The following is a 57,671-nucleotide window of genomic DNA, read 5'->3' as shown; positions in this document are numbered from 1 at the left end:
CGTACAACTCGTCGATGACCTGGGCGCGATAGCGCGGGTCGGTGTGCGCTCCCACGCACAGCAGACGGCACGCCTCGCTCGTGGCCGGCTCCGCGGGGCGGTCCGCCCCTCCTCGGTCGGGTTTGACACCCGCCTGGCCCGGCACCGCGATCCCCGTCACAGGCCCTCCGTTCATGAGGTCGAGCCCAGGAGCGTAGGCGATGCGAGAGGTCTTTCGGACGGCTTTCACCGCACTCGGCCGGAACACGCCGTCGGGTACGGGCGGCCGGGCAGCCACTCGGCGCACGTGGCTGCACTTTGGGGCAAGGGGTGACGGCCCGTAGGGGCACGGGCCGTCACTTCCGGGCCGCTCCGACGCGGGCGGCCCCTCGTCATCGACCGGTCAGGACGCCTCGATGTGCTCGTGGCAGCCGAGCCGGTCGTGGCGCGCGCCCCGCAACAGCGAGGTGTCGCTGGCCAGTCGGACGCCGTCGGCGCGGCGGTACCGGTCGGAGGAGGCCGACCAGTCGAGGTTGCCGCGCATCCACGCCTCCATGCCGTCGGCGTACGACTCGACGGCCTCGCGCTCCGCGGTGGTCAGCCCGAACCACTGGTACGACAGGGTGCGCAGTTCCTCGCGGGCCCGCCAGAACTCCTCGATCCACTGCCCGACGCGGCCGTACACGGCGTCGATGGCGTCCTGGAGCCCGCAGTCGTGCTCACGGGCGAGGACGAGGACGCCGTTCGTCGTCTCGCCGGCGACCAGTTCCTTGCGCAGCGACACGATGTCGTTGACCCACACGACGACGTCGGACGCGCGGTTGAACATCGTCTGGAATTGGTCCGTCTCGTGGAGCAGCGGGGGGATCTCGCTGTCGGACGCCACTTCCAGCAGGTCGAGCGAGGGGGTGATGCCCCCGGAGGCCCGGCGCAGCTGGGTGTAGCCGAGGAGTCGGGGGGTGTGGCGGTGCCTGCGGTTGAGCGACTCGTACTTGAACGCGGCCAGGAAGTGCGTCATGTGCAGGGTGAAGCGCATCCGCCAGGCCGCGCTCCTGGCCAGCGCGAGTTCGCGCCAGACCTGGGAGAGGACGGTGTCGAGACGGCTGGCCTGGCTGTGCCGCACGGAGGCGTCGGGGGTCAGCAGTCGTAGCATCCGGAACGCGGACGAGTCGTAGTCGAGGAAACCTTCCGGCTGTCGGTCGTAGCAGTCGTCGATGACGAACGCCCAGGTGAACCAGCCGGCGATGGCCTCGGCGCGGTGGAAGCCCATCGCCGGGTAGGAGCGGGCGATGAGTTCGCCGAGGTGGCTGCGGGCCAACCGGTCCCGCGCCGCCGCGCTGTCGAGGAGGTCGTGGTGGTCGGCCCAGTGCAGGACCGCGTCCTCCAGGTGGTCGACCCACGGCGAGGTGCGGGGTTCCAGGTCCAGCAGGGGGTGGCCGGGGCTCGGCCAGAGGTCGAGTGACGCTCCGTGGGGGCCGCCTTGCGGGGCGAGCGGCCCGGTCACGCCCGGGGCTCTGTCGTCATGGGCAGCGGACCGGCGGTCAGTTCGGCCTTGGCCACCGGACGGAGCCGGTGGCCGGGCACCGGTCGCAACCGCCAGGCGGAGAGGATCGACGCGAGCGCGATGGTGCTCTCGTGGTTCGCCAGGACGTCGCCGAGGCACTTGCGGGAGCCGCCGCCGAAGGTGATCGTGGCGTTCCGCGGCAGCTTCGCCGCGTTCTCGGGCAGCCAGCGGTCGGGGTCGAAGCGGTCGGCGTCGGCGAAGACGTCCGGGTCGCGGTGGAGGGCGTAGGGGCTGAACAGGATGCTGGCGCCGGCCGGCACCGGGTGCCCGGCGAGGGTGGTGTCGACGGCGGCGCGCCGGGTGATGAACCAGACGGGCGGGTACATCCGCAGGGCTTCGGCGACGACGCGCTGGGTGTAGGGCAGCCCGGGCAGGTCGTCGTAGCGCGCGGGACGTCCGCCGAGGACCCGGTCGACCTCCGTCAGGAGTTCCCGCTCCACCTCGGGGTGCTGCCCGATGAGATGGAAGGCCCAGGTGAGCCCGGACGCCGGGGTCTCCACGCCGGCCGCGAGCACGGTCATCAGCTCGTCGTGGATCTCGGTGTCGGTCATGCCGCGGCCGGTGTGCTCGTCGCGGGCGGCGAGCAGCACGGTGAGGATGTCGTCGCGGTCCGCGGTGTCCTTGCGGTAGGCGTCGACCATGGTGGCGATGACCGCGTCGAGCCGCTCCATCGCCCGGGTGAACCGCCGGTTGGCGGGGGTCGGCAGGGCGTGCAGCAGGGGGAAGGGGATCACCATCCGGCGGTACACGCCCTTCCACACGACGGGGAAGGAGCGCTGGACCTCCGCGACGGCGTCGCTGGCGATGCCGGAGGAGAACATCAGTTGGGCGGTGACGCGGGTGGTGAGTCGGCTCATCTCGGTGCCGACGTCGACGACGCGGCCGGGGCGCCAGGCGTCGGTGAGGGCGGTGACCTCGTCGTGCATCACGCTGGCGTAGCGCACGAGCCGGTCCCGCTGGAAGGCGGGTTGGATGTACCGCCGCTGTCGTTTGTGCGCGGCGGCGCCGCAGGTCCCGACACCGTCGCCGAGCAGCAGCTTCATCGTGTCGATGAACTCGCCGCCCTTGTCGAACGTCCGCGGGTTGTGCAGTACTTCCTGGACGACGTCGTGGGTGCAGGCGAAGTACGCCGTGGTGGCGCCGATCCTGACCCGGACGAGGTCCCCCTCGTGGCGCAGCCTCGGCAGGTAGTCGAGGGGGTCGCGGAAGAGCTGGAGGGCGTTGCCCAGCAGCGGAAGTCGGCCCGGTGCCTGCCCCAGCCGGTACGCACGGTGGCTGCTGGCGCCGCGGCAGTCGCGGGTGATGGTTGTGGTGCTCACGTGAAGAACCCTTACTGCGGAGACGACAGGACACACCTGTCGCCTGAACGTCATCAATGCCGGATTCGTCGTGCGTGCGTGCGCCCTCGCACCGGAACGGGTTCTCCGTTCACTGGCCCGCTGTTGATTCGGACACCGTCGTCCGGACCGCGATCAACCTGACGCAGTGACGGCAGGGACGAGCGGGCGTACGGGCGAGGTGTGCACAGTACGCACACGGATTGAAACACCACGTCGCCCCCATGTGCCATGTGCCACTCCGGCCCGCCGGGGTGATGCCCGGCCTCACCCGAAGGTGTGGCCCGGAGCTTTGCGCCTGGTCAGCTCAGCGGTACGGACGGGCAGTTGCGCCGGACGGCGGCGTCCCGGCGCGGTTCGTCGGCGCGGCGTGCGGCACGGTGGCGGTCACGGTCAGTCCGCCGCCCGGGCGCGGTTCGGCCGTGACGTCGCCCTGGTGGGTACGGGCCACGGCGCGCACGATCGACAGCCCGAGGCCGCTGCCGCGGGCGGAGCCGACCCGGTCGGTGAGGCGTCGGAAGGGTTCGAACAGCACCGGGATCTCATGGGCTCCGACGACGGCGCCGGTGTTGCTGACCGTGAGGGAGGAGCCGGCCCGTCCCGTCCCCGTCCGTACGCTCAGCACACCGCCGGGGACGTTGTACTTCACCGCGTTGTCGACGAGGTTGCGCACCAGCTGTTCCACCAGCACGGGGTCGCCCACGGCGGGCGCGGGGTGGAGGTCGCACTCCACGGTGACGCCGTGCGCCTCGGCGCCGGCGGCCGTGTGGGTGAGCACGGTGGCGGTGATCGCCGCGAGGTCGAGGGGCAGTCGCTCGTACGCGGTGCTCTCGGCGCGGGCCAGGGTGAGCAGGGAGTCGATCAGCCGCTCGTGGCGCTCGTTGACCGCGAGCAGGTTCTCGCCGAGCTGCTTCACCTCGGGCGGCGCGGCGCGGCGGGCGACGGCGACCTCGACCAGGGTGCGGCCCACCGCGAGCGGGGTCTTCAGCTCGTGCGCGGCGTTGGCGATGAAGCGGTCCTGTCCGGCGAACGCCTGGTCGAGGCGGTCCAGCATGCTGTCGAAGGAGTCCGCGAGCCGTTTGACCTCGCCCGGGGGTTCGTCGAGGTCGATGCGCTGGTGCAGGGTGCGGCCGGCGATCCGCTCGGCGGTGGAGGTGATGCGGTTGAGCGGGCGCAGCAGTCGGCCGGCGACCAACCAGCCCGTGGTGGTGGCGACGACGCCCACTCCCAGCACGGTGAGTCCGCCCTTGGCCATGAGGTTGTTCTGCATGGAGGCCAGGATGGTGTCGCGGGACGCGGGGTCGATCTCGATGCGGGGCTGGGCCCGTTCGGCCGACTGCGGCACGTCCGCCAGGGACGGCGGCCAGGCGGTGGGATCCGGTGCGAACGAGGGGGCGGCCCCGGGGGTCGGGCTCGCATCCGGGTCCGCGAGCCGTGGCTGCGGCTGTTCGGCGGGCACCTCGGTGGGCGGAGCCTCCTGCACGGTGGGGAACGGCAAACTCAGGGTGTACGCCATGCTGTTGCCGACCAGGATCAGCGCGCCACCGAAGATCGCCGCGCCGGCGACGAAGAACATCAGACCGAAGACGACCGTCAGGCGGACCCTGAGGCTGCCGCCGAGTGCGCGCAGGATCATCGGATGCGGTATCCCACGCCGGTCAGGGTCTCGATGACGGGCCCGTCGCCGAGCTTGCGGCGCAGGGAGCGCATGGTGACGCGGACGACCGTGGTGAAGGGGTCCACGTTCTCGTCCCAGGCCCGCTCCAGCAGCGCCTCGGCGGACACCGGCGCCCCGTCGGCCCGCAGCAGCTCCTCCAGGACGGCGAACTCCTTGCGCGACAGGGATATGTACCTGCCGTCGCGGGTGATCTGCCGCAGGTGCGGGTCCAGCCGGATGCCGGCGCGTTCCAGGACGGGCGGGGCGGCGGGCCGGGAGCGGCGGCCGAGCGCCCGGATGCGGGCGACGAGTTCGGCGAAGGCGAACGGTTTCGTCAGGTAGTCGTCCGCGCCGAGGCCGAGGCCGGCGACGCGTTCGGCGACGGTGGTGGAGACGGTGACCATGAGGACCCGTACGTCCGCGCCGGAGGCGACCGTGCGCCGGCACACCTCGTCGCCGTGGACCAGGGGCAGGTCCCGGTCGAGGACCATCACGTCGTACGCGTGCACGGCGAGGTTCTCCAGGGCGGCCTCGCCGTCGTGGACCACGTCCACCGCGAGCCCTTCGTCGCGCAGCCCTTCGGCGATCGCCGCGGCCAGCATCTCCTCGTCCTCGACCACCAGCACCCTCATGCGTCCCACCCGCTCCTCACCGCGTTGATCTGCACCAAGTATCCGTGTCCGATGTGAAAGCAGTGTGAGCAGCTTCGCTCACCGAGATCGCACGTGCCTTCGCGTGCACTGGGGTCCGCACCGCTCCCCTCCCCACGAAGGCTGGACCTCCCATGTCTGACCGTCGGCTCTCGACCGGCTCCCACAGCCGGAGCCGCCGTGCCCGCCGTGCCCCCAGCCCGCCGGGTCGCCGCACGCGGCGGGCCCGTCGCTCCGGGCCCTCGGCCTCCTTGAAGGTCCTGCTCCTGTTGGTGTGCGTGGGGGCGGTGGGTTGGGGCGGTCTCGCCGTGCTGTCCGACCCGTCGGACTCCCGCGACGCCGCCTCGTCCGGGCCGAACCGGCCGGACCCCGACGCCGGCGCTCCGCCCGAGGCGGCCTCCTCCGACACGGCGAAGACGAAGCCGTCGCCCGAGGCCGAGCGGCCGGCCGATTCCTCCGAGGAGCGCGAGGGGCGGCCGGCGCGCTCCTCGTACCGCGAGCGCGGACCGGGCACGTACACCTGGGCGCGCGGCACCGGGGCCCGGGCCGGGCACTCCGGTCGGCTGGTGCGGTACGGGGTGAAGCTGGAGGACGGCACCGGTCTCGACGTCGACGACGTCGCGGCCGAGATCGACGGCATCCTGCGGCACGAGCGCGGCTGGACCCGCAAGGGCGTCGCGTCCTTCCAGCGGGTCAGCTCTCCCCCGTACGACATGCTCGTCCACATCGTGTCGCCGGCGACCACGGACACCCTGTGCGGCGCCTGGGGGTTGGACACGGGCGGGCAGGTGAACTGTGCGAACGCGCCCGACCTGATCGTGAACGTGCGCCGTTGGATCGAGCTGAGCGAGCAGTACCGCGGGCGTCCGCACGACTACCACGCCCTGATCATCAACCACGAGGTGGGGCACGTCCTCGGCTACGGGCACCGCACCTGCGCGGGGCCCGGGAAGCCGGCGCCCGCGATGATGCAGCAGATCAAGGGGTTGCGCGGGTGCACCGCCAACCCGTGGGTGTACGACGCGGACGGCGAGCTCGTCGACGGACCCAAGGTCCCCTGAGCCCGCCCGTCCCGCCCCGAAGCCGACGGCAGCCGCCACCGAACCCCCGGGTGGCGGCTGTCGTCGTCCCCGCCGCCGCGGTGGGGCCCGCGGCTCAACCGGCCGCATGGACCACGTCCGCCCAAGCGCGGGCGGCCCGCGACCAGGTCGCCCGCAGCGCCGGCTCCGCGGCGCGGACGGACGCCACGGCCGCGTCCGGGTCGCCGCCGGCCCGGGCCACGGCCGGCCCGTCGGAGGCGGACCACCCGGCGACGGCGTCGCCCAGCACTTCGGGGTGGAACTGGACGCCCCAGCCGCGGGCGCCGATCCGGAACGCCTGGTGCGGGCAGTCGTCGCCGCCGAGCAACGGAACCGCGCCGGGCGGCAGTTCGCCGATCTCGTCCCAGTGCCACTGGGCGGCGGGGGCGCCCTCGGGCACGGCGCGGAAGACCGGGTCGTCCTCGACGGCGGGCAGCCGGCGCAGCGGTACGGTGCCCACCTCGGGCCCACGGTCCCGCGCCACCACGCGGCCCCCCAGGGCGTGGGCCACGATCTGCCCGCCCAGGCATATGCCGAGCAGGGGGACGTCCTCGTCGACGGCGCGGTGCACCAGGGTGCGCACCACGGGCAGCCAGGGCGCGGCCTCCTCGTCCTCGCAGTTGGCCGCGCCGCCGAGGACGAGCAGTCCGGCGTAGCCCGCGAGGTCCGTCGGGAGGGGCTCGCCGGCCCAGGGGTGGACGGTGTGCAGTGCGAGGCCCGACTCCTTGTGCGCCTTGCCGACGAGCCCGGGGCCCGTGCCGTCCTCGTGCTGGATCGTCAGGATCCGGGGAGTGACTTGTGACTCCGTCACGTCGTCCTGCCTTCGAAACGTCGAAAAGGAGCCGCCCAGATCCAGCCAAAGCCCGGACGCGACGGGAACCAAAAGCCTTTGGACGGCAAGGATGGCCGATATGCTCAACCAAAAGGTTTTGGCAGTCAAGAGATCGTTGAAGATTGATCCTCGGACGGGGTCACCGGGCGGCTGCTGGAGCCGCCCGGGCGCGGGCCGCGGCCAGGAACCGCACACGCGCCGACCCCGCGGCCACCCGCCGCGGGCACGCGCATCCACCGGCACCGACGCCCGGCACGGGCAGCCACCACGAGGAGGAGGGACGCGATGGTCCCACCGACCGGTACGCAGCACGGTCCGCAGACCGCGCGATCCGTCGGGATCAAGGACGTCGCCCGGGCCGCGGGGCTCTCCATCACCACCGTCTCGCACGCCCTGAACGACAAGGGCAAGGTGAGCGCGCGCACCCGGGAGCGGGTGCGGCACATCGCGGACGAGTTGGGCTACCGCCCGAACCCCGCGGCGCAGGTGCTGCTCACCGGCCGCACCGGGGTCGTCGGCCTCGCCGCCGGGCACCAGAGCGCAGAGGCGTGGGAGCGGACGTACCGCCCGTACTACGCGTCCCTCACCGCGGGCGCGATGGTCGCGGCCGTCGACCGGGACTACGCGCTGGTCGTCGTCCCGGCCCGGCCGGGTACGGACCTGTGGACCCGGATCCCGATGGACGGTCTGATCGTGGTGGACCCCGTGGCCGGCGACCCCGTCATCACCGAGGCGCTGCGGCGCGGGCTCGCGGTGGTCACCGACGGCCGCCCGATCGACCCCGCGCACGCCCATCTCCCGTACGTGCACAGCGACATGGGCTCCGGCGTGCCGCTGGCACTGGAACACCTGCGGGCGGGCGGGGCGCGCCGGACCGGGCTGCTCACCGGGCCGGAGATCGACTCGTACACCCTCGACAGCGAGCAGGCGTACGCGCGTTGGTGCGCGGAGCGGGGGCTACCGGCCGCGGTCGAACGGGTCCGGGACGGGGAGCCGGCGCGGGACGCGGCACGACGACTGCTGCTCGCCGACGAGCGACCGGACGCGGTCCACGCCCTGAACGAGACGTACGGGGAGGCGCTGCGCGCCGCCGCCGACGACCTGGGGCTGAGTATCCCGGGGGACCTCCAGATCACCGCGATGGGCGACAGCGGGCCGGGCGCCCGGCCCGCGCTGACCCTGTTGACGCTGGCGCCGCGCCGGACGGGCGCGCTGTGCGCGGGCATGCTGATCGACGCGCTCTCGGGGCTGACGCCCCAGCCGCTCTCGGTGCCGTGCGCACTGGTGCCGGGCGGCTCCACGCACGTGACCGTGCCTCGGTAGCGGCCGACGTACGACAGCGGGCGCGTCCCGTCCGGTCTCCACCGGAGGGACGCGCCCCCTCATGCGCGCGGTCGCGACCGCGGCGCGGACACTCGGGCACTCAGGCCCTGCCCAGGAAGTCGTACCCCGCTTCGTCGATCGCCTCCGAGACGACCGCGTCGTCCGGCTCCGCCGTGGTGTCGAGCGTCAGCAGCCCCGTGGAGATCTCCACCTGGACCGTGTTGACCGTGTCGAGTTCACGCAGCGCCTTGCTGACGATCGCCTTGCAGTGGCCGCTGTTGACTCCGCCGACGCGGTAGGTGGTCTGGTACGACGCCATGACTCTCCCCCCTTCTCCTGTACCCCTAGGGGGTATCTCGCTGAAGTTATTTATACCCCCAGGGGGTATCTGACGCAAGGGGTGTCGGGAACTGTCGGGGCGGCCGCGGGGCCGGCTGCGTCAAGGAGACGTCAGAGGGACGGCAAGGGCACGTCAGCAAGCGTGCGCCGCTCTTGTCCACGCGTCGCGCCGCGGCTTCGATGTGGTGCGTGAACAGCGCGTGGCCCCACCCCGACCGACCGCCCCATAAGGCGGCCGGCCGCGTGCCCCGCTGCAAGAGGTCGCCCTCCTCCCCACCTCCGCGCGGCTGAGCGCGCCGGGTACCGGGCGGCCGAACCGGCACCAGGGGCGCCGTGACCCGACCTCCGGCGCCCCTGGAACCACACGTTCACCTTTCCTCCCACCGTTCGAGCCGCGACGGCCCGAACCTTCTCCGTCTTCGTCTCCTTCTCCTTTGGATGGACCATGTCTGTCGTCGACCTGTCGTCCCGCACCGTCCTGATCACCGGGGCGACCTCCGGCATCGGCTACGAAACCGCCCGACAGCTCGCGGCGCGCGGTGCGACCGTGCTGCTGCACGGCCGCACTCCCGAGGAGAGTCGAGCGGCGGTCGACCGGCTGATCGCCACCACCGGCACCGACGGCGCACTCCTGTGCGCCTGTGCGGCCGACTTCAGCCGGCTGGACGAGGTGGCGACGCTGGCGGCGCGGGTCACCGCGGCCCATCCGCGCCTGGACGTCCTCGTCAACAACGCCGCCGTCGCCGCGCCCGAGCGCCACACCGTCACCGAGGACGGCAACGAGATCGCGTTCCAGGTGAACTTCCTGGCCCACTACCTGCTCACCAACCTGCTGGAGCCGGCGCTCACCGGGAGTTCCGCGGACGGCCGCGGCAGCCGCGTCGTCAACGTGTCGTCCTCGCTGCACCGCACGGCGTCGATCCAGTGGGGCGATCCCCAGCGGGCCCGCCGCTACTCCCGGCTCGCCGCCTACGCCCAGTCGCAGTTGGCGCTCACCGTCTTCGCCGCCGACCCGCGCGTGACGGCGGTCTCGGTCCACCCCGGTGTCTGTGAGACGGACCTGCTCCCCCTGTACGCGCACCGGGGCGCGTCCCCGAGCGCGGGCGCCGCGCACGTCGTCCGGCTGTGCGACCCGGCGACCGAGGTCGTCAACGGTGCGTACTACGAGCTGGACCGCCGGGTCGAGCCGGCGCCGGGCGCGACGGAAGAGCGCACCGTGAAGCGACTGAACAAGCTGGCCGACCAGTTGGTCCGCGCGGGCTGACCGCCCGCGCGGCTCACCTGGTGTGGGACGGGGTGCGGCGGTCCGCGACGCCCAAGCGGGCCGCCCACTCCAGGGCGTTGGGCACCCGCGCTTCCCTCGGCAGCGGTCCGGGCTCGGAGGCGGAGTCCATCAGCTCCTCCAGCGCCTCCGTGTCCACCGTGCCCGCCGCGACCCGTCGGACGAACCGCTCCGCCGCGGCCCGGTCCCGGTAGCCGGCGTCGGCGAAGCTGTCCGCCAGCGACTTGTCATCGAAGATGCCGGCGTATCCGTCGCAGGAGGCCGCCAGGCCGTCGTCCGCCACGTAGTCGGGATAGGGCGCCCGCGCCCAGGCGCCCTCCTCCCACCAGTAGAGATAGCCCAGTTCATAACCGTCGTTCAGTTCCCGGAGCCGGTCGTGCGGCAACCAGTCCGGGGCGTTCGCGAGCAGGTCCACGGGCTTGTCGCCCTGATAGGTGGTGTCACTGCAGTCGACGTCCTGACCGAAGAAGATCGCCTTTCCGTCGGAGTGGAGGGAGAGCGTCCAACCGCCGTTGGAATGCGAACAGGACAGTTCCCGGTCGCCCAGGCGGAATACCGGCCTCGTGGTTCTCGTGACAGCGATCAGTACCAGCACGACGGCGCGTTGCCACATGCGTTCGGGCCTTCCGAGCTGCGCGGGAACAAGAGGCTCGTTGGTCATCTGCGTCCCTGCTGTCGACCATGTGTAGTGCCGACCGAACATTCGGCGTTACCGAACCATACGGCCGGACGGAGCGGCGGCGCCAACGGCTCGCACGGCACCGACGGCGGCGAAGCCCGTGCCGCCAAGGGCATGGGGACCTGCGGGGCGAACGGCGACAAAGGCACCGCGTCGCCGTGGAATGGGGCCGCCGGGCACGCTTTTGCGCACGCGGGCGGAGACCCGGCCAAGGTTGTGGATCAACATGTGGCGCACCAATGGGTATTGCTCGTCGGAGTTTCACTGGACAAAGGCCGGAATTGTTCGCCGAAAACGGCCGGGGCTCAGTCGGCCGTGAGCGGCTAGCGGCGCGGTCGCACCACCCGTACGAGGGGCGGCGCGGCCGGGCCGGATGCCGGTGGAGAACCCGGGACCGGGCCCGGGAGGAGAACAGCAAGGGTCCGGGCCGGGTGGCCTGCGCTGAGGTGAGGCACTTCAGTCGGACTCATGGGGGTGAACGTATCCCCCGCGTACGACCCGATGTTCGCATTTGCTCATCGTTTACTTATCATCGCCCCGCTGACTGGCTCGAATGCACCGGCCAGGGGAAACAGGGGGCCCGCGCGGTACGGCGTTCCGATTCCGGCGGGCGTCCTGCGGGGCAACGGGTCCGGCGGCCGGGACGCGGGGCGTCGTAGGGTGAGGACGATGTTCACCTCATCCGGACCCACGCTCCGCGAGCTGACCGTGCAGGCGCTCTCCTCGGTCGAGCGCGGTTACGACCTGCTGGCCCCCAAGTTCGACGCGACGCCGTTCCGCACGCCGGACCGGCTGCTCGACCCCTTCGTCCGGGCCGTGCGCCCGCTCGGGCCCTTCCGGTCGGGCCTCGACGTGTGCACCGGCACCGGTGCGGGCGTCGGCGTGCTGCGGCGGCTGTGCGACGAACGGGTCACCGGCGTCGACTTCAGCGCGGGCATGCTCGCCCGGGCCAGGGCCGCCACGGAGGCGGACGCGGAGCCCGGGGCGCCCGCGGTCGACTGGGTGCGGGCCGACGCCCGCGACCTGCCCTTCACCGCCTCGTACGACCTCGCGGTGAGCTTCGGCGCCTTCGGCCACTTCCTCCCCGAGGAGTGGCCCGCGCTGTTCTCCGGCGTCCACCGCTCGCTGCGCCCCGGGGGCGTCTTCGCCTTCCCGCAGCCCGCCCCGCCGAGGGTCGGTTCCCGGCCGTACTGGGCGCTGCTCGGTTTCGACACGGCGATGCGCGTACGCAACGCGGTGTGGAAGCCGCCGTTCGTCATGTACTACCGGACGTTCGCCCTCGCACCGGTGTGCCGGGCCCTCAAGGACGCCGGGTTCGCGGTGGAGCTGCGGGCGATGGAGGAGCTGGGGCGGCGCGACGACGGCAGCCCGCGGTGCCGGCTGGTGGTGGCGCGCCGCACCGGCTGACCCGCACTCAGCGCAGGGCCGCCGTGCGCCCGTCGTGGTGGATGGGCGCGTCCGTGTCGGTCAACGGCGCACCGCTGCCGCCGCGGCGCCGCGCGACGATCTCCGCCGCGATCGACACGGCGGTCTCCTCCGGCGTCCGCGCGCCGATGTCGAGCCCGATGGGGCTGTGCAGCCGGGCCAGTTCGACGTCCGTGAGCCCGGCGGCGCGCAGCCGGCGCTCGCGGTCGTCGTGGGTGCGGCGCGAGCCCATCGCTCCTACATAGGCGACGGGCAGTCGCAGCGCCCGCGCCAGCAGCGGTACGTCGAACTTGACGTCGTGGGTCAGCACGCACAGCACGGTCCGCGCGTCGACCTCGGTACGGGCCAGATAGCGGTGCGGCCAGTCGACGACGACCTCGTCCGCGTCGGGGAAGCGGGCCCGGGTCGCGAAGACCGGTCGTGCGTCGCACACGGTGACGCGGTGCCCGAGGAACTTCCCCACCCGCACCAGGGCGGCGGCGAAGTCGATCGCGCCGAAGACGATCAGCCGCGGCGGCGGCGTCCGCGCCTCGACGAGCAGCGTGAGCGGGGCGCCGCACCGGCCGCCGTCCGCGCCGACGACGACCGTGTCCGTACGGCCCGCGTCCATGAGCGCGCCGGCTTCCGCCGCGGCGGTGGCCTCCAGCTCCGGGCGGCCCCCGAGGGTGCCCTCGCAGCGGCGGTCGGGGTGGACCAGGAGCGCCCGGCCGAGGAGTTCGGCCGGTCCGTCGACGACCCGGGCGAGCGCGAAGGTCGTGCCGCGGGCGGCCAGGGCGAGGGCGTGCGCGGCGGTGTCGTGCGGCTCGACCCGCGCCACCAGGACCTCGATCTCGCCGCCGCAGGTCAGTCCGACGGCGAAGGCGTCCTCGTCGGCGTAGCCGAAGCGTTCGCGCACGGGCCGGCCGTCGCGCAGCACCTGACGGCACAGGTCGTACACGGCGCCTTCGACGCAGCCGCCGGAGATCGAGCCGACGGCCCTGCCGTCGTGGTCCACGGCGAGCGCGGCGCCCGGCCCGCGCGGTGCGCTGCCGCGTACGGACACGACGGTGGCCACGGCGAACGCACGGCCCCGCCGAGCCCATCGGTGCAGTTCGTCGGCGAGGTCCAACACGGCGGTCTCCCCTCTCCCTCTTCGCTGCTCGTCGCTGGTCCGTGCTGGTCACCGTCGGGGCGATCGGCTCACGAGGTGCCGGTGAGGTGTTCCGGACGGACCGGAACGCGGTTGAGTTCGAGGCCGGTGGCGGCGCGGATCGCGGCCAGCACCGCGGGGGTGGCGGACAGCGTGGGCGCCTCCCCCACGCCGCGCAGCCCGTACGGCGCGTGGTCGTCGGCGAGTTCGAGGACGTCGACGGGGATGGCGGGGGTGTCGAGGACGGTGGGGATCAGATAGTCCGTGAAGGAGGGGTTGCGCACCCGTGCGGTGACCGGGTCGACCAGGATCTCCTCCATCACCGCGATGCCGAGGCCCTGCGTGCTGCCGCCCTGGATCTGGCCGAGCACGGACAGCGGGTTCAGCGCCTTGCCGACGTCCTGGGCGCACGCCAACTCGACGACCTTCACCAGGCCGAGTTCCGTGTCGACCTCGACGACGGCCCGGTGGGCGGCGAACGAGTACTGGACGTGCCCGTCGCCCTGGCCCGTCGTGCGGTCGAAGGGTTCGGTGGGCCGGTGGCGCCACTCGGTGACGACCTCGACGGCCTCGTCCCCCAACACGTCGACCAGGTCCGCCAGGGCCTCGCCGCCCTCGGTGACCACCTTGCCGCCTTCGAGGAGGAGTTCGGCGGTCGCCCACGCGGGGTGGTACGGGCCGAACTTGGCGCGCCCGAGGTCGAGGACCTGCGCCCGGACGGCCTCGCAGGCGTGCTTCACGGCGCCGCCGGTGACGTACGTCTGACGGGACGCCGAGGTGGACCCGGCGGAGCCGACCCGGGTGTCGGCGGGCCGGATGGTGACCTGGGTGACGCCGAGTTCGGTACGGGCGATCTGGGCGTGCACGGTGACGCCGCCCTGGCCGACCTCGGCCATCGCGGTGTGCACGGTGGCGACCGGCACCCCGCCGACGACCTCCATGCGCACGCGTGCGGTCGAGTAGTCGTCGAAGCCCTCGGAGAAACCGACGTTCTTGATGCCGACGGCGTAGCCGACGCCGCGCACGACGCCCTCGCCGTGGGTGGTGTTGGACAGCCCGCCGGGCAGGGCTCGCACGTCCACGCCGCCGCCGGCCACCTCCCACTGGCGCTCCGGCGGCAGCGGCCTGGCCTTGACCCGGCGCAGCAGTTCGGCGACCGGCGCCGGGGAGTCGACGCGCTGGCCGGTCGGCATGGTCGAGCCCTGCTCCATGGCGTTGCGCCGGCGCAGTTCGACGGGGTCGAGGTCGAGGGCGGCGGCGAGCTTGTCCATCTGGGCCTCGTACGCGAAGCACGCCTGGACCGCGCCGAAGCCCCGCATCGCGCCGCACGGCGGGTTGTTGGTGTAGAGGGCCAGCGCTTCGACGTCCACGTCGTCGACGACGTACGGGCCGACGCCGAGGGAGGCCGCGTTGCCGACGACGGCCGGGGACGAGGAGGCGTACGCGCCGCCGTCGAGGACGATGCGGCACCGCACGTGCGTCAGCTTTCCGTCGCGGGTGGCGCCGTGTTCGTACCGGAGCTTGGCGGGGTGGCGGTGGACGTGGCCGAAGAAGGACTCGAAGCGGTTGTAGACCATCTTCACCGGTCGGCCGGTGCGCAGCGCCAGCAGGCAGGCGTGGATCTGCATGGACAGGTCCTCGCGCCCGCCGAACGCGCCGCCGACGCCGGAGAGCGTCATCCGCACCTTGTCCGGCGGCAGGCCGAGGACGGGGGCGATCTGGGCGAGGTCGGAGTGCAGCCACTGGGTCGCCACGTACAGCTCGACCCCGCCGTCCTCGCAGGGGACGGCGAGCCCGGACTCGGGCCCGAGGAACGCCTGGTCCTGCATGCCGAAGACGTACTCGCCGGTGACGACGACGTCCGCGCGGCGGGCCGCGGCGGCGGCGTCGCCGCGCACGACGGGCTGGCGGTGGACGACGTTGGGGTGCGGGACGTGGGCGGCGTGGTGGTCGGTGCGGTGCTCGTGGACGAGGACCGCGTCGGGTGCGGTGGCGGACGCCTCGTCGGTGACGACGGGCAGTTCGACGTAGTCGACGACGATCTTCGCGGCGGCGCGGCGGGCGGTCTCGGGGTGGTCGGCGGCGACGAGGGCGACGGGCTCGCCGTGGTGGCGGACCTTGCCGTGGGCGAGGGCGGGGGTGTCCTGGAACTCCAGTCCGTAGTGCGTCACGTCGGTCGGCAGGTCGTCGTGGGTGAGGACGGCGTGGACGCCGGGGGTGGCCAGGGCCGCGGTGACGTCGATGGCGCGGATCTCGGCGTGGGCGAGGGGGGAGCGCAGCGTGTGGCCCCAGAGCATGTGCTCGTGCCACATGTCGGAGGAGTACGCGAACTCACCGGTGACCTTGAGCGTGCCGTCGGGGCGGAGGGTGGACTCGCCGATGCCGCCGGGGGTGGGTGAGCCCTGGGTGAGGCCGGTGGGGGTGCCGGCGGGCGTGGTGGGGGTGCGCGGAGTGGTCATCAGGTGCCCCCCTGTTGGCGGACGGCGGCGAGCCGGACCGCGTCGAGGATCTTCTCGTAGCCGGTGCAGCGGCAGAGGTTGCCGGAGAGGGCCTCGCGGATGTCGGCGTCGGAGGGGTCGGCGTTGCGTTCCAGCAGTTCGTCGGCGGCGACGAGGAGGCCGGGGGTGCAGAAGCCGCACTGGACGGCGCCGGCGTCGATGAAGGCTTGTTGGACCGGGGCGAGTTCGGGGCCGGCGGCGTCGTGGGCGGGGGCCGCGGGGGTGGCGGCGTCGTGAGTGGGGTGGGCAGGGTGGCCGTGGGCGGTCCAGCGGCGCGCCTCGTCGAGCGGGGTCCCGGGGGCGTCCGCGCCGGCGCTGCGTTGTCGGGCGTGGTCCGCGAGCCCTTCGACGGTCACCACGTCGCGGCCCTCCGCCTGCCCCGCCGCCACCAGGCAGGCGCAGACGGGCACCCCGTCGAGCCGTACGGTGCAGGAGCCGCACTCGCCCTGTTCACAGGCGTTCTTGGACCCCGGCAGGCCCATCCGCTCGCGCAGCACGTACAGCAGGCTCTCGCCCTCCCAGACGTCGTCGGCCTGCTGACGGCGGCCGTTGACCGTGAAACTGACGCGCATCAGGCGGCTCCTTCGGTGGTGGCGCGACCGGTGTCGCGGTACGCCTCCCAGGCCCAGGTCAGGGTGCGGCGGGCCAGGACGCCGACGGCGTGCCGGCGATAGGCGGCGGTGCCGCGGACGTCGTCGATCGGCTGACAGGCCCCGGCGGCCAGCTGGGCGAACTCCCGGGCCACCGAAGGCGGGACGGTCCTACCGCTCTCCCAGCAGCCGCTCTCCTCCAGCGCGGCGGCGAGGAACTCCTCGGCGACGCGGGCACGCACGGGAGTGGGCGCGGCCGAGCCGATGCCGGTGCGCACGGTGCGGGTGCGCGGGTGCAGTGCGAGGCCGAAGGCGCAGACCGCGATGACCATGGCGTTGCGCGTACCGACCTTGCTGAACTGCTGCGGGCCGTCGGCCCTGGCGATGTGGACGGCCCGGATCAGTTCGTCGGGCGCGAGGGCGTTGCGCTTGACGCCGGTGTAGAAGTCGTCGACGGGGATGCGGCGGGTGCCGCGCAGGGAGGCGACCTCGACCTCGGCACCGGCGGCGAGCAGCGCGGGGTGGGCGTCTCCCGCGGGGGACGCGGTGCCGAGGTTGCCGCCGACGGTGCCGCGGTTGCGGATCTGCGGGGACGCGACGGTGTGCGCGGCGAGCGCGAGGCCGGGCAGCTCGGCCCGCAGCTGCTCGACGATCTGCGTGTACGGGACGCCGGCGCCCAGCCGGACGGTGTCTGCGCCGACCTCCCACTGGCGCAGCTCGTCGATGCGGCCGAGGTCCATGAGGCGGTCGGGGCGGCGGTGGTCGAAGTTGATCTCGACCATGACGTCCGTGCCGCCGGCGATGGGGACGGCGGTGGGGTGCTCGGCCTTGACGGCGAGGGCTTCGTCCCAGCTGGCGGGCCGGAGGAACTCCATGCGCGGCTCTCTTCTGTCGCTGGCCTGTCGCCCTGGGGGCTTCCCGGTCGTGCTTCTCTGTCGTGTCTCGTCGTGTCTCTGCCGCGTTCCGTGGGTGCTTCCGTGCTGCGTTCTCCTGCGCTGCTGCACCCGCTATGGGGCCAGTACACAAGCAGTGCTCCACCCGGTGCAGTCACCGAAGGCATGAAGGAGTTGGCTGGTCCGTCCAGCCGTCTTGTAGATTCAGACGAAGAGGGACGTAGGACGAGTGGCGGCGGCTCCCACGGCTGGTGCGTGGGGCGGGTGGTGCGAACCACCGAGGCCGACCGGCCACCACGGACAAGGGATCGGCGGCGACTGATGCGGCTGCGCGCACTGCTGGAGAACGACGCGCTGGGGCTGCGGCTGCTGGGCGGCGAGGACGAGCTGGACCGCGGCGTGCGCGGGGTGATGACGACCGACCTGCGCGACCCGAGCCGCTATCTGTCGGGCGGGGAGCTGGTGCTCACGGGCCTGGCGTGGCGACACGCGCCGGAGGACTCGGAACCGTTCGTACGGATCCTGGTGCAGGCGCAGGTGGCGGGGCTCGCGGCGGGCGAGGCGGAGCTGGGGGCGGTCCCGGACGACCTGGTGGCGGCGTGCGCCCGGCACCGGCTGCCGCTGTTCGCGGTGCACGAGTCGGTGGCGTTCGCGACGATCACGGAGTACGTGGTGCGCCAGGTCTCCGGGGAGCGGGCGGAGGATCTGGCGGCGGTGGTGGACCGGCACCGCAGGCTGATGACGTCGGGTCCGGCGGGCGGCGGCCCCGAGGTGGTGCTGGACCTCCTCGGCTCCGACCTGGACCTGCGCGCCTGGGTGCTGTCGCCGACGGGGCGGCAGATCGCCGGCCCGAGCGAGCTGGCGGGGCCGGTGGCGGGCGCGGGCACAGGCGGCCGAGGCGTCACGGGTGGCGCAGGGGGCGCGCGGGGCGCGGGCGGCGCGGGCGTCACTTCAGCAAGGGGAGTCACGGGGTCCCCGGGAAGCATCGCAGTCACAGGTGACGCAGCAGCCGCGGCAGAAACCGAGAGCGCTGCTCACCGGACGGGAGCACCGCTCTCGTCCAAGAGCGGTGCTCTGCAGACCGGAGCACCGCACACAAACGAGAGCACCGCTCACCAAGCCGGAGCACCGCGCACAAACGAGAGCACCGCTCACGCGACCTCCACCCCACCCCCCGCCGGAGCCGGAGCCGCCCCCGGAGCACTGCCCTACGACGTGAGCACTGCTCTCGCCGGTGAGCACCTGTCCGCCACCCGCGCCGGCCACCGCGCCCCGCACCGCACCACCGTCGCCGGTACGACCTACTCGCTCTTCCCCATCCAGCACGCCGGCCGCGCAGCCGCCGCCCCCGGCTCCCGCGACGTGCGCGAGAGCGTGCTGTCGGACTGGCTGCTCGCCGTCGAGGCGGACGCCGGCGACTGGCCGCCCGCCCGGCTCGATCTGCTCCAGGGCGTCACCCAGCTCATCGCCGTCGAGCGCGACCGGCGCGACGCGGCCCGCACCGTACGCCGGCGGCTGGCCCAGGAGGTGCTGGAGCTGGTGCAGACGGGCGCCGCACCGGCCGAGGTCTCCGCGCGACTGCGGGTGGCCGCGCCCGTCCTGCTGCCCGGCCTGGACACCGCGCCGCACTGGCAGGTCGTGGTGGCCCGGGTCGACTGGGGCCCGGACGCGGCCGGCATCGACGCCGGAGCCGTCGCCCAGGCCCTGCTGGAGGAGGTCCTGGTCGATCCGTCGACGGCCGGCGCCGACGCCTCGGACCGGTTCGCCGTCGCCCACGAGGGCGACGAGGCCGTCGCCCTCGTACCGCTGTCCGCCCTGCCGCCGGTGGGCGACTCGCCCGCCTCGGAGGAGGCGCTGCACGCCGACGCGCTGCTGGCCGCGGTCCGCGAGCCGCTGTCGGCCGGGCTCGGCGACGACGGGCGGCTGACCATCGGCGCGAGCGCCGCGGTCTCGTCCGCGGAGGGCCTGCGCGGCGCGCTGGAGGAGGCCCGGCACGCCCGCCGGGTCGCCGCGGCCCGCCCCGGCCGGGTGTGCGCCGCGGGCCACCACGAGTTGGCCTCGCACGTCCTGCTGCTGCCCTTCGTCCCGGACGACGTGCGGCGCGCCTTCACCGCGCGCCTGCTCGACCCGCTGCGGGAGTACGACCGGCGCCACCGCGCCGAGCTGATCCCCACCCTGGAGGCGTTCTTGGAGTCCGACGGCTCGTGGACGCGGTGCGCGGCCCGGCTGCACCTGCACGTGAACACCCTGCGGTACCGGGTCGGACGGATCGAGCAGCTCACCGGCCGCGACCTGTCGCGCCTGGAGGACAAGCTGGACTTCTTCCTCGCACTCCGCATGGGCTGAGCCGCACCCCACCCACCTGGCTCGATTTCAACGATCCGATCACAGCCCGAGGGCGTACAAAACGCCACAAAATCGACCCAGACATGGCCAATCCCTCCACCATTCACCCCCGCATGACCTGGCTGGAAATTGACAGTTAGGAAAGCCTCACCATATTTATTGGACCGTTCCGTTTGTGTCCCCGTGCGACGACCGGTCCCCCGAGCGCCGCGGGCTGTCCAGGAGGCCCCCATGCGCCGTCCGTCCCTTCGTCGCGGCACCGCACTCGCCGTGTCCGCACTGCTCCTGCCCGTCCTCGCCGCCTGCGGCGGCTCGGACGACAAGGACGGCGGAAACGGCAAGAACGGCGACACCCAGGCCAAGGGCCAGGGCTCGGACGAGCTGGTCATCTACTCGGGCCGCAACGAGAAGCTGATCTCCCCGATCATCGAGAAGCTGGAGAAGGCGACCGGCACCAAGGTCCAGGTCCGCTACGGCGACAGCGCCGAACTCTCCGCCCAGATCCTGGAAGAGGGCAAGAAGACCAAGGCCGGGCTGTTCTTCTCGCAGGACGCCGGCGCCCTCGGCGCGCTCTCCAAGGCGGGCGTGCTCGCCGAGCTGCCGAAGAACTCCCTCGACAAGGTGGACACCGCCTTCCGCAGCGGCAAGGGCGACTGGGTCGGCGTCTCCGGCCGCTCGCGCGTCATCGCGTACCACCCGGAGAAGGCCCCCAAGGCCCCGGACAGCGTGATGGACCTGACCAAGCCCGAGTGGAAGGGCAAGGTCGGCTACGCGCCCACCAACGCCTCCTTCCAGGCGTTCGTCACCGGCATGCGCGTCCTCAAGGGCGACGAGGCCACCCAGAAGTGGCTGAAGGACTTCAAGGCGAACGGCGCCAAGCCGTACGACAAGAACGGCGCGGTCCTGGACGCCGTCAACTCCGGCGAGGTCTCCCTCGGCCTGATCAACCACTACTACTGGTACGAGAAGGCCGCCGAGGTCGGCGCCGACAAGCTCAAGGCCAAGATCCACTTCCTGCCGGGCGGCGACCCGGGCGCCCTGGTGAACGTCGCCGGCGTCGGCGTCCTCAAGGACGGCGGCCAGAGCGCCGCGGCCCAGAAGGCGGTCGACTACCTGCTCTCCGACGAGGCCCAGCAGTACTTCGCGGCGGAGACCAAGGAGTACCCGCTGTCGGCCGGCGTCACCTCGCCCGTCAAGGACCTCCCGCCGCTGGCCTCGCTGAAGGCCCCGAAGATCGACCTCGGTGAGCTGGACTCGCTCCAGCAGACGCTGGAGATGATCCGCGAAGCCGGGATGGTCTGAGCCCGACCCGTCCTCCCGCGCCCATGAGCACGCACACCACCCGGTCCGTGCGCACCCCGGCTGCCGCGCCCCGCGCGGCAGCCGGTCGGCGTACGCCCCCGCTCGTCCTCCTGCTCCCGGCCGCCGCCGCGGCCCTCGTCGCCCTGCTCCCCCTCGGCTACCTCGGCGTCCGCGCCACGGAGCGCGGCTGGGGCTTCGCCTGGGACATCGTCACGGAGCAGCGCACCCTCGAACTCCTCGGCCGCAGCCTCCAGTTGACCGCCATCGTGGTCGCCGGTTGTCTGCTGCTCGGCATCTCCCTGGCCTGGTTGACGGTCCGTACGAACCTGCCGGGCCGTCGGGCCTGGGCGGTGCTGGCGACTCTCCCGCTGGCCGTGCCGAGTTACGTCGCCGCCTTCACCTGGATCTCCGCCGCGCCCTCGCTCGCCGGGCTGCCCGGCGCCGCGATCACCCTCACCTTCGCCTGCTTCCCGTACGTCTTCCTGCCGGTCGCGGCGACCCTGCGCGGCATCGACCCCGCGCAGGAGGAGGCCGCCCGCTCCCTGGGCAACGGCGCGTTCCGGACGTTCCTGAAGGTCACCCTGCCGCAGCTGCGGCCCGCGGCGGCCGGCGGTGCGATCCTCGTCGCGCTGTACGTGCTGTCCGACTTCGGCTCGGTCTCCATCACCCGCTACGACACCTTCACCCGGGCCGTGCACGCCTCCTATCAAGCCAGCTTCGACCGCACGCCGGCGGCCGTGCTCGGCTGCGTGCTGGTGGTCATGACCGTGCTGCTGGTGCTGGCAGAGAACCGCACCCGGGGCCGCGCCGGGCACGCCCGCACCGGCCGGGGCAGCGCCCGGCCGCCCGTACGGCTGCGCCTCGGTGCGTGGACCGCGCCCGCGCTGGCGTGGTGCACCGCCGTCGCCGCCGCGTCCGTCGCCTTCCCGCTGGCCACCCTGGGCTACTGGCTCACCGTCGGCAACTCCGGTTTCGACGGCGAGAAGCTGATGTCCGCCACGGTCACCACCGTCTCCGTGGCCGCGGTCGGCGCCGCCGTGACCACCGTGCTCGCGATCCCGGTCGGCGTGCTCTCCGCCCGCCACCGCGGACGTCTGGCCCGGCTGCTCGAACAGTCCGTGTACGCGGGGCACGCGGTCCCCGGCATCACCGTGGGCCTGGCCCTCGTCTTCTTCGCCGTGCGCTACGCGTACCCGCTCTACCAGGAACTGCCGCTGCTGATCGTGGCGTACGTCGTCCTCTTCCTCCCGGTCGCCGTGGCCTCCGCGCGGGCTGCCGTGCTCCAGGCGCCGCCGGTGTTGGAGGACGTGGCGCGTTCGCTGGGCCGCAGTCCGCTGCGGGTGCTGCGGGAGGTCACCGTTCCGCTGGCGGCGCCCGGCATCGGCGCGGGCGCGGCCCTCACCTTCGTGGTGATCATGAAGGAGCTGCCGGCGACGCTGCTGCTCCGCCCCACCGGCACGGACACCCTGGCGACCCGGCTGTGGACCGAGACGGGCGCGGGCGCCTTCGCCGGCGCCGCGCCGTACGCCGCGGCCATCGTCCTCATCGCGGCCGTCCCCTCCTACCTGCTCGGAAGGCGCTCATGACGGAACTGCGCATCACCGCGGTGACCAGCTCGTACGGCCGGGGCGAGCGGGTGCTCGACGGTCTCGACCTCACCGTCGGCGCCGGCGAGTTGGCCGCGGTCCTCGGCCCGTCGGGCTGCGGCAAGACCACGCTGCTGCGGGTCATCGCCGGCTTCGTCGCCCCCGACTCCGGCGAGGTCGCACTCGGCGAGCGGATCGTCAGCGGGCCCGGCGTGCACGTCCCGCCGGAGCGGCGCGGCGTCGGCATCGTCGCCCAGGAGGGCGCGCTCTTCCCGCATCTGAGCGTGGCCCGGAACGTCGCCTTCGGCCTCACCGGTGCGCCGCGCGCCGAACGCGCGGCGCGCACCGCGGAGATGCTCGAACTCGTCGGGCTCGGCGCGTACGGCGACCGGATGCCGCACGAGCTCTCCGGCGGCCAGCAGCAGCGCGTCGCCCTCGCCCGCGCGCTCGCCCCGCGCCCCGCGCTGGTCCTCCTCGACGAGCCGTTCAGCGCCCTCGACAGCGCCCTGCGCGCGGGGCTGCGCTCGGACGTCCGGGCAGCGCTGCGCACGGCCGGTGCCACCGCCGTCCTCGTCACCCACGACCAGGAGGAGGCCCTGTCCACCGCGGACCGGGTGGCGGTCGTCCGCGACGGCAGGATCGCCCAGTGCGGCACCCCCGAGGAGCTGTACCACCGGCCGGCCGACCCGTGGGTGGCGTCGTTCGTCGGTGACGCGGTGCTGCTGGACGGCACCGCGGACGCCGGCACCGCCACCACCGCGCTCGGGGCCGTACGGGTCGACGGCGGCGCCCTCGGCGGCGGCACCGTCGTGCTGCGGCCCGAACAGCTGCGCCTGCGGCCCGTCGACGGCGCCGCCCCGGCCGTCCACGGCCGGGTCACCGAAGTGCGCTTCCACGGGCACGACGCCCTGTTCGTGCTGGACGTGCCCGAGGTGGGCCGGGTGACGGTCCGCTCGTCCGGCGCCCCGACCTTCCGCCCCGGTGACGAGGTGGCGGTGTCGACAACGGGCGAGGGCACGTTCCACCGCCCCTGAAGGGCCGCCCGAACACCGTCGAAAACCGGCCGAACGCACCCGCGAGAACCCTCCGGTTCCGCCGCCGGAAACCATCCGGCCGGGCCGTCGGGATCCGGCCGGAAGCAGCCCGAACACGAGACCGACAACCACCCGCAGGCCGTGCGCCACACGGCCAGCGCAGCCCTGCCCCGATGAGCCTTGGACCGCCCATCGGGGCGTGATCGTCCCGCTCTCCCGCACGGCCTTCCAAAGATTGTGAATTGATTCACTCAACCCCTTGGCCCGGCAGCCCGATCCATGCTGAGATTCCCCATACTCAACAGCTCGCTGGCGTGCTCGGGGAGGGCGTAGTGGCGCATTCCGCCATGTCTGGTTCCGGAACCACAGCAGGTGACGACCCACTCCAGACCGCGGTGTGGCGGCTGCGTTCCCGCGGCTGCTGGACGGATGCGGCGGCCCTGCTCGCCCCGCGCGCGGCGGAGCCGGCCGCGGCCCTGGAACGGGTCGGACTCTTCGTCGAACGGTGCATGTTCACCGGCGAGGGGTGGGCGGACGCGGAGGACGCGCTCCGTGCCGCCGAGGCCGCCGCGCGCGACGACGAGGAGCGCGGCGGCGCCGCGTGCGAGCGCGGTCGGCTGGCCTACGCGGCGACCACGCTCGGCGTGCGCGACCGGGCGGACGAGGCCCGTACGGCGCTCGGCAGGGCCGCGGCCCTGCTGTCCCCGACGTCGCCGCAGCGCCCACTGCTGGACTTCCGGCGCGGGCTGGTCGCCGAGCAGATCGCCGACTCTCCCCAGGCCGCCCGCGCCGCGTACCAGCGCGCGCACGAGGGCGCCCGGGCCCAGGGCGATGTGCTGTTGCTCTCCTTCACCCACTACCATCAGGCCCGACTCGCTTTAAGAGAAGGCGAGTTGCTCCAGGCACAGCAGGGCTTCGCGGAGGCGCTGAGGATCCGGGTGGACCTCGGCTATCTGATCGGTGTGGCGCCGGCGCTCGCCGCGCTCTCCGACTGCGAGCCGCAGCAGGAGGCCGCCCGGCTGCTGTCCGAGGCGCGGCGGCTGTTCCGGCTGCTCGGCGGCGTACCGGTGTGGCTGGCGGACCGACTGGCCCCCACGCTCCCCCACCAGGCCGACGACGAAGGTCGTACGGACCAGGCGGCCACGGCGCCGTCGAAGCCCGCGGCCTGAGCCCGGACGCACACCCGGGCCACGGTCACGCCGGGCGTAAATGGCCCCGCACCAGGAGGTCCACAGCCGCCAGGTCACGGGCGGTCAGCGCATCCAGCAGGGCACCGTGCTCCGCCGCGTCGGCGATCAGCACCGCCCGTTCCCGGGCCACGGCCGCGCCGTCGACACCGGCGGCGCGCAGCGGCCACTGCGAGCGGCGGTGCAGGTCGTCCGCGACGGCCACCAGCTGGTCGTTGCCGGACAGGGCGAGCACCGCCCGGTGGAAGGCCCGGTCGGCCTCGCCGTACCGGGCGCGGTCACCGGTGGCCGCGGCGCTCCCGGCGGCGTCCGCCAGGGGGCGCAGGGCGGCCCAGCGCTCACCGGGGACGGTGCGCGCCAGTTCCAGGACGACCGGCACTTCGAGCAGGGCGCGCACCTCGGCGAGTTGGGCGAGTTCGCGGGGGCTGCGGACGGCGACCCGGAAGCCGCGGTTGGGCACGACGTCCACCGCGCCGTCGGCGGCCAATTGCTGCATGGCCTCGCGCACGGGCGTCGCGGACACCCCGAAGCGGCCCGCGAGCGCGGGGGCCGAATAGACCTCGCCGGGGACGAGTTCGCCGGCCGCGAGGGCGGCGCGCAGCGCCTGGAGTACCTGCTCGCGCACCAGATGGCGGCGTACGGCGACGGCGCCCTTCCCGGCGGCGTCCGCATCGGCCCGCGGGCCGGCACCTGCCGCCCGGCCCGTCTGCTCGGGTACGCGCGCGGCGGCATCCCGTGGACGCGGCACGGTCGGCTGCCGTTCCGACGCCCGTACAAAAGCCCCTCGCGCCGGTGGCCCGCCGGTCCCCGCCGGGCCTTCCCCGGGGGTGGCCGTCGCGGGACGCGCCCGACCTCCCGCCGAGGGCTGAGCCGCAGCCCGGTCCATCGCGCCCCCTCCTCCGCCCGCGTCACACCGTTCGCCGGGCCCGACTCGCGCGCCCGGTGCTCTGTGTGCACGATAGGCGGACCGGGCAGGACGTCAAACCGCCCCCTTTCAGGTAAGGTAAGCCTTACCTGAAGTCGATCGTGATTCGGCGGCCCTCCATGCCTCTGCCCTCGCTGCTGCCCGCGCTCACCTCTCCGGTCAAGGACGCGTACGTCCAACTGGCAGGGGTGTACCCCGCGCTGAGCATTCGCGAGCTGGGGCCCGGCGACCCCACCCCGCGCGGTGACGGCTGGATCAGCGGGGACGACCTCGCCGCCGGGGACGCCGCGCTCGACGCCTTCCTCGCCTGGGACGCGGACCAGCTCCGGCGCGACTACGGCCAGGAGGCCCGCTCCGACGTCGTCGCCACCTTCGGCCTGCACCGCTACGCCTGGCCGGCCCTGCTGCTGATCACCGTCCCCTGGTTCCTGCGCCGCCGAGTGCCGTACCTGCTGCCGTCCGACGTCGCCTACCAGCGCACGCTCCGTCAGCTGACCGTGCGCGTCACCGACTTCGCCTGCCTGCCGGGCGACCCTGCCGCACGGCTGCCCGGCGCCCGCGTCGTCCCGGACGAGGCGGCGCTGCGCGACGAGGTGCGCACGGCCGTCGCCGACCACCTGGGCCCGCTCCTGGACGGCTTCGGCCCGCGGATGCGCCGCGGCCGGCGCGCGCTGTGGGGCATGGTCACGGACGAGGTCGTCGAGGGCCTCTGGTACGTGGCGAGCCTGCTCGGTCCGGACGAGGAGGTACGGGCCATGACGGAGCTTCAGGAGATGCTGCCGGGCACGCCGATGGCCAAGCCGTACGTCGGGACGCCGGGCTTCCGCACGCTGAACGGGCCCGCGGGCGAGCAGTTGGCCACCCGGGACCGGGCGAGCTGCTGCCTGTTCTATACACTTCGGCCGGACGACACCTGCGTCACCTGCCCGCGCACCTGCGACGCGGACAGGGTGGCGAGACTGCTGCCGAGCGCCTGATCCACCGGCGTCCGACGGATGTCACGCTCCGGATGCCACTCCCCCCTTCCGGGTGATATAAAACGTACGCAACTCCCTCTGCCCATACGGCAGTTCGAGTTAAACCCACCTATCCGTATGCCGTATGGCCCCATTGGCGTTCTCTTGCCATGAAAACCCCTGGGATCGCCCGGACTTCGGTCAGTATGGCGGCTGAAACGCCCTACCGCGATGCAGATGTAAGGGACGCCATTCACTATGAACATATCGCTTTCCTGGCTGCTTCCCGGCGGCGTGATGCTTGTGGGAGTGCTGATCGCGATCGCCGTGCTCCAGCGCGGCAAGAAGGCCACGAAGGCCGCTCCCGAGGACTCCTGGGAGCGCAGCGAGGAGCGCCGGCGGCGCAAGGAAGCCATGTACGCCACGGCCTCCTACGTCCTGCTCTTCTGCTGTGCCGCGGTGGCAGCCGCGCTCTCCTTCCACGGTCTGGTCGGCTTCGGCCGGCAGAACCTGAACCTGTCCGGCGGCTGGGAGTACCTGGTCCCGTTCGGCCTCGACGGCGCTGCCATGTTCTGCTCGGTGCTCGCCGTCCGTGAGGCGAGCCACGGCGACGCGGCCCTCGGCTCCCGCCTGTTGGTGTGGATGTTCGCGGGCGCCGCCGCCTGGTTCAACTGGGTCCACGCCCCCCGCGGCATCGACCACGCGGGCGCGCCCCACTTCTTCGCCGGCATGTCGCTGTCCGCGGCGATCCTGTTCGACCGGGCCCTGAAGCAGACCCGTCGCGCCGCCCTGCGCGAGCAGGGCCTGGTGCCCCGCCCGCTGCCGCAGATCCGGGTCGTCCGGTGGCTGCGCGCTCCCCGCGAGACCTTCAACGCCTGGTCGTTGATGCTGCTGGAGAACGTGCGCACGCTGGACGAGGCGGTCGAGGAGGTCCGTGAGGACCGGGCGGCGAAGGACGCCAACAAGCAGCGCTCCCGCGAGCACGCGAAGCTGGAGCGCGCGCGGCTGAAGGCCATCAACCGGTCGCACCGCGCCTGGGGTCGCGGTCGGGTCCTGCCCGAGCCCGACCTTCCCGTCCTGACGTCCAGCGCGGCCGTCGGAGCGAGCTCCAGCACCTCGGGGAGTTCGGCCACGGCCTTGTCGGAGGGCGCGAAACCCGTAGCGGAGCCTGCCATAGAAACCGGACTGTCGCCGCTTCGATCCATGCCCTCCCTTCAGGCCGGGGCTTCGGCCCCCGTTGACGCCAAGGTCGTCGACCTCACCGCCGAGGACGACACCATGACGCTGCCCAAACTGGACTCGCTGGAGCGGAAGCTGAAGGATCTGGAGCAGCAGTTCGGCTGAGCGAGCCGGACTGTCGGGCGACGAGCGAGCACCGACCGTCAGTGATGGTGACGCCGAAGGGGCGGCCCCGGGAAACGACCCGGGACCGCCCCTTCGGCGTGTGCGCCTGCGGTCGTCCGTCCTGCTCGGTACGGCCGCGAGGGCGTCAGCCGACTGCTCGTCACGCCGCGTTCAGTTCGAACCAGACGACCTTGCCCGCGCGTTGGGTGTGGACGCCCCACGAGTCCGCGAGGCTCTGCACCAGGGCGAGCCCCCGGCCGTGCGTCTCCAGCAGGTCCGGGTCGGGCATGGCCTCCGCGTCGTCACGGCCGGCGCCCGGAGCGCTCGTGGTGCCCGGAGCGCTCGTGGTGCCCGTGCCGATTCCCGTGCCGATGCTCGCGCCGATTGCCGGGCCGGTGACGGCGGTCAGGGCCGGTGGCGGCTCGGGAAACCCCTCGACGAAGTCCCGCACCTCCACGCGCAGCGTCGAGGTACCCACCGTCGCCGTGACCACGGCTCCGTGTTCGGTGTGGATCAGTGCGTTGGTCACCAGTTCGCTCGCCAGCAGCTCGGCGACGTCGGCGGTCTCCCGACCGCCCCAGCGCCCCAGCAACTCGCGTAAGCCGTGCCGCACTTCCGGCACGGACTTCAGATCGCCGCACCCCATGCGCCGGTGCAGCCGCGCCCCTCCCCGGACCCCTGAGGGCTGTCCCCCGTACCGGTCGGCTCCTTCTGCCGCGGAGCCGACCCCTCCCTGACGCCCTGTCATCATCCCCACCCGTTGACATCGGACCTCTGGACACGGCACTCCGTGTCGAACCTTTCCACGAAAGCCCTGCCCTCATCAGGGGCGGGCCACGCATGACGAAGTGGTCAAGCTGCACGGGGAGGGGATTTTTCCCGCAGTGGGCGGATGTCGTCTACGTCCGATGCGACAGTCGCCGGACTCACGGCCTGGGCACATGGCGCAGGTTGGAACGGGCCATCTGCACCATGCGCCCGACGCCGCCGTCCAGGACCATCTTGCTCGCGGAGAGGGCGAATCCGGTGACCATCTCGGCGCTGACCTTCGGCGGGATGGAGAGCGCGTTCGGGTCGGTGACCACGTCGACGAGGGCCGGCCCCTTGTGCTTGAAGGCGTCCTTGAGGGCGCCCGCGAGCTGCCGGGGCTTCTCGACCCGTACGCCGTAGGCGCCGGAGGCCCGCGCGATGGCCGCGAAGTCCGGGTTCTGGTTGTGGGTGCCGTACGAGGGCAGCCCGGCGACCAGCATCTCCAGGTCCACCATGCCGAGCGAGGAGTTGTTGAAGAGCACCACCTTCACCGGCAGGTCGTACTGGACCAGGGTGAGGAAGTCGCCCATCAGCATGGTGAAGCCGCCGTCCCCGGACATGGAGACCACCTGGCGGCCACGGTCGACGAACTGCGCGCCGATCGCCTGCGGCAGGGCGTTCGCCATCGAGCCGTGGCTGAAGGACCCGATGATGCGGCGCCGGCCGTTGGGCGAGACGTAGCGGGCGGCCCAGACGTTGCACATGCCGGTGTCGACGGTGAAGACCGCGTCGTCGTCGGCGAGTTCGTCGAGGACGGAGGCGACGTACTCGGGGTGGATCGGCACGTGCTTGTCGACCTTGCGGGTGTACGCCTTGATGACGCCCTCCAGCGCGTCGGCGTGCTTCTTCAGCATCTTGTCGAGGAAGCGGCGGTCGTTCTTGATGCGCACCCGGGAGTTCAGACAGCGCAGCGTCTCCCGGACGTCGCCCCAGACGGCGAGGTCCAGCTTGGAGCGGCGGCCCAGGTTCTCCGGACGGATGTCGACCTGGGCGATCTTCACGTCGTCGGGGAGGAACGCCTGGTACGGGAAGTCCGTGCCCAGCAGGATCAGCAGGTCGCACTCGTGGGTGGCCTCGTACGCCGCGCCGTAGCCGAGCAGCCCGCTCATCCCCACGTCGTACGGGTTGTCGTACTGGATCCACTCCTTGCCGCGCAGCGCGTGGCCGACGGGCGACTTCACCCGCTCGGCGAACTCCATCACCTCCGCGTGCGCCCCGGCGGTGCCGCTGCCGCAGAAGAGGGTCACCCGGTCGGCCTCGTCGATCATCGCGACCAGCTTGTCGATCTCCGCGTCACCGGGGCGGACCGAGGGGCGGGAGGTGACCAGCGCGTGCTCGACCGCCTTCTCCGGGGCCGGCTCGGAGGCGATGTCCCCCGGCAGGGCGACCACGCTCACGCCGCTCTGGCCGATGGCGTGCTGGATCGCGGTCTGGAGCAGTCGGGGCATCTGCTTCGGGTTGGAGATCAGCTCGCTGTAGTGGGAGCACTCCCTGAAGAGCTGGTCGGGGTGGGTCTCCTGGAAGTAGCCGAGGCCGATCTCGCTGGAGGGGATGTGCGAGGCGAGGGCGAGCACGGGGGCCATGGAGCGGTGGGCGTCGTACAGACCGTTGATCAGATGGAGGTTGCCCGGGCCGCAGGAGCCAGCGCAGGCCGCGAGCTTGCCGGTGATCTGGGCCTCGGCGCCGGCCGCGAAGGCGGCGGTCTCCTCATGCCTGACCTGGATCCAGTCGATGGAGGAGCTGCGGCGGATGGCGTCGACGACGGGGTTGAGGCTGTCGCCGACGACTCCGTACAGGCGCTGCACCCCCGCCCGGACGAGGATGTCGACGAACTGTTCCGCCACGTTCTGCTTGGCCATGGGAGGGATCCCTTCCTCGCGTTGACGGTCCGAAGATCCATCAACCCACGGCGCGCCGCATTCCGCCTCCCGTCTACTCCGTCTACCCCGGCTGCTCCCTGGGGTGCGGGGCGCTGCACTGGACGGTGACGTCCCCGGACTCCCACACGCCGACGGCGGTGCGGTCGTCGGCGTACCCCTTGACCCTGAGCTGGACGTCGGTGAGGAAGGCGGCGAGGCCCGGGGGCTCGTCGGGGTGCCAGCGGGCCGCCAGCTCGGCGGCGAGCGCCGGCTCGTCGCGCAGCGGGTCGGCCAGTCCGCTGCTGCACAGCAGGAGGGTGTCGCCCGGGCGGGCCACGGACGCCCGGAAGCGGAACGGCTCCCCGTCCGTGGCGGGCGTCTCGTCGTCGCACGGAGCCGCGGCTTCTGGGGGATGGGGCTCGATGTCCTGCCACTCGCCCTCGCGGAGCCGGAAGAGGCCGCCGGGACCGACGCCGAAGAAGACCCGGGTGCGGCACTGGGGGTCGGCGGGCAGCAGCAGACAGCGCAGCGCAGCGGTGTACTCCTCGGGGTCCACCCCCCGGTCGGCGGCGGTGGCCCGCAGCTTGCCGAGGCTGCGGTCGGTGAGCCGGTGCAGTCCGGACGTGAGGTCGCCGCGGCGGCCCGCGCGGATGTCCTCGGCCAGCCGGGCGTGGCTGCGGCCGACGGCCGCGGCGATCCAGCGGCAGGCGTCGGCGGCGGCCTGGTGGGCGCCGTCGGCACCGCGGGCTCCGGTGGCGACGACGACCAGCACCAGCGCGTCGTTGCCCCTGCCGAACCGGGCGGTGAGCAGGGCGTCGCGGCGGGGCTCGCCGCGGTAGCGGGCGGAGTCGCCGCGCAGGGACGCTGCGCGGAGGGTGTGGCCGCCGTAGCGCGCGCCGTCCAGGACGGTGTCGGCGACGAGCTCTTCGAGGGCGTCCGGGTCGGCGGCGGGGAGCGCGGTGGGCTCCGGGTCGTACGTCGGGGGTCCGTCGCCGACGTATCCGGGGTGGGGCCGGGCGGCGGCCCGCGACGGGGAGCGGTCGGGGTCCCGGACGCCTCCGGGCAACGGGGTCCGCGTACGGGCGCGGGGGACGGCTGGTGTGCCGGCGGCCGTGGGCGGTCCGTCCCAGGGGCTGCCCGCGCCGGGCCGGGCGGGCGCCGCTTCGGCGGGGCGGCGGGGGTCCGGGGGCCGCGGCGGGGCCGTCGCCGGTGCCGCGGGTAAGTCGGCCGTCGTGGTACGGGCCGGCGTGCTGGTCGGCGTACGGGCCTCGGAGCGCGCCGGTTGCTCGGGCGGGGACCCGGGCGGAGCCGCGCGCGGGGCGTCGGGCGTGAAGTCGGGGTCGTCGAGGGTGTCGGCGGGATCGGCCTCCCACCAGGCCCGCGGTCGTACGGGACCCGTGGCCGGCGACCCGGCGGGCGGCTCGTCCAGCACCGTGGGCGGAGCGGGCTGGGCAGCCGGCGGTGGAGATGGCGCGAACGGTGCGGGCGATGCGGCTGGTGCGGCCGGTGGGTCCGCGGCCGACGCGGGCTGCGACACCGCGTCCGTGGCGGAGGCGAACCGGTCGTCGAGGGTGTCGACGGCGTCGCCCGCACGGGCCGCGGGACGGCCCGTGTCCAGGGCCGACTCGTCGTACAGCCGGTTCCACCAGTCGTCCGCCGCGTCGGCGGGCTGCTCCCCCTGCTGGCTCATGCCCCTATTTTCCACCGCACGGGCCGCCGGAAAACGGCGCTTGTCGAAAAGCTATAAGTGTCACGAACCCGCGACGCGCCCGCCGGACGACCGTGATTCGGCCCGGCCGCCTTGGCACAGTGAACCGTGCCGGGAGAATGCGAAGGCTCGACGCGGTCAGCGCGGCGGCAAGGGGATGCGTCCGCAGGTGTCCGGGGAGGGACGGGGTCTGGTGCTGGAAGCGATAGGTCTCGACGAGAGGCAGGAGTCCGCCTACCGGGCTCTGGTGGCATTGGGCGCGGCCGAGGTCTCGGACCTCGCGCACCGGCTCGCGCTGCCGAGGACCGACACGGAGCGGACGCTGCGCCACCTGGAACGGCAGGGACTCGCCGCGCAGTCGACGGCGCGGCTCGGGCGCTGGGTCGCGGCGCCGCCCGCGGTGGCGCTCGGCGCGCTGCTGACCCGGCAGCGCGAGGAGTTGGAGCAGGCCGAGCGGGCGGCGGCGCACCTGGCTGAGGCGTACCGGGCGGAGGCCGCCGAGCCCGCGGTGCACGACCTGGTGGAGATCGTGACGGGCGTGGGCGCGGTGGCACAGCGCTTCCGCCAGTTGGGGCTCGGGGCGGTGGCGGAGGTGTGCGTGCTGGCCACGGGCGACCCGGTGGGTTACGGGGCCGACGGGGGCGCGGGCGCGCCCGCGGTGGCGCACCGCGTGGTCGTCGCGCGCGAGCGGCTGTCCGCGCCGGGCGGGGTGCACGGGGTGACGGCGGCGCTCGGCCGGGCCGACCAGGTGCGGGTGGCCGACCGGGTGCCGACCCGGCTGGTGATCGCGGACCGGGCGCTGGCGATGGTGCCGCTGCGCGAGCTGGGCGAACCGTCGGCGCTGGTGGTGCACGGCAGCGGGCTGCTGGAGTCGCTGCTGGGCCTGTTCGAGGCGGTGTGGCGGGACGCGGTGCCGCTGCGGCTCGGCGGTGCGCACGGCACGGGTGCGGGGAGCGCCGGCGCGGGCGGCGCGGTGGTCGAGGAGGCCCCGGTGCGGCCCGACGCGACGGACCTGGAGATCCTGTCGCTGCTGCTGGCCGGCATGACGGACGCCCGGGTCGCCAAGCACCTGGACCTCGGTCTGCGGACGGTCCAACGGCGGGTGAAGGGCCTGATGGAGCTGAGCGGCGTCAGTACGCGCCTCCAGCTCGGCTGGCACGCCCACGCCAACGGCTGGCTGACCCGCTCCCCCGGCTAGGGAGTGTCTTCAAAGTAGCGTCGTCCGCCCTTGGGGCGGGCCTGGCGGGGTCTGGTGCGTGCGATCGCAAGGCGGAGGAGGAAGTCAATGCGGTGGGGGTACCTCCCGTGCCCGCAGGGCACAGGGGGCCATTGGCGACCGACGACAACGCGGCGAGGGCGCGCACCAGGGCACGACGGGCAGACGGGACTTTGAAGACACGACCTAGGGCCCCGTCTTACGGATCACGCTGGGTGAACGGGTACCTCCGGGCGTAGGGGGAGGAACCGTGTGAACAGCCCACCACCGGCCGGTGGAGACCAACGCTCCCGCAGAGCAACGGCGGCTCCGTCCAGCGGCGCAAGGAGGCACGACCTGCCACCGCGCCGGAGCGCTCTCCCGAGCGCAGCCGAGGCGCCGCCTGGCAGACGGGACGTGCGGCAAGGCCCTGGGAACCGCCGTGGGGCCTGGAATCTCGGGCGGCGGAGCCGCTCCGCATCCGGCACGCTGGGCAGATGAGCGGCATAGGGCAGCTCCTGCTGCTGGGCCTGGTGATGCTGCTCGGGCTGGTCGGGGTGCTCATCCCGGGCGTCCCGGGCCGCTGGCTGGTGTGGGCCGCGATGCTCTGGTGGTCGCTGCACGAGCAGACCCCGCTCGCCTGGGTGCTGCTGGTGTGCTCGACCGCCGTCCTGCTGATCGTCCAGGTGGTGCTCTGGCTGCTGCCGCCGCGCCGCATCCGTGACTCGGGGGCCACCCGCCGAACGGCGGCCTGGGCGGGCTTCGGGGGGATCGTCGGCTTCTTCCTGGTGCCGGTGGTGGGAGCGGTCGTGGGCTTCGTCGGCGGGATCTACCTGTGCGAGCGGCACCGGCTCGGCGGCCACGGCCAGGCGGCTGCCGCCACGCGCACAGCGATGCGGGCGGCCGGGACGAGCGTGCTGGTGGAGCTGTTCGGCTGTCTGCTCGTGGTGGGGGCGTGGTTGGGCGCGGTCATCTGGGGGTGACGCCGGGGCAGGTGGGGCAGTGAGCACCGAGGATGTACGTGCCGTCGGGATGGCCGTACCCGGCGCGGGACGACGGTCGTAGGCCGATGGTCCGATGCCGTCGACGGCGGTCGCCGTGTGAGGCTGCGTGCATGACCGAATTCACCGAAGCCGAGCGGGACTACCTCTCCACCCAGCGGCTGGGGCGGCTGGCGACCGTGGACCCCAGCGGCCAACCGCAGGCGAACCCCGTCGCCTTCTTCCCCCAGCCCGACGGCACGATCCTGATCGGGGGCTTCGCGATGGCGACGACGAAGAAGTGGCGCAACCTCCGGAAGAACCCGAAGGTCGCCATCGTCGTCGACGACATCGCCAGCGTCACGCCGTGGCGGGTGCGCGGCGTGGACGTCCGCGGCGTGGCGGAACTCCTCACCGGCCCGCACGACCTGGGCCCGGTCTTCAGCGAGGAAGTGATCCGCATCCACCCCCGCAAGATCCACAGTTGGGGTCTGACGGAGGAGACGGAGGATTAGGACGCGTCGGCCGACGCGTCCCATCCGTCCGAAGCACGCCGCGGCAGCGGCGGCTCAGCGCGGCCAGCGCCCCCGCTTGGCGTCGGCAGCGGCCCGGTTCTGCGCGCCCTTGATCCGCCAGTCCCTGCGCATTTCGGCCCGTAGCCGCGCGTCCGTCTTGGCGACGATGTGCCTGTTCTCCCGTTGCAGCTTGTCGTAGCTCTCCAGCCGTCGTACGGACAACTCGCCCGCGTCGACGGCCCGTCGGACGGCGCACCCCGGCTCGGACCGGTGGGCGCAGTCCTGGAAGCGGCAGCGGACGGCCAGTTCCTCGATCTCGGCGAAGACCTGCCCGACGCCCGAGCCGGCGTCCCACAGGCCGACGCCGCGCAGCCCCGGCGTGTCGATGAGCACCCCGCCGCCGGGCAGGAGCAGGAGGTTGCGGGTCGTGGTGGTGTGCCGCCCCTTGCCGTCGACGTCCCGTACGGCCTGCACCTCCATGGCGTCCGTCCCGGTCAGCGCATTGGCCAGGGTGGACTTGCCGGCACCGGAACCGCCGAGCAGCACGGTGGTGCCACCGGCGACGACGGCCGCGAGCACGTCGGTGCCCGCGCCGGTGTGGGCGCTGACGGGGATCACCGGCACGCCGGGCGCGGTGGACTCGGCGTCCTCGACGAGGTGGGCGACGGTGGCGGCGTCGGGCACGAGGTCGGCCTTGCTGAGGACGACGACGGGCTGTGCTCCGCTCTCCCAGGCGAGGGCGAGGTACCGCTCCAGCCGCCCGAGGTCGAGTTCGGCCGCGAGCGAGACGCAGATGACGGCGGCGTCGACGTTGGCGGCCAGGACCTGGCCTTCGGACCGCTTGGACGACGTCGAGCGGACGAAGGCGGTACCGCGCGGCAGCAGCACCCGTACGTAGCGCGGATCAACGCCGTCGGGGTCGACGGCGGCCCAGTCGCCGGTGCAGACGACCTTCATCGGGTCGCGCGGCACGACGAACTCGGTGTCGGCGCGGACGGTGCCGTCCGCGGTGACGACGTCGCACAGCCCCCGGTCGACCCGGACGACGCGACCAGGCACGAGGCCCTGCTCGGCGTACGGGGCGAAGGCGGCGGCCCAGTCGTCGTCCCAGCCGTACGCGGCGAGGGCGGGCTGGACGTCAGGGGAAGAAGACGGGTTCAGCAGATTGCTGGACAAGTTGGGGAAACCCTTCAAAGGGTGGCCCCGGCGGCGCGCTCGGCGCGCGGAGGTGCGTGGGTGTCAGCCGGAGACCACGGGGGTGAAAACGATGAACTCCTGAACACGGGCACGGCCCGTCACCTGGGTGGTCATCACAGTCCTCACCTCCGACTTCCTCAACGAACGAACGAGCCGGTCCGGAAGCAGCGCTCCCTCCCGGCAGAACGGGATGAACGCTAGACCCACACCGCCACGGCACGCCATTCGTTTATCGACGACCGGGCACCGGCACGGACGTGGTGCGCCCCGTCCAGCCGCATCCGGACCGACCTTGAGGGACCTGCTACTTGGCCACGCTCCCACGATCCGGCGCGCCCACCGCGGACGAGGTCATCGGCCCACGGGGGGTGAAGGTGACCGGGAGGGCCCGGGGGCCGCGGAACGTCGGGGCGTAACCCCAGTCGACCTCGCCGCTCGGGATGTCCAGGGTCAGGTCCGGCAGGCGGCCGAACAACGTGGTGATCGCGACCTCCGTCTCCAGCTTCACCAGATGGCTGCCCAGGCAGGTGTGCGCGCCGTGGCCGAACGCCAGGTGCGGGCGGGCGTCACGGGTGAGGTCCAGGGCGCCGGGGTCGGGGAACCGGTTCGGGTCGTGGTTCGCCGCCGCCAGCGACAGCAGCACCACGTCGCCCTCCTTCACCCGGGTGTCCGCGATCGTCATGTCCTCGCCCGCATACCGGTACTCCGCCACGTGGTCCGGGGGGTCCAGGCGCAGCAGTTCGTTGACCGCCTGGGACCAGTCGACGTCGCCGCCGAGCAGGGCAGCCCGCCGTTCGGGGTGGCCGAGCAGGCGCAGGATGGTGGTGCCGAGGAACTGGATCGTGGTGATGTGGCCGGCGCCGATCAACGTCATGACCATCACCTCCAGCTCGTCCCCGGTCAGCGCGCCCGACTCGATCAACCGCGTCGGCAGGTCGTCCCCCGGGTGGGACCGTTTGTAGTCCACCAGCTTCCGGACGTAATCCAGCACCTCGGCGAGCTTCACCTCGTCACGCGGCTGCTGGAACTTCGCGCGGTACCACATGTCCAGCACGTCGGCGGCGGGCGCGCGTTCGGCTTCCGGGATGCCGAGGAGGTCGTGCACGAGGGCGACCGGGACCTCCCGGGTGTACTCGGCGACGAGGTCCGCGCGTCCCCGCCCGGCGAACGACTCGACGGCGCGCTCGCAGGTCCGGGCGGTGCGCTCGCGCAGGCGGGACACCGCGGCGGGGGTGAACGCCGCGGCGATGAGCCGGCGCAGCCTGGTGTGTTGGGGATCGTCCAGATTGGACAGACCGGGCGAGTGCGGGTCGGGATTGACCGGGGCGCCGCTGTGCAGGCGGCGGTCCGCCAGGCAGGCACGGACGTCGTCGTACCGGGTCACCAGCCACGTCCGGCCCGGGACGTACGGGTCGTCGACGGGGCAGACCGGGTCGTGCTCGCGCAACCAGGCGTAGCCCGGGTACGGGTCGGCGGTCACGACGGCCGGCCCGCGATCAGCAGCTTCTCCAGCGGGGACGCGGCGAGCGGCACGACCCGCGTCTCGGTGAGCCCGGCCTCGCCCAGCCATGCCGCGAGGTCGTCGTAGCGGTGCAGGCCGCCGCCCTGGCCCTGCCACAGGGTCAGGTCGAACGTGCCGAGGAACCCGGCCGCGGCCGGGCCCAGCCCGGCCGGTGGTTCCCGGTCGTGGTCGAGGACGGCGATGCTTCCCGTGGGGGACAGCGTTTTCGCCGCGCGCCGGATCAGCTCGCGGCACTCCTCGGGGTGGTGGCCGTGCACGACGTTGAACAGCAGCACCAGGTCGTACCCGGAGCCCAGGTCGTCGGTGAGGTAGTTGCCTGCCCGCGCCGTCACACGGTCCGGCGGGGCGTCTGCGCGCAGGCCCGTGACCGTCTCGGGCAGGTCGAAGACGGTGACCCGCACGTCCGGGCGGCGGCGGCACAGTTCGACGGTGTGGTCGCCGTGGCCGCCCCCGATGTCCAGGACGGTCGCCGCGGGAGGCAGCGCGGCGGCGATGTCATCGGCCAGGTCCGCGGCGGCGCCGGCGAACATCCGGCGCAGGCGGGCCGCAGTGGCGGGGCGCTCGCGCAGCCAGGTGTAGAAGCCGCGGCGGGGCGTGCCGGTGCGGATGGTGTCCTCGGCGTCGGCCCAGTACTCGAACAGGACCTCGTGCCAGAACAGTTCGACGTCCACCGGGCCGGGCGTCGCGGCGGTCGTGACCCCGTTCTCGTCGTGCCGCAGGTAGCCGAAGGTCACCAGGACGTTCACCAGGCTGCGCACCCCGGCCGGGTCACCGCCGATCGTGGTGGCCAGTTCCTCGACGGAGAGCGGGCCGGGCTCCAGCGCGGTGAACACGCCGAGCCGGACACCGGCGATCATGGCCCGGTACCCGGCCGCGCCGAGTCGGTCCAGTACCGGAGCCGGGACACCGAGGGATTCTTCGGGCAATGGCATGGTCATCCACTTCCGGAAAGGGCGCCGGCACCGGTGAGGAAGTCCAGGTGCCTGCGCAGCATTCGCTCGTCGGCCGGGGGGAACTCCACCCCCGCCTCGGCCGCGGCGGCCCAGGTGCGGGAGCAGTCGAACCGCGGGTGCGGGCGGGGTCGTTCGGGCAGGGAGAAGGCGAGCGGGGCGAAGGGCCCGGCCGGATCGGTGAGCATCCGCTCCCGCCATGGGTGGTACGGCACCACCTCGGTCGGGTGACCGGCCGAGGTGAGGGCGGCGGCGAGGGCGGCACGGGTGAGGCCGCCGTCGCCGTGGTAGTGGTGGTCCCGGCAGAGGTGGTTCGGGTCCTGTGAGAGCGCGACGATCGCCGCGGCCACCGTGTCCACGGGCACCATGTCCAGCACCTCGGCGGTTTCGGGGACGGCGCCCGCGGCGACGCATCCGGTGAGCCAGCGGCTGAATGCGGAGCGCGGGTCGGCGGCGCCGGTGGCGGTGTCGCCGACGATGGCCGCGATGCGGTGGATCGATACGGACAGGCCGTGGCCGCGGGCGGCGGCGGCCATGGTGTCGGCCACCCATTTGCTGAGGTCGTAACCGCTGGTGAGTCCGCTCGGATCGGTGGGAGCGTCGGCCTCGGTGACGACGCGGCCGTCGTAGGCGTCACCGAGGAAGACGCCGAGGGTGGAGATCAGGTGCAGCGGGGCGCCGCTGTCGCCGGCCAGGCGCAGGATCGCGGCGGTGGCGTCGACGTGGGCGGGTTTGAGGGCGCTGTAGGGCGCGGCGAAGTGCGGCACGGCGGCGTTGTGGTAGATCGCGTCCACGGTCGTGAGGACGTCGTGATCCGCTGTGGACAGACCGAGGCCGGGTGCGGACAGGTCGCCGGGGACCGGGATCACGCGGTCGCCGACCGGCAGCCGGTCGATCGAGCTCTGGCGGACGAGGCAGTGGATCCGGGCGTCGGTCCGGGCCAGGAGCTGGTCGAGGAGGTGGCGGCCGAGGAAGCCGGTGGCGCCGGTGAGCAGGATCCGGCGCGGCGTGCCGGCCGCGGGGACGCCGGGTGGGGGGACGGTGCGCAGACGGACGTCGGGTGGGGGGACGGCGTCGGCGCGCAACCGGTCGACCGTGGGCAGGTCCGCCGAGGTGCCGTCATCGATGGCTGCCGCGAACGCCGCCACGGTGGAGGCGGTGAACAGGGTGCGCATCGGCACCGTGACGCCGAGGCGGTCGCGGACGGCGGCGAGGACGTGGGCGGCCATGAGCGAGTGCCCGCCCATGGCGAAGAAGTCCGCGGTGCGGCCCACGCCGGACTGGTCGAGCACGGTGGCCCAGATGGCGGCGACGGCCCGCTCCGTGGCGGTCCGGGGCGGATCCGCCGGGACGGTGAGGTCGGTGGGGGGTTCCGGGAGGGCGGAGGTGTCGACCTTGCCGGTGCTCTTGGTCGGCAGGGCGTCGAGGACGACCACGGTGTCCGGCACGAGGTGCGCGGGCAGGCGGTCGGCGCAGAAGGCGCGCAGGCCGGAAGCGTCCGGGACGGGGGCCCGGGAGTCGGGGGTGGTCGGATCGGTTGCGTTCGGGGTGGGTGGGGTCGAGGTCGGGGCGCCGACGTAGCCGATGAGGCGGTCGCCCCTGGCCACCACCACGGCCTCCGCGACGGCCGGGTGCGTGGCGAGCACGGCCGCCACCTCCCCCGGCTCCACCCGGTTGCCGCGGATCTTGACCTGGTCGTCGGCCCGGCCGACGAAGTCGAGCGTGCCCTGCGGGTTCAGCCGAGCGAGGTCGCCGGTCCGGTACATGCGGGCGCCGGGGTGGTCGCCGTACGGGTCGGCGAAGAACGCCGCGGCGGTCGCGGCCGGGTTCCCCCGGTACCCCCGGGCGGGCGCCGTCCCTCCGATGTAGACCTCGCCGACCACGCCGACGGGCACCCGGCGCAGGGCCCGGTCGAGGAGGTGGACGCGGACGTTGTGCAGCGGGCGGCCGATCGGCAGCCGGGTGGGGTGCTCACGGCCGTCGACGGTGCGATGGCTGGTCGCGCAGACGGTGGCTTCCGTCGGGCCGTAGTGGTTGTGGAGGGGAATGCCGTGCTTCGCCCATGCGCGGACGGTCGCCGCCGGGACGATGTCGCCGCCGACCATCATGATCTCCAACGGGAGGCGTTCCCCGGCGAGATCGGCCACCCAGCGCTGCCACAGGGGAGCCGCCGTGTCCACCGCGGACAGTCGGTGCTCGACGCAGAGCCCTAGGAGGTCCGTTCCGGTGAGGCCGCCCGGGTCGGGGTGGATGACCAGGGTGGCCCCGGCCGCGAGGACCGGGAAGATGTCGCCGAACGCGGCGTCGAAGTGCGGGGGCGGGACCATGAGGAGGCGGTGCGCGGCGGTGAGCCCGTGTTCGGCGATGAACGCGGTGGTGAGGTTGAGGAGCGTGTCGTGCTGCACCTCGACGCCCTTGGGTTCGCCGGTGGAGCCGGAGGTGTGGACGACGTAGGCGAGTTGGGACGGATGGACGGGCGTGGGTTCGTGGTGGCCTGCCGCCGGGAGGGCGTCGCGGGTCAGGACGGTCCTCGCACCGCTGGCGGTGATCAGGGCGTGTTGGCGGGAGGGCGGCTGGGCCGGGTCGAGGGGGACGAAGCAGCCGCCCGCCTTGAGCACGCCGAGGATCGCGATGATCGCGTCGGCGCTGGACGGGATGGCGATCGCGACCGGGTCCTCGCTCCGGATGCCGGCGTCGCGCAGGTGGCGGGCGACGGCTGAGGATCTGCGGTCCAGGTCGCGGTAGGTGAGGGGGGCGGCGGCGAGGTCGAGGACGGCGGTGGCGTCGGGGGTGCGGGCGGTGCGGGCCGCGATCAGGTCCACGACGGTCGTGGCGGCCGGTCGAGTGCGGACGGCCGGGCCGGCGGACCGGGTGTCCGGCCCATCGGGGGAAGCCGGCTCGGGCCGGGTGTGGAGGGTGGTGTGGACGGCGCGGTCGGCCGGGGACAACAGGTCCAGGTGGGACAGGGGAAGACCGGGGTGGCGGGTCACGGCCTCCATGACCGCCAGCACCTGGTCGGCGATCCCGGTGATCGTGTCCGCCTCGTACCGGTCGGTGCGGTAGTCGATGAGGGCGGGCCAGTCGCGTTCGCGTTCCCTGATGTGGAGGGTCAGGTCGAAACGGCTGGTGGCGCGGTCGATCGGCAGCGGGGTGGTGGTCAGGCCGGTGAAGGTGACGGGGGCCGTCTCGCGGTTGAGGACCAGCATCGTCCGGAACAGGGGGTGGTCCTCGCGCGGGGCGGGGACCGTGGTGAGGATGTCGGCCAGGGAGACGTCGGCGTGGTCCATCGCGTCGGCCACCACCCCGGTGGCGTCGGCGAGCAGGTCGCGGGGGGTGGCTCGACGGTTCGTGCGGAGCCGGAGCGGGAGGGTCGTGACGAACATGCCGATCACGTCGTCCCGCCCGGCCGGGCGGGTGCTGACCGGGGCGCCGACGACGAGGTCGTCACCACCGTCCCGGGTGGCGGAGACGATGGCGAAGACGGCGAGGAGACCGGCGAAGGTGGTGGCCCGCTCGCCCCGGCACCAGGTGGCGAACCGGCGGGCGAGCCCGGCCGGGACGGTGAACCGGTGGGTGGCACCGGGGGCAGCGCCCGCACGGCGGGGGTGGGTCGGGCCCGGGTCGGATTCCGGGTGCGGCGATCCGCCGGACGTGGCGGCCCGGGCCGTGCCGTACGGGTGGTCCGGCGCGGGTCCGGAGGCAGGCGGGGCGTCGCGGAGCGTTTCGGCCCAGAAGTCGATGGTTCGCTGACGTGGACCCACGGCTGCCGGCGCGGGGATCGGCAGCCCCGGTGCGCTGGTCTTCGTGCCGAGCGCGGCCCGCGGCCCCTGGACGTTCGTGGCACCGGACCGGGGTGAGGAGGTCGGATCCGCGGTCGCCAGGGTCGTCAGCAGGATCGACATCGACGTGTCGTCGCAGATGATGTGGTGAGCGGTGATGGCCAGGAGGTGGGTCGTGGGGGCGGTTCTGATCAGGTGGGCTCGCGCCAACGGGCGCCGGGCCAGGTCGAAGGGGTGGTCGGCGTCCCGGGCGGCCAGGCGTTCGGCCTGCGGCCACGGGTCCGCGTGCGCGCTCAGGTCGGTGGTGCGCCAGGCCCTCGCCGTCAGCTCGTCCGTGTAGGGCGCCGCACTCAGCTGCGGGGTGTCGTCATGGACGACGATCGCCGATCGCAGGACGGGATGGGTGGCCAGGGTGTGGGCGAACCTGGCGCGCAGGTCCGTCTCGTCGAGCGCACCCTCCAACCGGAACGCGGCGTGCACGACGTAGGCGCCGTCGTCCTGGCCCGCCTGGTGGATGATCCACAGTCCGTGCTGCGGGCCGGACAGCCGTCCCGGTGGAGCGGGCACCACCGCCCCCGACGTGTCCGAGTCGTCGGGGATCGCCACAGCGTCGGAACGGCCCTGGCCCGCGTCGATCGCGGCGGCCAGCGCGGCGACGGTGGGGCTGGCGAACAGGGTTCTGATCGTCACCTCCACGCCGATCGACGCCCGGATCTCGGCGACGGCCTTCACTGCCCCCAGGGAATGGCCGCCGGACAGGAAGAAGTCGTCGTCGCGGCTCACCGGGCGAGCCAGCAGACGCGCGAAGATCTCCGCGATCGTGGTCTCCAGACCCGGGTGGGGACCGGCGGCGACGACGTCCTCCGCCGGTGGCGGCAGAGCGCGTACGTTCAGCTTTCCGGAGGTGGTCAACGGGAACGCGTCCACGGACACCATCGCCGACGGCACCAGGTAGGCGGGAAGGACACGGCTCAGCCGCTCCCGCACCCTCGGCCAGCGGGGCCGCCCGGCGGCCGGGATCACATAGGCCACCAGACGGTCACCGTCACCGGCCACGCGGGCGTCGGCGACCTCCGGGTCCGCCCGCAGCGCCGCCTCCACCTCGGCCGGTTCCACCCGGTGACCACGCACCTTGAGCTGCGCGTCCACCCGCCCGACGAACTCCACGACACCGTCCGGCCGGCGCCGCGCCAGGTCGCCCGTCGCGTACATGCGCGCGCCGGGGACCGGTGAGAACGGGTCGGCGACGAACCTCGTCGCCGACCGGCCGGGCGCACCGAGGTAACCGCGCGCCAGCGGGAAACCGCCCAGGTACACCTCGCCGACCACGTCGTCGTCGACCGGTCGCAGGCCCGCGTTCAGCAGATGCACGGCCACGCCGTCGAGCGGGTCGCCGATGCCGAACCGGCGGCCCGGGTGCACCCGTTCGGCGGTCGACCAGATCGTCGTCTCGGTCGGGCCGTACGTGTTCCACAGCTCGGCTCCGCCCAGCGATCCGGCGAGCTCCGGCGTGAGCACCTCCCCGATCGACACCCGCAGCCGCACGCACTCCGGCACGCCCCCGGCGGCCACCAGCACCGCCCACACCGACGGGGTGACCTGGACGACCGTGACCGCTTCGGCCGTCAGACGCCGCGCCAGCGCCGGACCGTCCACGACGGTCTCCGGCGGTACCGCCACCACCCGGGCGCCCACCGTCAGCGGCGCCACCAGTTCCCACACCGAGATGTCGAACGCCGGGGAGGTCATGGCTGCCACCGCGTCCCCGGCGTCCAGCCCCACCAACGCCGTCGACCGGGCCAGCATCCCGGCCACCGCGCGGTGCGGCACGCCCACCGCCTTCGGGCGGCCGGTCGACCCGGACGTGTGGAGCACGTACGCCAGTGACTCGGGGGTGATGCCGGGATCGACGCGCTCGAACTCGTCCGGCAGGTCCGGGATCTCGGTCAGCACGACGCGGGCGGCGTCGGTGACGGCCCGGCGCCTCGGCTCGGGCCACAACGGTTCCACCGGCACGTACACCGCGCCCGCCCGCCAGATCCCGAGGACGGCCACCACCAGGTCCGTGCCGCGCGGCAGGTCCACCGCGACCCACGCCTCCGGCCCGGCGCCCTTCGCCCGCAGCACCGAGGCCAGCGCCGCCGAACGGCGCTCCAGCTCGGCGTAGGACAACTCACCCACCGCGAGGCCGTCCGTGCCGAACCGGATCAGCTCCAGCACGGTCGACGGCGCCGGAGCACCGGCCGGTCCGGCCACCGACGCGGCGACCGTCGAAGGACCTGCCGTCAACGCCGACAAGCGGCGGTCGGGGTCGGCGCACGCACGGTCCAGCAGGGCCAGCAGCCGCCCGGCGAAACCGTCGACCGTCGCACCGTCGAACAGGTCCGTGTCGTGCTCGGTGACCACGGCCATCTCCGCGCCGCCGGACTCCACCATCAGGGTGAGGTCGACGTCGGCCGTGCCCGTGTCCGGCGGCATCCGGTCGGCCCGCACACCGGGGAGCGCCACCTCGGGCGGGTCCTGCATCACGAGGTGCGCCTGGCACAGCGGTGCGTGGCTCGGGTCGCGGGAGGCGCCGACCGCCTCGACGATCCGGTCGAACGGGACTGTCGCGCCGCCCAGTCCCGCCGCGACCGCGCGGCGGGCCCCGGCCACCAGCTCGCGGAACGTCGGATCGCCGCCGATGTCCATCCGCAACGGCACCGGGTTCACGAACATTCCGACGACGCCGGCGAACTCCGGCCCCGGCCGCCCGGACACCAGGGTGGCGACGACCACGTCGTCCTGACCCGCCGTCGTGCCCAGCGTGGCGGCGTACGCGGCCTGCAGCACGACGAACCGGGTGGCGCGCGTGGCGCGGGCGAGCGCGTCGACCCGTGCGGTGAGTCCCTCGGGGACGGCGTGGCGGCGCAGCTCCCCGCGGAAGGCGCGCATCCTCGGGCGGGGTCGGTCGGTGGGCAGGGTGAGCAGGTCCGGCGCACCGTCCAGCTCGGACACCCGGTGGGACGGGTCGTGGTCGATGACGTCCGGCGGGGCTCCGGGATCCGGCAGTGGACGGGCGGGGTCGGCGTACAGGGCGCTGATCTCCGTGCACAGCACCGACAGTGACGTGCCGTCGACGACCGCGTGATGCGTGTTGATCACCAGTACGTGGTCGGTCGGCGTGATCCGGCCCAGCCGGACCCTGAACAACGGCCCGGTGCGCAGGTCGAACGGCTCCCGTGCGGCCTGCGCCGCGAACGCCGCGGCGGCTGCGTCTGCGGCTGGCACCGCCCGCACCACGACGTCCGCGGCGCCCACCGGGCCCACCCGCTCGACCGGCTCGCCGTCGACCTCGTCGAACGTCGTTCGCAGCACCGGGTGCCGGGCGAGCACCAGATCCGCCGCGCGTTGGAGCGCGTCCACCGACACGGGGCCGGTCAACCGGAACACCGCCGGGTTGTTGTGCAGGGGCGCGCCGTCGGCGAACGCCTCCAGGAACCACAGTCGTCGGGCCCCGGGCGGGAGCGAGGCCGTCATCGGTACGCTCCCCGATCTCCGAACCGGCTCCGGTACGCCGCCAGATGCTCCGGATCCGCCCGCAGGAACGGCGCGTCGGCGGCCACCATGTGCCGCACCGCCAGCAACGGCAGCGGGCTGCGCAACGGCCGGAAGTCCGCGTTCCACAGACCGGGCACGGACGGCGGACCCGGGTGGAACTCACCGATCATCAGGCCGCGTTCGACGAACCCGGGCTTCAGCTCCCGCTGCGTGCGGTCGATCTCCCCGGGCGTCACGTCCGGCAGCACCACCAGGACCGTCCGGAACCGGGCCTGCGGTCCCTCACGCGGCGGCAGGTCGGGGAACCAGTCGCGGTAGGCGGTCATCACCGCCCGCAGGTCCGGCCGTCCGGGGTGTACGGCGAGGAAGAGCCCGCCCCGTTCCAGCGAGATGGCCGTGTACGGGCAGACGTCGCCGCCCCGCCCCAGATCGGGGTGCGGTCGGCACAGGTAGGACCGCGCCCACTCCAGCACCACCTCGGCGGCGGCAGGCAGGTCCGGGTGGTCCGGCTCGAACAGCACGACGTCACCCGCCGGATGGCTCAACATCTCCCGCTCCGCTTCCGCCGCACCGCAACGAGCAACGCGACTCCGCCGAGCCCGACGAGCGAACCGAGGAGGCGGTCCTGGCGGCGGGCCCGGGCGAGCGCATCGCCGTACGGGAGGCTGCTGTGGCTGATCATCGCGTACAGCGTCCGCCACCCTGGCAGCAGGCGGCCGAGCGCGAAGTCGATCTTCTTGCGGGCCAGGAACACCGGTGACCGCACCCGGTCCCGCAGCTCCACGAAGTTGCGCGCCGACAACTCGGCGAGCACGTCGGTGTGCGGGCGGCGGCGGGCCTCGAACGCGGCGAGCGCTTCGTCCGGGGCGTGCTCGGCGAGACACGCGTCGAGCACCGCGCAGTCCTCGAACGCGGCGTTCATCCCCTGGCCGTAGAACGGGAACACGGCGTGCGCGGCGTCGCCGACGAGGACGACGCGGTCGTGCTGCCACGGCGCGGTGCGCACCGACACCAGGCGGCCCGGCTCGTGCGCGAGGAACTGCGTGACCAGGTCCGGCACCAGATCGGTCAGGTCGCCGAACTCCTCGGCCAGGAACGCCCCGGCCCGCGCCGGGTCGCACAGCCCCAGGAAACCGGTGTCGCCGTCGAACGGCAGGAACACGGTGCCGGTCAGCGAGCCGTCCGGGTTGGGGTGTGCCACCACCAGTCCCCGCCTGCTCGGCCACACGTGCAACGCCTCCGGTCGGTCGACGGCCGGGATGGTGAACTCCCGGTAGCCCCAGTCCAGGTGCGTCTGGTGGAACTCGGCGCCCGCCCGGCGGTGCAGGTGCGCGCGCACGGTCGAGTACGCGCCGTCCGCGCCGACGACGAGGTCCGCCGAGAACGTCCGGGCCGGGGTCCGCACCTCGGTACCGGCCAGGCCGGTGACGCGGTGCCCGAACCACAGCCGCACTCGGGGAACCGATGCGGCGGCGTCGAGCAGGGCGATGTTGAGGTCGTGGCGGCGGACCGAGTGCAGCACCTCGGTGTCGTCCGCGCCGTAGGGCTGGTAGGTGACCCGGCCGCCGTGGTGGACGATCCGTCCGCGCATGGGAACGGCTGTGGCCAGGGCCGCCTCCAGGAGGCCGATGTCGCGCAACGCCGCCCGCCCGCGTTCGGAGAGCCCGACGCTGATCGACGCGGCGTCCGGGCCGTTCGTGTCGCGCGGGTCGCCGCGCCGCTCCACCACGTCCACCTGGTGGCCGCGGCGGGCCAGCCGGATCGCCAGCATGGTGCCGGCCATGCCCGCCCCGACGATGACGACGTTCATGTCCGGCCCCTGACCGAGTCCATCGAGGCCACCGCGTCCAGCGCGGACAGGGCTTTGGCGAGATCGGCGGGTGTGGAGGCGTCGAACACGGTGGCCACGGACGCGTCCACGGCCAGTTCGACCCGGATCCGGCTGACCAGCGCGGTGGCCATGAGCGAGGTGCCGCCGAGGGCGAAGAAGTCGTCGTCCGGCGCGATCGAATCCACCGACAGCACCTCGGCGAACAACCGGGCGAGGTCGTCGGCGAGCGCGCCCGACCCCCGCGGCGCTGGCTCGGCGAACGCGGCCCGGTCCAGTTTTCCGTTGGGGGTCAACGGGAAGTGCCCGACCACCTCGATCGTGTCCGGGACGAGGTGGGCCGGCAGCCGCTGGGCGAGGTGCGCGCGCAGGTCCGGCACGCGCGCCCCGCGCGGCACCACGTAGCCCACCAGATAGGCGCCGAGCGGTCCGGAGCGGGCGACGACCGCCGCCCGCGCCACCGCCGGGTGAGCGCCGAGCGCGGCCTCCACCTCAGCCGGTTCGACCCGGTAGCCGCGGATCTTCACCTGGTCGTCGGCCCGGCCGAGGAACAGCAGGTCACCGCCCGGCAGTACGCGGACCAGGTCGCCGGTGCGGAACATGCGCGATCCGGGCGGACCCCACGGGTCGGGGACGAACCGCTGCGCGGTCGGCCCGGGGCAGCCCAGATAGCCGCGCGCGACCCCGGCGCCGCCGATGTACAACTCGCCCTCGTCGGTCGGGGCGCACGTCTTGTCCAGCACCCGTAGTTCGGTGCCGGGGATCGCCGCCCCGATCGGCACCACCGGGCCGCCGGTGAGCGGTGCGCTCATGGTGGCGCACGCGGTCGTCTCGGTCGGGCCGTAGGCATTGATCATCCGGCGGCCGGCAGACCATCGGGCGACGAGGTCCGGGGCCAGCGCCTCCCCCGCGACGATCAGACAGGCGACCGAAGGCAGCGCCATGTCCGGCTGGGTGGCGAGCGCGCTCGGCGGCATGCACACGTGGGTGACGTCGTGCTCGGCGACGAACCGGGCGAACGGTCCACCGGGCAGAAGGCCCTCGGGCGGTGCGAGGACGAGCGTGGCCCCGGTGAGCAGCGCCATGCACAGGTCGGCGACGGCCACGTCGAAGCCGACCGACGCGTACTGCAGCACCCGGGCGCCCGGTCCGACACCGAAGCGGTCCCGTTGCGCCGCGACGAGACGGGCGATACCCGCGTGGGGAACGACCACGCCCTTGGGCTTTCCGGTCGAGCCGGAGGTGTAGATGACGTAGGCGGCGCACGCCGGATCGGGATCCGCCACCGGGGCGGCGGACACCGCCTCGGCCTCCAGCGCCCGCAGCTCCCCCGGCGTCAGCACCAGGGCGGGACGGGCGTCGGCGAGCAAGGCGGCCACCCGGTCCGGTGGTTGGGCGGAGTCGACCGGCAGGTACGCGGCTCCCGCGGCGAGCACGGCGACGACGGCCACCGCCATGTCCGCGCCGCGCGGGATCGCGACGGCGACGATGTCGTCCGGCCCGATCCCACGGTCCCGCAGCCCGCCCGCCACCGCGGAAGCGCGGGCGTCGAGTTCACCGTAGGAAAGCGTGCCGTCAACGGCGACAACTGCAATCGACTCCGGGGCCCGGGCGACTTGGCGCCGGAACATCCCCACCATCGTCTCGGCCGGCATGGGATTCGCCGTAACTAATCGTGCGTCCACTGCGGTTTCACACTCCGTTACCCACAGAAATCTATTTAGGGGAACGAGGGGAACTCTGTCTCATGACGCGGATCGGTGTCAACGCGGATCCGTTTTAAAGCGGATCTCCTTCAATGAAGTCGGCGAGGCGCTTACCACGACGCCCACTCGTTGCGCCCACTGCAATGGCGATTATGAGAACTTGCTCATGGAAATTTCCTCCCGCCGGTCTGTTCGGCGCTCTAGCCTGGCCAGTATCTTGTAGCCGCTTCCCGAGCCCTGATCCGTTACGCGCTGCCGAGCGTGACCACGTCGTGCTCGGAAACGGGTTGGCCCATCTGGAGGAGTTCGGATGAGCGGGACATCGCTGGGTACGCAACTGAGGGACACGCCACCGACGTTCGTGCCGGTCGACCAGTTAACCGAAACGCGCCTCGTGCGGGTCGCCGGCTCCAGTCCCGACCACGTCAGCGCGCTCGCGCAGTGCCTGGACGACCTCCCGCCGATCCTCGTGCACCGGCCGACCATGCAGGTGGTCGACGGCGTGCACCGCCTGCGCGCGGCCAAGTTGCGCGGGGACGCCACCATCGGCGTGCGGTTCGTCGACGGCACCGAGGAGGACGTGTTCCTGTTGGCCGTGAGCGCCAACGTGACCCAGGGGTTGCCGCTGACACTGGCTGACCGCACCGCCGCCGCCTCCCGGATCCTCGCGTCGCATCCGCACCTGTCGGACCGCCTGGTCGCGTCGACAGCCGGGTTGTCCACCAAGACGGTGGCCGCGATCCGGCGTTGTACAACCGGGGAAATGCCTCAGTTGAACGCCCGCCTCGGTCGCGACGGGAAAGTGCGGCCACTCGATGCCTCCCACGGACGCACGATTGCGAGTCGGGCGATTTCAAACAATCCAGATCTTTCACTGCGGGAGATCGCCCGAATCGCCGGAATATCGGTCGGCACCGCCCGGGATGTCCGGGAAAGAATGCGCCGCGGCGAGGATCCCATTCCGCCGCGACATCGCCTTTCTGCCGGCCCCCGCGCGGAAAGCAACACGCCGGAAATCAAAGCACCGGGCAACAGCACCGGCGGTGACAACGGCTCAGGCGGCACGCCTCGCGCCGAACGAGGCCGGTTCCTGCTCTCGCTGCGCGCCGATCCGTCGTTGCGGTTCTCCGAGATCGGCCGCGTGCTCCTGCGGCTGCTCGACGCCAACACCCTCGACGCCGCGCAGTGGGACCGCCTCGCCGCCGCCGTCCCCCAACGCTGGTCACCGGTCGTGGCCGACCTCGCCATGGACTACGCGGCTGACTGGTCGGCGCTCGCCTGCCGGGTCCGCGGCCAGGTCCGCGTCAGCGCGTGAGTCCGGCGCGCACGCCACGGCGATCGCCGCCGCCCCCTCGACCACCACGAACAGCGCGATCACCGGAAGCAGCGTCGACGAGTCGCCGGTGATCGCGACCGCGATCAGCGGCAGGAAGCTGGAGATCGTGACGCCCACCTGGTAGGTCACGGCGATCGCGGAGAACCGCACCATGGTCGGGAACAGGTCCACCAGGAACGCCGCCAGGCCACCGTAGATCGCGCCGTGCGCGATGGTCAGCGCGGGGATGAACACCAGGGCGACCAGCGTCGTGTCACCCGAGGACAGCCAGGCGCCCGCCGGGATCATCGCCACCACCGCGACCGCGTAGCCGAAGATCATGACCCGCTTGCGGCCGAACCGGTCGGACAGCGCGCCGAACACCGGCAGTGTCACGCACTCCCCCAGGGCCGCGATGATCAACCCGGTCAGCACGGTCGACCGCACCTCCGGCCCGGCCTTCGCCGCGTGCGCCACCAGGAACACGGTGAACATCGCGATCACCGACCCGGTGCCGAGTGAAGCGAGAATGCCGATCACCACGCGGCGCGGCCACCGCCGCAGCACCATGACCACCGGCACCCGGGCGGCGCGGTTCTCCGCCCGCGCACGCAGGAACTCCGGTGTCTCCTCGACCCCCAGCCGGACCCAGATGCCGATGCCGACCAGGACGCTCGACGCCAGGAACGGCAGCCGCCACCCCCAGGTCAGGAAGTCCTCCTCGGGCAGCTTGGAGATCAGCACGAAGGTCAGGTTGCTGCCGAACAGCGCCACCGCGAAGCCCATCGCGGGCCAGCTGCTGAGAAAGCCCCGGCGTCCGGGCGGGCCGTGTTCGGTGCTGAGTAGCACCGCGCTTCCCCACTCGCCGCCGATGCCGATGCCCTGCGCGACGCGCAACGTCACCAACAGGACCGGCGCGAGGACACCGGCCGTTTCATAGGTGGGCAGCAGGCCGATGCCGAACGTGGCGATGCCCATGACGAGCAACGTCCACACCATCATCGCCTTGCGGCCCACCCGGTCGCCGAAGTGGCCGAACAGCAGACCGCCCAGGGGGCGGGCGACGAACCCGGCCGCGTAGGTGGCGAACGACGCGAGCACACCGCCGGCAGCCGACGACCCCGGGAAGAACAGCGGGCCGAACACCAGCGCGGACGCCGTCGCGTACAGATAGAAGTCGTACCACTCGATGGCGGTGCCGATCGTGCTCGCGACCAGCACCCGGCGGACCGAACGAGGCGCCGGAGTCGCCCCTGGCGTCACGCGTCCTCATCGGACACGAGGACCCGCCCGCCGAGTTCGTGGGGGTCGGCGGCGAGGTCGTAGGCCCACACCTGACTCCCGTCCGCCTCCCAGATCACCTTGCGCCCGTCCGCCCGCACCGCGTGCAGCGCCTTCAGGTCCGGGTACTCGTCCGAGGCGGCGGCCCGCTCCTGCGGGAAGTAGGTCTCCGAGTACGCCTCGCGGGACGCCCCGGTGCCGTTCGCGAAGAACTCGGTCAGCGAGGCGCCGTCCGACGGCCGCGGGTCAAGACCGAGTTGGTCGAGCACCGTCGGCATGATGTCGACCAGCCGCACCTGGCTGTCCACGCTCGTCCCCACCGGCACCCCGGGGCCGCTGATGACCAGCGGCACGTGCTGGGTCGCGTCGAACAGCAGACAGCCGTGGCCCTCCTCGTACGGGTGGCCGAGGTCGCCGGCGTGGTCGTTGGGATACCACCCGGCCAGGTCCTCGCCGTGGTCGGAGAAGCACACCACCAGCATCGATTCCACGTCGTGGCCCATCTCGGCGATGCGGCGCAGCAGGAGCTGGACGTAGTGGTCGGTGTAGGCGACCTCGCCTTCGTACGGGTTCGCCACCTCGACGCCGACGTCCTCCGGCGGCTCGTACGGCCAGTGCGCGTCGAAGAAGTGCGCGAACAGGAAGAAGGGGGCGTCGCCGTCCAGCGACTCAAGCCAGCGGGTGGCGCGTTCGACCACCAGCGGCGCGCGCTTGAGCGCCAGCCCGCGCAGCTTCACGTCGCCGACCGACAGCGGGTCCCGGCCGTCCGGCAGCAGCGGGATCTCGTCGTCGTAGAAGTCGAAACCGCGGTCGATCCCGTACCACTTGTTCAGGCCGGGGCAGGACACCACCGCGCCGGTCGTGTACCCGGCCGCCGACAGGCACTCCGCCAGCGTCGGCACCCGCTTGTCCAGCGCTTCGCGGAACAGGTGCCTGACCCCGTGGCGGGGTGGTTGGAGCCCGGTGAACACCGTGGCGTGGCTGACCGGTGTCAGGGGGCACGACGAGATCGCCTGCGTGAAGCTGACCCCGCTCGCGCGCAGCCGCTCCACCCCGGGGTACTTCCCGGAATAGGCCACGTCGGCGCGCACGGTGTCCAGGGAGATGAACAGGACGTTCGGCTGTGTGGTCACCGGGATCCCTCGGCATTCCTCTGTCGACGCCAGCGGACCCGAAGGCTAACAACGGGCTCCCGGCGTACGACAACGACGAACAGGGCGACATGAACACCAGTGCTGAACAGCACATCCCGCCCCTACAGTTGCGTGGCGGAGCGTCCCCCGACCGTGACGCGAGGGAGAATTCACATGGCGCGCAAGTTGTCCCTGGCCCTGGAGCTGTACGCCGATGCGAACGGCACCGTCGACCAGCGCTACATCGAGCAGATGCGCAATCAAGACACCGAACCGGTGCCGACCGACCCCGCGCTGCCGAGGTTCACCCTCGTCGTCGGGCCCTCGCCGTTCACCATGCCGCGCGGTTGGGAGTTCTTCCTCACCTCACCCTACGAGGGCGCGACGTACATCTCGACCGTGCTGCACAACGCCGGGTACCCGGTGCGCATCGTCGACGTCCGCTACACCCCGAACCCGCTCCAGGCGGCGTACGAGCAGATCATCGAAGGCACCGACGTGCTCGGCATGTGCACCTTCGAGGACAACTTCCCGTTCTGTCGCGCGCTGATGGCGATGGTCCGCGAGTCGCTCCCGGACGTGCCGATCATCTGCGGCGGCTCGCTGGTCACTTCCGTTCCGTCGGTGTTCATGTCCGACACCGACTGCGACATCGCGGTGATCAGCGAGGGCGAGATCACCATCCTGGAGCTGATGGAGAGTTACGCCCGCGGCTCGTGGCAGCGGGACCTCCCGACCATCAAGGGCATCTGCTACCGGGACGAGAAGGGAAAGGCGCGCCGCACGCCGCCGCGGGGCCAGATGATGGACCTCGACGCGCTGCCCAGGATGCGGCTCGACCTGTGGCCCCAGTCGCGGTCGCCGCTCGGCATGCAGCCGCAGGTGATCTCGTCCTACAGCCGCGGCTGCAAGATGGACTGTTCCTTCTGTTACCGCACCACCCCGCAGGTGCGGGCGAAGTCGCCGGAGAAGATGGACCGCGACCTCGACTGGCTGAAGACCCAGTACGGCGTGGAGTTCTGCTTCTTCGTCGACCTCACGTTCAGCTCGCACCGCGGCCAGACCATCGAGATGTGCGACGTGATCTCCCAGCACGATCTGCGGTGGACCTGTCTGACCCGGTGCGCCGACATGGACGTGCCGCGCATCGACGCCATGCGGGAGGCGGGTGCGGACATCATCCTGTACGGCGTCGAGTCACTGGGTACCGACGTGTTGCGCGAGGCCCGCAAGGGCAGCAGCGAGAACCTGACCGTCCGCGCCATGCGCACCACGTTCGACGGCGGCGTGCGGTTCGGCTCGCTGCTCATCGTCGGTCTGCCGAACGAGACCGAGGAGTCCCTGTCGCACATGGTGCAGTTCGCCGAGCAGTACAACCACGTGACCCGGGTGAAGTACCTGTCGGCCATGCCCGGGACGACGGTGTACCAGGACGCGGTGCGGAACAAGGTCATTCGCACCGAGATCGACCACCTGAACTGGCTGTCGATCGAACAGGCACTGCACGAGGACGAGTTCCTGAACGTGAGCGGGCTGCCCGAGCAGGTCTGCCGGGACGCGTACAAGCGCGTGTACGACGCCTATCAGCCCGGCCCGGTGATGGACTTCCGGCACTGGCCGGAGCACTTCCAGTACTTCCACCCGCAGCCGGCCGACGGCACCGAGCGGTCGACGTCGTACGCCGGGACCGGCTGGCGCACGGAGTGGAGTTCCGCCGCCGCGCCCCTGGTTCCGGGTTCCGAACAGTACACCTTGGACAAGGTGGCCGACCCGGAGGTGGCCGCGGCCGGAAGCACCCTGATGGACTGCGGCGCGAAGAATCCCGCGGTCGGGGTCTGACCGGTGTCCCCTCAGGACGGCCCGATCCTGATCATCGGGACCGAGCGCTCCGGGTCGAACCTGCTGCGGCTGGTGCTCGACGCGCACTCGCGGATCGCGGTCCCGCACCCGCCGCACTTCATGCGGTACCTGTCCGGCATCCCGTACGACGGCGACGTCGACGCGATGGTGGACGACGCGCTGCGGTTGCTGCGCCACCACATCCATCCGTGGCCGCACGCGATCGACCGGGCCGCGGTGACCGAGACTGCCGTGAGAAGAGAAGCGCCGTCGCTGTTCGGAGTGGTGTCGGCGATCTACGACCAGTACCGCGTCGAGGAGGGCGCGGCCCGCTGGGGATGCAAGAGCACGTTCATGGTCGAGCACGTCGACGAGGTGCTCGCCGAACACCCGGACGCGCGGTTCCTGTGGCTGGTGCGCGACCCCCGCGATGTGGTCGCGTCGGCGAAGCGGGCCGTGTTCGGCTACTGCCACCCGTACCGCATGGCACTGCGGTGGACGGCCGAACAGGAGCTCGCCCGCGCGGCCCTGGAGCGGTGGGGACCGAAAGTGGTGCACCTGGTGCGGTACGAGGACCTGGTGTCCGAGCCCGACCGGGAGATCCGGGCGATCTGCGACTTCATCGGTGAGGCGGTCGAGCCCGCGATGCTGGCGCACCACCTCAGCGGCAACGCCCGGGTGACCGCGTCGCTGTCGGCGTCCTGGCGCACCGCGGGCGACCCGATCACCACGGCCCGGATCGGCGCCCACCAGCGGGAGCTGTCCGACCGGGAGCGGCGGCAGGTGGAGAGCGTGACCGCACGGGCGATGGAGACGCTTCGCTACCCGTTCGACGAGGCATCGCTGGCCGAACCGGCTCCCGGCCCGCTCGGCGTCGCGCTGCGCGGGGTCGCGGTGCGGCTGGCCGTGGAGGCGCGATCGCTGTGCACCGACCGCAACCACTTCAGGCGCTGGCGGCGCGACGCCACCGTCCGCTGGCTGCGCCGCCGCGCGACGCCGGGCCGCGCCCTGGTTCTGGCAGGAGAGAGCAGATGAACGAAACGGGACGTGTTCGCACGCACTTCGCGGACCGCGCGCACACCTACGACCGGTCCAGTTCGTGGTGCACCGACGACGCACTCGGCGAGCTGATGCTGTCCACGGCCGCGCCCCGGCCGGACGACGCGGTCCTGGACGTCGCCTGCGGCACCGGGCTGGTGTCGAGGCTGTTCGCCGGGCGGGTGCGGCGGCTGGTCGGCGTGGACATCACGCCGGAGATGGCCGAGCAGGCGCGCGAGGTGCTCGACGAACTGGTGATCGCCCCGGCGGAGGAGCTGCCGTTCGCCGACGGCACGTTCGACGTCGTGGTGTGCCGTCAGGGGATCCAGTTCATGACGCTGCCGGACGCGGTGCGGGAGATGGTGCGGGTGACCCGGCCGGGCGGGCGGGTCGTGCTGACCCATCTGTGCGCCTACGGGGACGACGACCGCGACGAGTACTTCGAGATCCTGCGGCTGCGCAACCCGGCCCGGCGGCACTTCTTCCGGCCCGGCGACGTCGAGGCCCTGCTCACCGAGGCGGGGTGCGACCCGGTGCGGTCGCAGCAGTACGTGTCTACGGAGGACGTGGACGTGTGGTCGGACAACGGCGCGATCGGCGAAGACGCGCGGGAGGCCATCCGGGACCGCTACGGGAAGGCGTCATCCGCCTTCCGTGCACGGCACGCGGTGGCCGAGGCGGACGGGCGGATCATCGACCACATGCTGTTCGTCGTCGCCTCGGGAACGAGGGTCTGACATGGAACCGGACCAGTCCCTTGCCGACGGCGTGCGGGCCGCGTTCCTCGCCGAGGCGGCCACCGCGGCGCGGTACACCTACTTCGCCCGGGTCGCCGAGATCGAAGGGCACACCGAGGCGGCCCGGGTGTTCGGCGAGCTCGCCGAGAGCGTGGCCTGCGCCGCCCACGGACACCTGGACGTGCTGCGCGACCTGCTGGGCGGCGACGATCCGGGCACCGGCAGCGCGCTCGGCGACACCCGACGCAACCTCGCCGCGGCGATCAGCGGCGACCTCGGGGAAGCCACCGAACGCTACCCCGGCCTGGCGGCGCGGGCGCACACGGACGGCGTGGCCGACGTGGCGAGCTGGCTGGAGACGCTGTGCACGTTGAAGAAGACGCACGTGGACCGGCTGGAGCAGACCCTCGCCGGGCTGACCGAGCCGCGGTTCGCCGGGAACGGAGCGCCATGACCACCGACTACACCGCCGAGGCGATCACCGTCTACTCCGGGCTTGAGGCGGTGCGCCGCAACCCGTCGATGTACGTCGGGTCGACCGGCTCGGACGGCGCCCACCACCTGGTGCTCGAACTGGTCGACAACGCCGTGGACGAGGCCGCCGCCGGGCACTGCGGCGCGATCTCGGTGGAGCTGCACGAAGACGGCTCCTGCTCGGTCACCGACGACGGCCGGGGCATCCCCACCGACCCGCACCCGGAGGCCGGGATCCCGGCGTGCGAACTCGTGCTCACCACGCTGCACTCGGGGGGCAAGTTCGACCACACCTCGTACGCGACCTCGGCCGGGCTGCACGGCGTCGG

Annotated in this window: 45 protein-coding genes (2 of these 45 only partly in view); 20 read left to right on the top strand and 25 right to left on the bottom strand. The window is 72.9% G+C overall.

Going from position 1 to position 57,671, the window contains the following annotated elements:
• The 5 genes from AB0E05_RS19340 to AB0E05_RS19320 all read right to left on the bottom strand — a co-directional run.
• Nucleotides 1-175 carry the beginning of a hypothetical protein gene (locus AB0E05_RS19340; RefSeq protein ID WP_361964930.1) on the bottom strand. 1,706 nt of this gene lie to the left of the window's left edge, so 175 of the gene's 1,881 nt are visible here — the first part of the coding sequence; the start codon lies at nt 173-175; the stop codon falls past the left edge of the window.
• Between the two features lie 207 nt (nt 176-382).
• On the bottom strand, nt 383-1,483 hold the full coding sequence (locus AB0E05_RS19335; RefSeq protein WP_361964928.1) for a hypothetical protein: 1,101 nt from the start codon (nt 1,481-1,483) through the stop codon (nt 383-385).
• A complete protein-coding gene (locus tag AB0E05_RS19330) occupies nt 1,480-2,862 on the bottom strand; it encodes a cytochrome P450 (protein WP_361964925.1) in 1,383 nt (460 codons plus the stop codon). The genes AB0E05_RS19335 and AB0E05_RS19330 overlap by 4 nt, the downstream gene beginning before the upstream one ends.
• A 325-nt stretch (nt 2,863-3,187) precedes the next feature.
• Nucleotides 3,188-4,516 (bottom strand): ATP-binding protein, encoded by a 1,329-nt coding sequence (locus tag AB0E05_RS19325; protein ID WP_361964923.1) that lies wholly within the window; start codon nt 4,514-4,516, stop codon nt 3,188-3,190.
• A complete protein-coding gene (locus AB0E05_RS19320) occupies nt 4,513-5,169 on the bottom strand; it encodes a response regulator transcription factor (RefSeq protein ID WP_361964921.1) in 657 nt (218 codons plus the stop codon). The genes AB0E05_RS19325 and AB0E05_RS19320 overlap by 4 nt, the downstream gene beginning before the upstream one ends.
• 269 nt (nt 5,170-5,438) lie before the next feature.
• Between AB0E05_RS19320 and AB0E05_RS19315 the strand changes: the two genes are divergently transcribed.
• Nucleotides 5,439-6,248: a DUF3152 domain-containing protein gene (locus AB0E05_RS19315; RefSeq protein WP_361964919.1), complete on the top strand. Its 810-nt coding sequence runs from the start codon at nt 5,439-5,441 to the stop codon at nt 6,246-6,248.
• 94 nt (nt 6,249-6,342) lie between these two features.
• On the opposite strand, the gene AB0E05_RS19310 is transcribed toward AB0E05_RS19315, so the two are convergent.
• A complete protein-coding gene (locus tag AB0E05_RS19310; RefSeq protein WP_361964917.1) occupies nt 6,343-7,077 on the bottom strand; it encodes a type 1 glutamine amidotransferase in 735 nt (244 codons plus the stop codon).
• Between the two features lie 306 nt (nt 7,078-7,383).
• Here AB0E05_RS19310 and AB0E05_RS19305 point away from each other — a divergent pair, with 306 nt between their 5' ends.
• Nucleotides 7,384-8,421, top strand: coding sequence for a LacI family DNA-binding transcriptional regulator (locus tag AB0E05_RS19305; RefSeq protein ID WP_361964915.1), 1,038 nt, complete (start codon nt 7,384-7,386; stop codon nt 8,419-8,421).
• Nucleotides 8,422-8,521: 100 nt separating this feature from the next.
• Here the strand turns inward: AB0E05_RS19305 and AB0E05_RS19300 are convergent, their stop codons facing one another.
• Nucleotides 8,522-8,740 carry a heavy-metal-associated domain-containing protein gene (locus tag AB0E05_RS19300; protein WP_361964913.1) on the bottom strand — a complete coding sequence of 73 codons (219 nt, stop codon included), beginning with the start codon at nt 8,738-8,740 and terminating at the stop codon, nt 8,522-8,524.
• Between the two features lie 465 nt (nt 8,741-9,205).
• Between AB0E05_RS19300 and AB0E05_RS19295 the strand changes: the two genes are divergently transcribed.
• The gene (locus AB0E05_RS19295) at nt 9,206-10,024 is read left to right on the top strand and encodes an SDR family NAD(P)-dependent oxidoreductase (RefSeq protein WP_361964911.1); all 819 of its coding nucleotides are present in this window, start codon (nt 9,206-9,208) and stop codon (nt 10,022-10,024) included.
• A 13-nt stretch (nt 10,025-10,037) separates the two neighbouring features.
• Here AB0E05_RS19295 and AB0E05_RS19290 read toward each other — a convergent pair whose 3' ends face one another.
• The gene (locus AB0E05_RS19290) at nt 10,038-10,703 is read right to left on the bottom strand and encodes a hypothetical protein (RefSeq protein ID WP_361964909.1); all 666 of its coding nucleotides are present in this window, start codon (nt 10,701-10,703) and stop codon (nt 10,038-10,040) included.
• A 687-nt stretch (nt 10,704-11,390) separates the two neighbouring features.
• Here AB0E05_RS19290 and AB0E05_RS19285 point away from each other — a divergent pair.
• Entirely contained in the window at nt 11,391-12,128 is a 738-nt protein-coding gene (locus AB0E05_RS19285; RefSeq protein ID WP_361964908.1) for a class I SAM-dependent methyltransferase, read from the top strand.
• A 7-nt stretch (nt 12,129-12,135) separates the two neighbouring features.
• Here the strand turns inward: AB0E05_RS19285 and AB0E05_RS19280 are convergent, their stop codons facing one another.
• From AB0E05_RS19280 to AB0E05_RS19265, 4 genes are all read right to left on the bottom strand, one after another.
• Nucleotides 12,136-13,257: an XdhC/CoxI family protein gene (locus AB0E05_RS19280; protein ID WP_361964906.1), complete on the bottom strand. Its 1,122-nt coding sequence runs from the start codon at nt 13,255-13,257 to the stop codon at nt 12,136-12,138.
• A gap of 68 nt (nt 13,258-13,325) precedes the next feature.
• On the bottom strand, nt 13,326-15,734 hold the full coding sequence (locus tag AB0E05_RS19275; protein ID WP_361964904.1) for a molybdopterin cofactor-binding domain-containing protein: 2,409 nt from the start codon (nt 15,732-15,734) through the stop codon (nt 13,326-13,328).
• Nucleotides 15,734-16,345: a (2Fe-2S)-binding protein gene (locus AB0E05_RS19270; protein WP_361964902.1), complete on the bottom strand. Its 612-nt coding sequence runs from the start codon at nt 16,343-16,345 to the stop codon at nt 15,734-15,736. The genes AB0E05_RS19275 and AB0E05_RS19270 overlap by 1 nt, the downstream gene beginning before the upstream one ends.
• Nucleotides 16,345-17,238 carry an FAD binding domain-containing protein gene (locus tag AB0E05_RS19265; protein WP_361964900.1) on the bottom strand — a complete coding sequence of 298 codons (894 nt, stop codon included), beginning with the start codon at nt 17,236-17,238 and terminating at the stop codon, nt 16,345-16,347. Before AB0E05_RS19265 ends, AB0E05_RS19270 begins: the two co-directional genes overlap by 1 nt.
• A 339-nt stretch (nt 17,239-17,577) precedes the next feature.
• Between AB0E05_RS19265 and AB0E05_RS19260 the strand changes: the two genes are divergently transcribed.
• The 5 genes from AB0E05_RS19260 to AB0E05_RS19240 all read left to right on the top strand — a co-directional run bounded on the left by AB0E05_RS19260 (nt 17,578) and on the right by AB0E05_RS19240 (nt 24,693).
• The gene (locus AB0E05_RS19260) at nt 17,578-19,602 is read left to right on the top strand and encodes a PucR family transcriptional regulator ligand-binding domain-containing protein (RefSeq protein ID WP_361964898.1); all 2,025 of its coding nucleotides are present in this window, start codon (nt 17,578-17,580) and stop codon (nt 19,600-19,602) included.
• Nucleotides 19,603-19,833: 231 nt separating this feature from the next.
• A complete protein-coding gene (locus tag AB0E05_RS19255) occupies nt 19,834-20,904 on the top strand; it encodes an iron ABC transporter substrate-binding protein (protein ID WP_361964896.1) in 1,071 nt (356 codons plus the stop codon).
• Between the two features lie 23 nt (nt 20,905-20,927).
• A complete protein-coding gene (locus tag AB0E05_RS19250) occupies nt 20,928-22,490 on the top strand; it encodes an iron ABC transporter permease (RefSeq protein ID WP_361964894.1) in 1,563 nt (520 codons plus the stop codon).
• On the top strand, nt 22,487-23,524 hold the full coding sequence (locus tag AB0E05_RS19245; protein WP_361964892.1) for an ABC transporter ATP-binding protein: 1,038 nt from the start codon (nt 22,487-22,489) through the stop codon (nt 23,522-23,524). The genes AB0E05_RS19250 and AB0E05_RS19245 overlap by 4 nt, the downstream gene beginning before the upstream one ends.
• A 347-nt stretch (nt 23,525-23,871) precedes the next feature.
• Nucleotides 23,872-24,693 carry a hypothetical protein gene (locus tag AB0E05_RS19240; RefSeq protein ID WP_361964890.1) on the top strand — a complete coding sequence of 274 codons (822 nt, stop codon included), beginning with the start codon at nt 23,872-23,874 and terminating at the stop codon, nt 24,691-24,693.
• Nucleotides 24,694-24,718: 25 nt separating this feature from the next.
• Here the strand turns inward: AB0E05_RS19240 and AB0E05_RS19235 are convergent, their stop codons facing one another.
• A complete protein-coding gene (locus AB0E05_RS19235) occupies nt 24,719-25,459 on the bottom strand; it encodes a GntR family transcriptional regulator (RefSeq protein ID WP_361964888.1) in 741 nt (246 codons plus the stop codon).
• A 296-nt stretch (nt 25,460-25,755) separates the two neighbouring features.
• Between AB0E05_RS19235 and AB0E05_RS19230 the strand changes: the two genes are divergently transcribed.
• Complete coding sequence (locus tag AB0E05_RS19230; RefSeq protein ID WP_361964886.1) at nt 25,756-26,613, top strand: (2Fe-2S)-binding protein; 858 nt, start codon at nt 25,756-25,758, stop codon at nt 26,611-26,613.
• 237 nt (nt 26,614-26,850) lie between these two features.
• Nucleotides 26,851-27,936, top strand: coding sequence for a DUF2637 domain-containing protein (locus AB0E05_RS19225; RefSeq protein WP_361964884.1), 1,086 nt, complete (start codon nt 26,851-26,853; stop codon nt 27,934-27,936).
• 160 nt (nt 27,937-28,096) lie between these two features.
• Here the strand turns inward: AB0E05_RS19225 and AB0E05_RS19220 are convergent, their stop codons facing one another.
• The 3 genes from AB0E05_RS19220 to AB0E05_RS19210 all read right to left on the bottom strand — a co-directional run bounded on the left by AB0E05_RS19220 (nt 28,097) and on the right by AB0E05_RS19210 (nt 32,295).
• Nucleotides 28,097-28,549, bottom strand: a complete 453-nt coding sequence (locus AB0E05_RS19220) for an ATP-binding protein (protein WP_361964882.1) — start codon at nt 28,547-28,549, stop codon at nt 28,097-28,099.
• 313 nt (nt 28,550-28,862) lie between these two features.
• Nucleotides 28,863-30,605 (bottom strand): pyruvate dehydrogenase, encoded by a 1,743-nt coding sequence (locus tag AB0E05_RS19215; RefSeq protein WP_361964880.1) that lies wholly within the window; start codon nt 30,603-30,605, stop codon nt 28,863-28,865.
• 82 nt (nt 30,606-30,687) lie between these two features.
• The gene (locus tag AB0E05_RS19210) at nt 30,688-32,295 is read right to left on the bottom strand and encodes a protein phosphatase 2C domain-containing protein (protein WP_361964878.1); all 1,608 of its coding nucleotides are present in this window, start codon (nt 32,293-32,295) and stop codon (nt 30,688-30,690) included.
• Nucleotides 32,296-32,506: 211 nt separating this feature from the next.
• On the opposite strand from AB0E05_RS19210, the gene AB0E05_RS19205 reads away from it, so the two are divergent.
• The 3 genes from AB0E05_RS19205 (at nt 32,507) to AB0E05_RS19195 (ending at nt 35,003) form a co-directional block, all read left to right on the top strand.
• Entirely contained in the window at nt 32,507-33,511 is a 1,005-nt protein-coding gene (locus tag AB0E05_RS19205) for a helix-turn-helix domain-containing protein (RefSeq protein ID WP_361964876.1), read from the top strand.
• 494 nt (nt 33,512-34,005) lie between these two features.
• The gene (locus tag AB0E05_RS19200; protein ID WP_361964873.1) at nt 34,006-34,491 is read left to right on the top strand and encodes a DUF456 domain-containing protein; all 486 of its coding nucleotides are present in this window, start codon (nt 34,006-34,008) and stop codon (nt 34,489-34,491) included.
• A gap of 131 nt (nt 34,492-34,622) precedes the next feature.
• On the top strand, nt 34,623-35,003 hold the full coding sequence (locus AB0E05_RS19195; protein ID WP_361964871.1) for a PPOX class F420-dependent oxidoreductase: 381 nt from the start codon (nt 34,623-34,625) through the stop codon (nt 35,001-35,003).
• Nucleotides 35,004-35,057: 54 nt separating this feature from the next.
• Here AB0E05_RS19195 and rsgA read toward each other — a convergent pair whose 3' ends face one another.
• From rsgA to AB0E05_RS19160, 7 genes are all read right to left on the bottom strand, one after another.
• Nucleotides 35,058-36,179: a ribosome small subunit-dependent GTPase A gene (rsgA, locus tag AB0E05_RS19190; protein WP_361964869.1), complete on the bottom strand. Its 1,122-nt coding sequence runs from the start codon at nt 36,177-36,179 to the stop codon at nt 35,058-35,060.
• Nucleotides 36,180-36,504: 325 nt separating this feature from the next.
• On the bottom strand, nt 36,505-37,680 hold the full coding sequence (locus tag AB0E05_RS19185; RefSeq protein ID WP_361964867.1) for a cytochrome P450: 1,176 nt from the start codon (nt 37,678-37,680) through the stop codon (nt 36,505-36,507).
• The gene (locus tag AB0E05_RS19180; RefSeq protein WP_361964865.1) at nt 37,677-38,654 is read right to left on the bottom strand and encodes a methyltransferase; all 978 of its coding nucleotides are present in this window, start codon (nt 38,652-38,654) and stop codon (nt 37,677-37,679) included. Before AB0E05_RS19180 ends, AB0E05_RS19185 begins: the two co-directional genes overlap by 4 nt.
• A gap of 2 nt (nt 38,655-38,656) precedes the next feature.
• Nucleotides 38,657-45,970 (bottom strand): amino acid adenylation domain-containing protein, encoded by a 7,314-nt coding sequence (locus AB0E05_RS19175; RefSeq protein WP_361964863.1) that lies wholly within the window; start codon nt 45,968-45,970, stop codon nt 38,657-38,659.
• Nucleotides 45,967-46,539 carry a DUF6875 domain-containing protein gene (locus AB0E05_RS19170; RefSeq protein ID WP_361964861.1) on the bottom strand — a complete coding sequence of 191 codons (573 nt, stop codon included), beginning with the start codon at nt 46,537-46,539 and terminating at the stop codon, nt 45,967-45,969. Before AB0E05_RS19170 ends, AB0E05_RS19175 begins: the two co-directional genes overlap by 4 nt.
• Nucleotides 46,533-47,801 (bottom strand): NAD(P)/FAD-dependent oxidoreductase, encoded by a 1,269-nt coding sequence (locus tag AB0E05_RS19165; RefSeq protein ID WP_361964859.1) that lies wholly within the window; start codon nt 47,799-47,801, stop codon nt 46,533-46,535. Before AB0E05_RS19165 ends, AB0E05_RS19170 begins: the two co-directional genes overlap by 7 nt.
• Nucleotides 47,798-49,459, bottom strand: coding sequence for a non-ribosomal peptide synthetase (locus tag AB0E05_RS19160; RefSeq protein WP_361965117.1), 1,662 nt, complete (start codon nt 49,457-49,459; stop codon nt 47,798-47,800). The genes AB0E05_RS19165 and AB0E05_RS19160 overlap by 4 nt, the downstream gene beginning before the upstream one ends.
• Nucleotides 49,460-49,835: 376 nt before the next feature.
• On the opposite strand from AB0E05_RS19160, the gene AB0E05_RS19155 reads away from it, so the two are divergent.
• Nucleotides 49,836-50,840, top strand: coding sequence for a ParB N-terminal domain-containing protein (locus AB0E05_RS19155; RefSeq protein WP_361964857.1), 1,005 nt, complete (start codon nt 49,836-49,838; stop codon nt 50,838-50,840).
• Here the strand turns inward: AB0E05_RS19155 and AB0E05_RS19150 are convergent.
• Together AB0E05_RS19150 and AB0E05_RS19145 are read right to left on the bottom strand one after the other, a co-directional pair.
• A complete protein-coding gene (locus AB0E05_RS19150; RefSeq protein WP_361964855.1) occupies nt 50,748-52,103 on the bottom strand; it encodes an MFS transporter in 1,356 nt (451 codons plus the stop codon). The two genes, AB0E05_RS19155 and AB0E05_RS19150, sit on opposite strands and share 93 nt — an antisense overlap.
• Nucleotides 52,100-53,254: a sulfatase gene (locus tag AB0E05_RS19145; RefSeq protein WP_361964853.1), complete on the bottom strand. Its 1,155-nt coding sequence runs from the start codon at nt 53,252-53,254 to the stop codon at nt 52,100-52,102. The genes AB0E05_RS19150 and AB0E05_RS19145 overlap by 4 nt, the downstream gene beginning before the upstream one ends.
• 174 nt (nt 53,255-53,428) lie before the next feature.
• Between AB0E05_RS19145 and AB0E05_RS19140 the strand changes: the two genes are divergently transcribed.
• The 5 genes in view from AB0E05_RS19140 to AB0E05_RS19120 are tightly spaced (at most 3 nt apart) and all read left to right on the top strand, a layout consistent with a single transcriptional unit that may run on beyond the window.
• Complete coding sequence (locus tag AB0E05_RS19140) at nt 53,429-55,093, top strand: radical SAM protein (protein WP_361964851.1); 1,665 nt, start codon at nt 53,429-53,431, stop codon at nt 55,091-55,093.
• 3 nt (nt 55,094-55,096) lie between these two features.
• Entirely contained in the window at nt 55,097-56,128 is a 1,032-nt protein-coding gene (locus tag AB0E05_RS19135; protein ID WP_361964849.1) for a sulfotransferase, read from the top strand.
• Nucleotides 56,125-56,868, top strand: a complete 744-nt coding sequence (locus tag AB0E05_RS19130; protein WP_361964847.1) for a methyltransferase domain-containing protein — start codon at nt 56,125-56,127, stop codon at nt 56,866-56,868. Before AB0E05_RS19135 ends, AB0E05_RS19130 begins: the two co-directional genes overlap by 4 nt.
• A gap of 1 nt (nt 56,869) precedes the next feature.
• A complete protein-coding gene (locus tag AB0E05_RS19125) occupies nt 56,870-57,322 on the top strand; it encodes a rubrerythrin family protein (protein ID WP_361964845.1) in 453 nt (150 codons plus the stop codon).
• Nucleotides 57,319-57,671, top strand: partial view of a methyltransferase domain-containing protein gene (locus tag AB0E05_RS19120; RefSeq protein WP_361964843.1) — the 5' portion only. It continues 1,579 nt past the right edge of the window; 353 of the gene's 1,932 nt are visible here — the first part of the coding sequence; its start codon is at nt 57,319-57,321; the stop codon falls past the right edge of the window. Before AB0E05_RS19125 ends, AB0E05_RS19120 begins: the two co-directional genes overlap by 4 nt.

The sequence above is a fragment of the Streptomyces sp. NPDC048057 genome, assembly GCF_040653095.1.
In the GTDB taxonomy this organism is placed as follows: domain Bacteria; phylum Actinomycetota; class Actinomycetes; order Streptomycetales; family Streptomycetaceae; genus Streptomyces.
The sequence above is the reverse complement of the archived record's forward strand: the minus strand, read 5'-3'. Positions and strand labels throughout refer to the sequence as shown.

Coding starts and splice junctions, on each gene's coding strand:
- AB0E05_RS19325 (WP_361964923.1), bottom strand. CDS start 4,516: ATGATCCTGCGCGCACTCGGCGGCAGCCTCAGGGTCCGCCTGACGGTC.
- AB0E05_RS19320 (WP_361964921.1), bottom strand. CDS start 5,169: ATGAGGGTGCTGGTGGTCGAGGACGAGGAGATGCTGGCCGCGGCGATC.
- AB0E05_RS19305 (WP_361964915.1), top strand. CDS start 7,384: ATGGTCCCACCGACCGGTACGCAGCACGGTCCGCAGACCGCGCGATCC.
- AB0E05_RS19300 (WP_361964913.1), bottom strand. CDS start 8,740: ATGGCGTCGTACCAGACCACCTACCGCGTCGGCGGAGTCAACAGCGGC.
- AB0E05_RS19295 (WP_361964911.1), top strand. CDS start 9,206: ATGTCTGTCGTCGACCTGTCGTCCCGCACCGTCCTGATCACCGGGGCG.
- AB0E05_RS19290 (WP_361964909.1), bottom strand. CDS start 10,703: ATGACCAACGAGCCTCTTGTTCCCGCGCAGCTCGGAAGGCCCGAACGC.
- AB0E05_RS19285 (WP_361964908.1), top strand. CDS start 11,391: ATGTTCACCTCATCCGGACCCACGCTCCGCGAGCTGACCGTGCAGGCG.
- AB0E05_RS19275 (WP_361964904.1), bottom strand. CDS start 15,734: ATGACCACTCCGCGCACCCCCACCACGCCCGCCGGCACCCCCACCGGC.
- AB0E05_RS19270 (WP_361964902.1), bottom strand. CDS start 16,345: ATGCGCGTCAGTTTCACGGTCAACGGCCGCCGTCAGCAGGCCGACGAC.
- AB0E05_RS19265 (WP_361964900.1), bottom strand. CDS start 17,238: ATGGAGTTCCTCCGGCCCGCCAGCTGGGACGAAGCCCTCGCCGTCAAG.
- AB0E05_RS19260 (WP_361964898.1), top strand. CDS start 17,578: ATGCGGCTGCGCGCACTGCTGGAGAACGACGCGCTGGGGCTGCGGCTG.
- AB0E05_RS19255 (WP_361964896.1), top strand. CDS start 19,834: ATGCGCCGTCCGTCCCTTCGTCGCGGCACCGCACTCGCCGTGTCCGCA.
- AB0E05_RS19250 (WP_361964894.1), top strand. CDS start 20,928: ATGAGCACGCACACCACCCGGTCCGTGCGCACCCCGGCTGCCGCGCCC.
- AB0E05_RS19245 (WP_361964892.1), top strand. CDS start 22,487: ATGACGGAACTGCGCATCACCGCGGTGACCAGCTCGTACGGCCGGGGC.
- AB0E05_RS19240 (WP_361964890.1), top strand. CDS start 23,872: ATGTCTGGTTCCGGAACCACAGCAGGTGACGACCCACTCCAGACCGCG.
- AB0E05_RS19230 (WP_361964886.1), top strand. CDS start 25,756: ATGCCTCTGCCCTCGCTGCTGCCCGCGCTCACCTCTCCGGTCAAGGAC.
- AB0E05_RS19225 (WP_361964884.1), top strand. CDS start 26,851: ATGAACATATCGCTTTCCTGGCTGCTTCCCGGCGGCGTGATGCTTGTG.
- AB0E05_RS19215 (WP_361964880.1), bottom strand. CDS start 30,605: ATGGCCAAGCAGAACGTGGCGGAACAGTTCGTCGACATCCTCGTCCGG.
- AB0E05_RS19210 (WP_361964878.1), bottom strand. CDS start 32,295: ATGAGCCAGCAGGGGGAGCAGCCCGCCGACGCGGCGGACGACTGGTGG.
- AB0E05_RS19200 (WP_361964873.1), top strand. CDS start 34,006: ATGAGCGGCATAGGGCAGCTCCTGCTGCTGGGCCTGGTGATGCTGCTC.
- AB0E05_RS19195 (WP_361964871.1), top strand. CDS start 34,623: ATGACCGAATTCACCGAAGCCGAGCGGGACTACCTCTCCACCCAGCGG.
- AB0E05_RS19180 (WP_361964865.1), bottom strand. CDS start 38,654: ATGCCATTGCCCGAAGAATCCCTCGGTGTCCCGGCTCCGGTACTGGAC.
- AB0E05_RS19175 (WP_361964863.1), bottom strand. CDS start 45,970: ATGACGGCCTCGCTCCCGCCCGGGGCCCGACGACTGTGGTTCCTGGAG.
- AB0E05_RS19170 (WP_361964861.1), bottom strand. CDS start 46,539: ATGTTGAGCCATCCGGCGGGTGACGTCGTGCTGTTCGAGCCGGACCAC.
- AB0E05_RS19165 (WP_361964859.1), bottom strand. CDS start 47,801: ATGAACGTCGTCATCGTCGGGGCGGGCATGGCCGGCACCATGCTGGCG.
- AB0E05_RS19160 (WP_361965117.1), bottom strand. CDS start 49,459: ATGGTGGGGATGTTCCGGCGCCAAGTCGCCCGGGCCCCGGAGTCGATT.
- AB0E05_RS19155 (WP_361964857.1), top strand. CDS start 49,836: ATGAGCGGGACATCGCTGGGTACGCAACTGAGGGACACGCCACCGACG.
- AB0E05_RS19140 (WP_361964851.1), top strand. CDS start 53,429: ATGGCGCGCAAGTTGTCCCTGGCCCTGGAGCTGTACGCCGATGCGAAC.
- AB0E05_RS19130 (WP_361964847.1), top strand. CDS start 56,125: ATGAACGAAACGGGACGTGTTCGCACGCACTTCGCGGACCGCGCGCAC.
- AB0E05_RS19125 (WP_361964845.1), top strand. CDS start 56,870: ATGGAACCGGACCAGTCCCTTGCCGACGGCGTGCGGGCCGCGTTCCTC.